Origin of the sequence: Allokutzneria sp. NRRL B-24872 (assembly GCF_002155965.1) — a bacterium.
In the GTDB taxonomy this organism is placed as follows: Bacteria; Actinomycetota; Actinomycetes; order Mycobacteriales; family Pseudonocardiaceae; genus Allokutzneria.
In genome coordinates this window covers 1-57,671 of record NZ_MUMH01000019.1, presented here as the reverse complement: position 1 = coordinate 57,671, position 57,671 = coordinate 1, and the positions used below count along the sequence as shown (strand labels likewise).

Genomic DNA, 57,671 nt, shown 5'->3' with positions numbered 1-57,671 from the left:
GCTCAAGAAGGCCCCGCTCGACCACGTCCTCCCGTGGAGCACCGTCGGCCGCTCGCTGGGCTACGCGCTGCTGTCCTACGTGCTCTTCGGCGTGCACCTGTGGCTGCTGTCGATCAGCTCCGGCCCGGTCAGCGTGCGCGTGCTGCTGCTCTGCGCTGGCGCGGTCGCCATCGGCATGACCGTCGGCCTGATCGCGTTCATCCTGCCCTCCGGCGCCGGTGTCCGTGAGCTGGTCCTCGTCTCCGCGCTCAGCACCACGATGCCCGTCGAGCAGGCGCTCGCCTTCACCCTCGTGTCCCGGCTGATGTTCACCGTCGCCGACATCGCGATGGCCGGTGCCGCGGCCGGACTCGCGCGCTGGAAGATGCCCAAGGCGAAATTGGCGGATGCCTAAAACGCTTTAGCCCCAACGGTTACAGGGCCCGCGAACGCTTGTTCGCGGGCCCTTCGCCTTTGTTAACGTCGGTCCATGACGGACATCGGGGGGATATCCGGAGATCCGCGCTGGCAGACCGCGTGGACGGACCTGCCAACGCGCGAGGACGTTTCCCAGCCGGGCGCCCTGCGCATCGACCGCGACAAGATCCCGCAGGCGATCGCCCTGTTCAGCGGGATCAAGGAGCGCATCGGCAAGCTCTCCGCGGAAGCGGAGCACGCACTGCGGATCGACCCCATGGCCGAGGACCGAGTCAGCGAGTACATCGCCGAAGTGCTCACCGCCAAGGGGCTGACCGAACCGGAATGCGCCCTCAGCGCCATCACCGCCTTCCGCGACCAGCTGCAAGGCATCATCGACCGGCTCGAGGACACGCAGCGCCTCATCACCGCGACCGAGGAAGCGAACCGCCAGGGGTTCCGGGGTGGTCCCCGTGGCTGACCGCCGCACGGCCTGGCTCGCTCTCGCGCTGCTCGCGATGCCCCTCACCGGCTGCGTCAACGTCGTGGGCGCTGAAACGGTCACCACCACCACGACGTCAACCACTCCGCAGGTCCAGCGGCCACGCGTCCTCGACATGGCCGGTGTCGATCCCTGCGTGCTCCTCTCCCGTGAACAACAGGCCGCGTTCGGCATCGACTCCTCGCCCGGCCCGGACGACAGCGCCGTCTTCGAGGCCAAGGCGTGCTACTTCTGGAACCACAAGGGGTTCGAGAGCGTCAGCTTCATCCCCGTGCCGCACATGGGCGTCGACCGGTTCTCGGCGGGCAGGGTCAAGGCCGACGTCCGCGATCTCGACGTCAGCGGTTTCCCGGCCAAGGAGAACATCGTCCGGGTCCAGCTCCCCAACTACCCACCGTCGTGCGACGTCGTCGTCGACGTCGCCCCCGGCCAGGTGCTGAACGTTCACTACGCGGAGCTCTCGCGGGGCGGAAAGCCGCCGCAGCTGAGCCGGGAGTACATCTGCCGTCGCGCGCACGCGGCGGCCGAGGCGGCGATCAGCACGCTCATGACCACGAGGTGACGAGTCCGGGGGATGAGATGGGCGACGTGACGGGCATCAACTGGCTGGCGGTTCCGCACGAAGAGCTCCACCGGCAGATCCGGTCGGGGCGGGGAGTGGCGTCGGCGCGGTCAGCGGAAGCCTTCTACCGCAACCTCCGCAAGCAGTACGAGGACGCGGTGTTCGACCTGGCGGAGGGGTTGAAGTCGCTCGGGGCGGCGTGGGACGGGCTCGCGGCGGGCCGGGCGCGGAGCAGCATCGGGCGGTTCGGGCCGTGGGCGGAGCTGGCCGGGACGAACGCGTCGAGCTGCACGAACTCCACGGTCATGCAGTCCTGGCACTACACGCAGGCGCGGGACCGGATGCCGGAACCGCGAGCCGTCACGGCGATGCCGGACAACGGCGTGATCCAGGGGATCGCGAACTTCTTCGGCATCACCACCGATCGGCAGCTCCAGGAGAAGGCCGCGCACGAAGCGCACCTGCGAGCCGCTGAGGTGATGCGGTCCTACGCGCAGAACTCGACGCAGACGGGGACCAGCTTCCCGGCGTTCGCCCCGCCACCCCAGGTCAGTCTCACCGTGCCCGGTGCTCCTTCGCCCGCGCCCCGCCCACCGATCAGTGGCCCCCGCGGTGGGCAGCTCGGCACCGCTACTGCTTCGGAGCAGCACGGAGTCGTTGAGCAGCAAGGATTTCAGCCGACCTCGACCGATTCGACCGCGCAGCCCCCGCCGACCCATCGCGACGGCGGCGGTCACGCACCCGTCACCACTGGCGGCGTCGCGGGCTGGAGTTCGGGTGGCACCAGCGGCTTCGCGCGAGGCGGTCAGGCGAACATCAGTCAGGCGAACAACAGTCAGCAAGGCGGCAACCGGCTCGGCGGTGGGACGGGCAAGACCGGCCCGGCAGCGCCGACGCCCACCGCCGCGCAGGCGGGGCGGGGTGCGACGGGAAAGCCGGGACAGCAGAGCTTCATGCAGCCCGCTCTTGGCTCAACGCAACAACAGCAGGAAGAAGAGGCCGAGCACGCCAGGAAGTACTCCGTGACCGACGACCTGGTCGGTGATCTGCCCCAGGTCGCTCCGCCGGTCATCGGCGAGTAGCCGTGTTCACGCTCTCACCGTCCGCGTACCAGGTGTTGTGGGAACAGCTCGCGCTGCCGCCGATGCCCATCGAGCTCATGGTGACACCGCGCGGTTTCGAGGAGGACGAGCGGCGGGCAGAGATCGCGAAAGCGCTGGAAGAGCTGCGGGACAAAGGTTCTGGCGAAGGGCTGGCCGACGCGCTGCGCCTGCTGGCGAATCCTGAGTCCACTGTGGATGGACGAGTGTGGGTCGACCGGAGCGTGCGGGCGCTCGCCGCGCGGGCGAGGGGGCGCGCGGTGCTGGGCGTGCTCACCGAGGACTTCTTCTCCGTGCGGTGGATCAGGCCCGGCGACCTCGCGCGCGCCGCGGTCTCCGTGCTGCCGCCGCTCGCGGCCGGTTCGGGCAAGGTCGTGAACGTGCCCAGCGACGTGCTCGGCGCGGCGGCCCGCGGCGCCGGCGCGTCGGAGTGGGCGTTGGTGGACGCGCTCTGCGCCGCCGGAGTGCCGAGCGGTGACGCGCGGCGGCTGGGGAACATGATCCGGGGACGCCGCAACGGCGCCCAGTTCGGCGTGACGGTCGCGTCGAACAGGGGCGACCGGGTCGTGGCCTGCTTCGACACCCCCGCCGGGCGCTACCTGATCGAGGAGCTTCGGGGGTGGACGACGGTCGTTCCCGCCGACGCTCCCCGGATCAGCGAGCGGGTCGAGCAGGTGCTGCTCAGCCGATCTCGCCGAGGAGCGTAACCGGAGCACTCCTTTTGACATGAGAAGTACTTCAAGGAAAGCGTCTACCGACAAGGACATCTTTCCCAAATTACGCGCGAACCCCCGTGGTATCGAACCGAAAACAGATCGACTAGGCGTCCCCATAGATCTTCTACTGCACTGACACGCCAGCTGCACGAGGCTTGTCATAGAACAACATCAGACGACCTAGAGTAACCAGCTGGTATCAAGCTGAGCGCACCCGGGTATCGCAGCCGCCAGAAGCCTCAGGAAGGACTTACGATTGCGATCCAAAGTGGGAGTAACGGTCGGATACTGCACTAACGAGACAGAATCGTCCATTTGATTGCGAGGAAGCTTATGCCAAAGCCGACGGAATCAAGCAAGAGAGAGGACGTCTTTTCGGCCGCCACCACCCGGCTCCCTCGAGAAAGTAAAATCGATAAAATCGCGCCTCAGTTATCGGCATCCGATATCGTTCCCGATGCGGCATTAGGAAGCGCTGGAGCTGACGAATTTGAGCATACCGCAATAGCCGGGCGGGTAGCAGATTTAGCGAATAACGCCCAACTTCCAACAAACGTCGCACTTTTCGGACCATGGGGATCCGGCAAGAGTAGCTTCTTCGAGTTGTTGCGCCGCGAAATTGCGAAACGTGACGCAAAGATTCAGGTTGTACGATACGATGCCTGGAAATACGGCGGCGCCTCACTGAAGAAGAACTTCATTTCCTCAACAGCTCGCAGCCTAAAACTAAAGGACGAAGAATTCAATCGAGGCCTCTACGACAATCATAAGATTGTAAGGCTCGACTGGCGTAGCTTCTTCAAGAATAATTGGAAATCCCTTGCCTTCTTGACAGGGGCAGCTGCTTTCATATGTTGCGCATGGGTCGCAATCTTGGCGACTGCCGCTTGGGCAACTGAAAATGCTAGCTGGACAGCGGCCTTTGCATCAAAACTTCCAGGAACTATACAGACACTTGGAACGGCATTACTAGTTGTATTTGCCGGCCTGAAGATTCTCGATGCGGCAAAGATCACCGTGGATCAAACTGCACCTAGCGCCGACGAAGAATTTGGGGCCAGATTTTCCCAATTGGTTCAGAAATCTACCAAGGGTGGAAAATACCGACTTCTGATATTTGTTGATGAGCTGGACAGATGCTCCTCTTCTGACGTCGTCGAAACTCTTATCGGCTTGAAAACGTTCCTGGACCAGGATTCCTGCATCTTCGTAGTAGCAGCCGACCGTGATGTGCTCGAAGAAGCCCTGAGCAAAGATCTTCCTCATCCAAACCCGGTACGAGAGAATGACCCGTACTACAGCACGGCAGGCGCCTTTCTAGACAAAGTCTTTCAACATCAACTTTCGTTGCCTCCACTACGGCAACATACCTTAACCACCTACGCAAGAGGGCTAGTTGTCGACCGCGACGGCTTGTGGAGAGAACTTTCAACTGCTCAAGCCGGAGGCCGCTTACTGGATAACGTTGTGTACACTCTAATACCGTCGCACGTTCGAAGCCCAAGGCGCGTCAAGGTTTTGCTCAATAATTACGCTACAAACGTGCGTATAGCTCAAGCGCGCGGAATTTCGTGGCCAGCACGTGCAACAGAAATAGCGAAGCTGACAGTTCTTCAAACCGAGTTCCCGCCAGTGGCGGCTGACCTATTGGTTGAGCCCCGACTCCTTGAGCTAATTCTTGAATACTCCAATGCCGAATCTGCCCCCGACATACCTCATACAGAGCAGCAGTCGAGGATGCAAAGAAAGTATGTGCTCGAAAATTCTGATTCTCAACCAAATCCTGTTGATGATCAATCGGCTGGCGGACTGATTCTCCACAACGAGGACGAGAATAATGGGCAGCGTGCAGCGAGGCAGCGCGCCCAAGATAGGCTAAACGAACAACTGCGCAGATATCTCGAGCGAACAGAGGCAGCAGAGATCCCAAATCCACGGCCCGACCTACTATATCTTCAGGCCGCTGGCGCTGCGGAGGGAATTGTTGACGTTGATCTAAACTCGGCTATCGACCTCGCTGCCGAAGTCAGCCCATCCACAACCGTATCAGCTTTCGACTCGGCAGGAAAACAAGAAATCCAAGCCGCCATGAGAACGCTGGCTTCTCGATCCGATAGCCAGTTCGGCCCCGGTCGCGCAAACCTAGTGTCCGTCATATGCCAGCTTTCCGAGAAATTAGCATATGACGAGCTAGTGAGCATCTCCCCTGTTGTGGTGCCCAGCGTGCTGTCCGCCGCCCGCGGTGAGCTAATTCGGACTGAAATGCTCCCAGGCGCAGTAGCTCTTGCCTCCTTAAGTTCCAATGAGGAGCTCATTGGTCAACTAATCGACTTGGCAACCGTGTCGCCTGGAATCACGTGCCTTGATCGCATCATTCCTACCATGCCGACAATGCCAGATAAGGCTGCCGAGAAGCTTTGCTCTAAGCTTGGAGATTTATATACCGAGCATCCTGCTTACGTATACCAGGGACTCAAGGATCTTCCGATTGCAGCCGCACGTCTGCTTTGGTTTACACAACAAGAGAAAATCGAAGACGTACTTGAGGAAATTGGCAAGGTGACTCGTCCGGCTGCGTCTTCAGGTCAAAGTTCTGCAAGAGTACCCAATTCAGCGGAGCGGATCGATGCTTTATTCGATGCCCTGGATGAACGAAGCGAGACGAGCGCTGAGATACTCAAATCCGCGCTCAAGATGACTCTATATTTAGATCAACCTCCACTGTACGAAGTTGCGTGTCGACGCGCAAGAAGCGTCATCGACAGACTTAGCAGCCAGTTTATCTTCGATGTTGTGGAGCAGGCGATTTGCTCCTGCCCAGTCAAAGATTGGGTATTCTGGTTCTCGTTCGCCTCCGACGATAATTCAGCAACGGGTAGCGACGTTTCGGATGTAGTAACGAGGATATTTGAAGGCATCCCCGAAGCAACTCAAGACTCGCTCGACATCGCTCCGACTGTTGCTCAATACTTCGCCTCCCTTGGTGAGGTCCCCGCAGAGCTCAACGATAATCTGATTTTGTGCCTTTCGGAGGCTATCGCGCGTACAGCAGGCGGGACCAACCCGGCCATTGCGCAGCGCTTCACGCTATATATTTGCGCTAGCATCATCGCCGATCTGCTTAAGATAGATAGGCTTGCGGATTTAGTCGCAGACGAGCTTGTCGCCGATACTTTCAAAGCCGAACTGTCCATCGAAGAAGCCGGAAAAATCATACTTTGCTTGAATCACCTACCGGCGGAATCTTGCAGAAAGCTCAATGCGCACCTAAACAACGCGGACCTAAATGCGACGGGCACGCGCCTTCTGCTAGTCAGAATCCACATCGCGGCTCGGCGTGCTGGCAATGTTTCCATTCCCCTTGAGGTAAATAGGATGGAAACTCTTGTCAATGCAGAAGGCGCGGACGCGATTGTTGGTCAGTGGCTGCAAACTGGCCCCTCTATTGCTGACGTGATTCAAGTCATTGAGTGCGTGGCTGTCCCTAGTTCAGATTTTCTTCGCACATACTCAGAGAAAATTGATAAGCATGACAGATCACTCCTATGGAATTCGCTAAGCAACCTGAAGGAATCCGATGAGACACTAGAAGCCGTTGCATCTCTAGGTGTCGAGGCAGCGGTTGTTGAGCGCCTTCATACTATGATAGAAGAGGCTTCACGGCACGAGGATCGCAGTACGATCGTGAATCAACTACTGACGCTGCCGATACGCAAGAGTAGTGCTCTAGGTAAGCCTGTCTGCGAGCTTGCGGTAATGCTACTGAGTAGAGAAACCTCATCGGATGCTGCTCTAGCCGCGAAGATCATGATCTCCGCAGGCGGTCCAACATACGGCTACTCCGCGAAGTTACGCGAGATGTTCGATGCGGCTGCCACGAAGAGCAAGCGTTTTGTAAGCCCCTCAACCATAAAGACACTACAAGAACTAAAACTCTTGAGCACGCCTCGCAAGAAGAATCCGCTGAAAATAATTTCTGACTTAATCGGAATTGGAGAATAGCGCTAGCTCAAGCGGTCAGCGTGAGAGAGACTCAACCCTCGCGGCCAGCAACTTGAATTGACGTCAATGACGGTCGTTCCCGCCGACGCGCCCCGGATCAGCGAGCGGGTCGAGCAGGTGCTGCTCAGCCGATCTCGCCGAGGAGGTAGCCGATGAACCCGGCGGTCGCCGACGCGGGGAACGCCAGCGCGGCAAGGGTTTCCAGGCGTCGGCCGAGTTCGTCGAGCTCGCGGGAGCGTTGCAGGTAGAGGCAGCCGTCGCGGTGCGGGACGTAGCCGACCTCCATGTCCGGCTCGTCGAAGTGCAGCAGGGTGAACGGCCCGTCGACGCCCGGGTGCAGGCCGACCTTGTTGGGCACGACGCGGACGTCGATGTGCGGAGACTCCACGAGCGCCTGCACGTGCAGGAGTTGTTCGCGCAGCACCTCGACGCCGCCGATGGGCCTGCGCAGCACGGACTCGTCGACGAAGAGGCTGACGCCGAGCGGGTCCTCCGCGCGGCCGATGAGGTCTTGGCGGGCGACGCCGAGGGCCAGCAGCTGCTCGCGGCGCGTCTCGTCAGCGCCGACGCGCCAGTCCGCGGCGAGCGCGGCGCGGGCGTAGTCGGTGGTGCGCAGCAGCGGGTGGAAGGTGCTGGTGTCGATGCCGCAGAGCAGCGAAGCCTCGGACTCCAGGCTGAGGTAGGTGCGCTGGACCTTCGGCAGGTGCCGGTGGAAGGGCTGCCAGTAGCGCGGCCGGTCGGCCTCCTTGATCAGGTCGAGCACCTGGTCGCGGAGGTCGTCGGGGGCTCCGTAGATGTCGAGCAGGTCGCGCACGTCCCCCGGCTCGACCCGGTTCTGCCCGCTCTCGATGCGGGAGATCACCGCGGTGGAGGACTCGATCCGGCCCGCCACGTCGGTGTGGCTGAGCCCCGCGCGCTCCCTCAGCTCCCGCAGGATTCGGCCCACCCGGCGCTTGCGTACGGTCGGCGTGTCGGTCACAACCGATCATGTTTGTGGCGCCGGGTGGGACCGGACCAGGCCCGCCGGTGCGCTTCACCGGATCGGGTCAGTCGGCGAGCACCCTGCGGCAGGTGGCCATGAGCACGCCCTCCGCGCTCTGCGGGGTGGCCGGACTGGTGCCGACCGGCTGCGAGGAGGCGAGCGGGACGGGCCAGCCGAAGGCCATCATGCTGGTGCCCCGGCCGCTGAACTTGGGGTTCTCGTCCCACCCCGACTCGTAGTAGCAGGCCGGTCCCGGCCAGTGCCAGAGCACGTCGTCGGCGGGGACGTAGCCGGGGATCTCGTTGGCGTAGGCCATCACCCACAGCTTGCGGGTGGTCGCGGCGCGGGTGCCGACGTTGTAGCCGGAGAGCGCCTCACCGCCGAGGCCGAGGATGCCGAAGTCGCTGCCGAACTTCCAGCACTGCACGGGCACGTTGTAGACCACCGGCGTCGAGCCGTCGGCGAGTTCGCGGCGCATCGACTCGCAGAAGCGGGCCCCGGGGACGTCGCCCTCCTGGACCGCGCGGAGGCGTTCCTGCTCGTAGGCGGCGTCCAGGCGCAGCAGCACGTCCGGATTGGTGAGGTCTTCGGCAAGCGGCAGCCGCGCAGCGCGCAGGATCGCCTTGATGGGGCCGCGAAGCGGGCGGAGGCCACCGTCGCGGACGACCTTGAGCGCGCCCTCCGCGACCCGGGTGCCGACGTTGACCACGTCGGCGTCACCACCCATGCGGTCGGGGTTGCGGTCGCCTGCGGCTCCGTTGAAGAAGAAGGCGGGGCAGCCGAGCTGGGTCTCGATGAGCTTGCCCGCGACCCCGGGGAAGTCGCTGTCGAAGACGGGTTCGCTGCCCCTGGCGACCGGATGGCAGGCGTAGCCGAAGAGGGCGAGGAACGGGGCGTTGGTGCTTTCGCGCCTGGCGAGCAGCACCGGGACCTCGTCGGGCGACCAGCCGAGGCCGACGCGGTTGACGGCGGCCTTCGCCACGCCCTCGCCGTAGGAGAGGGTGACCGGGGTCGGTGCCTTGGCGACGGTTTCCCTGACCAGCGCGACGATCCGGCGGATGAGCCAGTCCGCGTACTCGTTGACCTCGTCGAGCTGGGCGCCGGAGAGCCCGTAGATGATGTACGGGTCGGGCTCCTCCGGCAGCGCGGGCCCCGAGTGCGTGTGGCTGGACTGGAGCATGAACGACGCGTTGCCGGTGAGACGCAGCTCGTTGACCACGCGGGCGCGAATCCTGCGCGACATGTACGTCGGCAGGTTGAGCAGGTCCACCCGCACCGCGATGAGCGGGTCACCCGTGGTCTGGCGGATCATCACGCACTCCGCGCGCAACGGCCGCGCGGTGGTGAAGTTCGGGTTGCCCCGGGGGTCCCAGCCGTATCCGGCCATCCACCTGTTGCGGGCCGTGTTGGGGCCCGGCGTGATGTCGGTTCGGGTGAACGCGACGGAGAATTCGGCCATGCTGTACTCCCCCTCGTTGCGAAGTAACGATCTACAAAGCTAGTGACGGTGGCGGCGCACAGCTAGCGCCACCCGAGCGTCAGGGGAGGCGTTGCCAGGCCGCGAAGGGCGCGTCGGCGCCGGGGGCGGTCTGAGCGCGCTCCCACACCCCGCCGTCACCGCGCTGCGCGAGGAGGCGGATGCGGCCGGAGCCGTCGAGGTGCGCGGCGAGGCCGGACTCCACCGCTCCGCCGAGGTCGGTCCACGACGTGAACCCACCGTCCTTTGTGGACTGACGAGCCGTGCTCACGCCGCCGGAGTCGTTGCGCGCGAACACGACCATGCGGCTGTCGGGCATCGGAGTGGTGACCGCCACCGGAGTGGTCCACCCCGTTCCGCCGAGGTGCGCGATCTGCGGGGACCACCCGCCGCCCGGCAGCTCGTATGCGGTGCCGAGCGCTCCGTCGACGTGCTCGCGGTTGAAGATCTGGACGCGTCCGTCGGCGTTGCTGGCCACTGCGGACGCGCCGACGCACTCGATGTTCGGGAATGCGGAGTCGAGCGCGAAGCCGACCGCGGCGGCCCGCCAACGCAGGGTTCTGCCGCGCCCGTCGGCGAAGACGTCGATCTGGCCGTCCGGGCCGAGGAAGGCCGAGAGGGAGTCCTGGACGTCGGGCCCACCGCCGAGGTTGCTCCACGCGCCGAACGAACCGCCCGGACTGGTCTGCGCGGTCGCGCTCAGCCCGCCGGAGTTGTTGCGGGCGAACAGGTGCAGCCTGCCGTCGATCCCCCTGACCAGTGTGGGCGTCGACGAGAACGCGCCGCTGCCCGGCGGACGGCTGACCGTGGACCACACCCAGACCGAGCCGGAGCGGAATGCCGTGCGCAGCTGGCCGTTGTCGAGGTCGAGCACGGCGACCTGAGGGCGGCCGTTCGCGTTGAGCGCGGCCGTGACGCGCGGCGCGTAGGAGCCGGAGCCCGCGAGCACGGGAGCCGACCAGCCGGAAGAATTCCCTTGCCACGCAAGGAGTCCTTCGGCGGTGACGGCGAAGACGTAGCCGGGGATCGCCCAGCCGCCGTCGACCGGCCAGCGGCGGTACACCCGGCGCAGGTGCGGGTCGAAGGTCGGGCCGGTCAACGGGTCGAAGTCCTGGAACCGTTGGAAGGCAGTGGTTTTCGTGTCCAGGAAGGGCTCGGGGACGCACTCCGGGAAGTGGTCGATGCTGTAGCAGCGGTAGGCGGAGATGAAGGCCCGCCCCCGGTACGCGCGCGCCGCCTTCATGGCGAAGTTCGCGGTGGCGACGTGGTCCTCGTGCTCACCGAGATCGCCGAGGTAGCGCGGGTCGGGAGTCGTGTCCTGGAGCCGGATCACGGTCGGCGCGAACTGGCGCATCAGCTCGGTGAGCATGGCGGTCAGCGAGTTGTGGTCGTAGCGCTGGACCGCAGTGATCGGGCCGCCGACCGGCACGAGGGTGTCGGTGGCGAAACCCGGGCGCGACCACAGGTTGGTCATCGCGTGGTCGTAGCGGTCGTCGAAGCCGTCCGGGATGTTCACGAACATCAGCTCGACGTGCGGCGCGGGGCGCAGGGTGTGCAGCTCGACCTGCTTGCCCGCGATCGTCACCGCCCTGCGCGTCCAGTCGTCCGCCACGCCCGCGAGCACCGCGTAAGCCGCGTGCATGCCTCGTTGCAGGTCAGCGGCGTACTGCTCGCGCGTCAGGTCGTCGGTGCCGTTGTACTCACCGGCGGTCAGGAAGACCGTGCGCGTGCGGCAGCCGCGAGCGATCCCCTGCTGGATGTCGGGGTTCATGAACAGCAGGTCGTCGTCGGGGTGCCCGACCACCGCCAAGTGCCGCTCCGAGTTGTCGGCCGCGAGCGCGAAGCCCGGTAAGCCGACCGTTCCGACCACCGCGCCGACTGCTCCGGCCGCGAGCAGAGTCCTTCGTTTGATACACGACATTCGTCGCTCCCCCCAGACAGAAAGTGACCCCCATCACTTCATCGAGTGTCGCGAGTTCGCCTGAACGGCGTGGGCGGTGTGGCGGAACCGTGACCAATCGGTGAGCGACTTGACCCTGACGCCGCGTCAACCCTCGACGCTGTCCGCATGAAGCGACTGGTGGTCCTCTTCCTCGGCGCGGAGACGTTGTCCCTGCTGGGCAACTCCATCGCCGGGATGGCCCTGCCGTGGCTGCTGCTCACCCGCACCGGCGACGCGGCGGCTGCCGGGGTCGTCACCGCGGCCACCGGAATCCCGATGCTGGTCGCGGCGGTCGCGGGCGGCGTGGTGATCGACCGGATCGGGCGGCGGCGGATCTCGATCGGCGCCGACCTGGCCTCGGCGGCGTGCGTCGCGGCGCTGCCCGTGGTGGACATGGTGTTCGGGCTCGACATCGGCTGGTTCATCGCGCTGGGCATCGCGGGCGCGCTCTTCGACATCCCGGGGATGACCGCGCGCGAGACCCTGCTCCCGGACGTCGCCAAGGCCACCGGGATGTCGCTGGAGCGGCTCAGCGGGCTCCGCCAGTCCATGGTCGGAGTGACCCTGATCGCCGGTCCCGCGCTCGGCGCGCTCGTGCTGACCTGGCTCGACAGCGCGACCGCCCTCTGGTTCACGGCCGCGACCTCCGCGGCCGCGGCGCTGCTGACCTGGCTGCTGCCGTCCGCGCTCGGCACCTCGACCCCTGCGGTGAAGCAGCACTGGGCGAAGGACCTCAAGGTCGCGGCGACGGTGCTGCGGAGCGAGCCCGTGCTGATCATGCTGACCGCCCTGTCGGCGGCGAGCGTGCTGGTCATGGCGCCGATGCAGATGCTCCTGCTGCCCGCGCACTTCGTCGCCGAAGGCGGCTCGGCCGGCCAGCTCGGTCCGGTGATCATGGCTTCGGCGCTCGGCATGATCGGCGGCAACCTGGTCTACGCGGCGGTCGGCACGAGGCTGTCCCGGCGCGGCTGGCTGACCGCGTCGCTGCTCGCCTCGGTCGGCGCGATCGCCTGGCTGGCCGCGCTTCCCGGCTACTGGTGGCTCGTCGCGGCCTCGGCGGTGCTCGGCGTGGTCAGCGGACCGATGCAGCCGCTGATGGTCGTGCTGACCAGCGAACGCGTGCCGGAGGAGGCGCGCGGGCGGGTGTTCGGCGTGCAGAACGCGGTGCTGCTGAGCGCGACGCCGGTCGGCACCTTCGCCGCGGGCTGGCTGATCAGCGGCTTCGGCGTGCACACCACCGGCACACTGATCACAGTGGTCTGGGCCGTGCTCGCGGTGGGCGTGCTGCTGCTCCCGGGGATGCGGGGGATGGAGGAGGTGCGTGTCGGTGCTGACCATCGGTGAGCTGGCCAGACTCGCTGGCACGACGGTGCGCGCGGTCCGGCACTACACGGCGGAGGGCCTGGTCGAGGAGCCGCCGAGGGACGCCTCCGGGTACCGCCGCTACGGCACCCAGGCGCTGATCACCGTCTCGCGGATTCGCCGCCTGCGCGATCTGGGCCTGTCGTTGGAGCAGATTCGCGGTCTGCTCGGCGAGAAACCGCGCTCGCTCGACGATGCTCTGTCCACTTTGGACGATGAGCTGGCCGAGCAGGAGCAGCGGATCTCCGCGCAGCGCAAGCGGATCGCGGAGCTGCGCGCGTCCACTCAGGACCCGGAGATCCCCGGCGAGCTGGGCGAGATGCTGCGCAGGCTCGAAGCCGCCGGGGTGGACCAGCAGTTGCTGCGCCGGGAGAAGGAGGCGGTGCTGCTGATCATCGTGACCGCGCCGGAGAGCGTCGACCGGCTGACCGAGGCCTACCGCACGCTGTGGAGCGAACCCGGTCATCAGGTGGCGATGGTCGAGTTCTCGCAGAGCTTCCAGTCGCTGGCGGACGAACCTGAGGACAGCCCGGAGGTCGAGCGCCTGGTGGAGAAGTTGTTGGCGGGCAACCCACGGCTCGCGGAGATGGCCCAGGGTGATCCCCAGGAGAGCACGGGGCCGATGGACGCGCTGTTCCTGGACTACGTCGACTCCTTCGCCCCCGCGCAGCGGAGGTTCATGCACGTCATCGCCGAGCGGGTGTCGAGGAAGGAGCCGCGGTGAAGGCCCTCTACATGGTGTTGCGAGGCAGAAAGGACGTTCCTGACGGCGGCACGGCCGTGCGCCACGCCGGTGAGTCCACGACCATCCTCGTCGCGCTGCTCGTGGCTTCGCTGGTGGAGATCGTCGCGGTGGAGTTCCTCGTGCCGTGGGCGACCGTGCGGTGGATCTTGCTGGTGCTCAGCATCTGCGGAATCTTCTGGCTGCTCAGCTACATCGCGGCACTCATCACCCGGCCGCACGTGGTCGGCCCTGAGAACCTGTTGCTGCGCAACGGAACGGGTTTGTCTTTGACGTTCCCACTCGCAGCGGTCCGCACAGTGCGCGCCGAGCGCAAGGGCAACCACGAGCGCCAGGTCGCGGTGGTCGGCGAGACGCTGAACATCGCGGCTGGCGACACCACGACGGTCTTCGTGGAGCTGGACCCGCCGCAGGAGTTCGACGGGCAGCTCATTCGTGGCGTCCGTTTCCACGCCGACGACCCACGAGCGGCCGTGCGACTCCTGGCTAGAACCAGCGCTCCAGCACCTGAGCCACCCCGTCCTCCGAGTTCGGCGCGGTGACCTCGTCGGCGGCCTCCACCGCGGAGGGGTGCGCGTTGCCCATGGCCACGCCGAGCCCGGCCCAGCCCAGCATCGCGATGTCGTTGGGCATGTCGCCGAACGCGACGACGTCGGCGGCAGTGAGGCCGAGCCGGTCGACCACGAGCTGGAGCCCGCTGGCCTTGGTGACGCCCTTGACCACCAGCTCGATCAGCCCGGAGCCGATCGAGAAGGTCACGTCGACCGCGTCGTCGAGCACGGCCTTGGCGGCGGTCGCCATCTCGTCGCTGGTCATCAACGCGTTGCGGACCAGCAGTTTCGTCGCGGGCTTGCCGAGCAGCTCATCGCGCGGCGCCAGCACCGACTCGTCCATCGGCCACGCGTGCACATAGCCCTGCTCGGCGAGGAAGCACTGCTCCGAGGAGCCCTCGGCCCGCTCCACCGCGAGCGCGCTGCCCGGGATGGCCTTGAGCACCGCCTCCGCCGCGTCGCGCAGCAGGACCGGGTCGAGCGAGTGCTCGCTGAGCGCCCGGTCCTCGGCGAAGTCGTAGACCATCGAGCCGTTGTTGCAGACCCCGAGGCCGTAGAGGCCGAGCTGGTCCAGGATCGGCCGGGTCCACCTCGGCGGCCGCCCGGTCGAGATGACGAACACCGCGCCCGCGTCCACGGCGCGCCGCACGACGGCTGCCGTGCGGTCGCTGACCCGCTCCAGCGGGGTGAGCAGGGTGCCGTCGGCGTCGGAGGCGATCAAGCGCGGAGTCGTCACACGCCCATCCTGCCCAATCCGCGATAGCGTGGTCGGAGTGCGCTTCGGAATCGTGATCCTCCCTGATCAGCCCTGGTCCCAGGGCGGCGATCGCTGGCGGAGGGCGGAGTCCTACGGCTTCGACCACGCCTGGACCTACGACCACGTCGCCTGGCGCTCGCTCGCCGACGGCCCGTGGTTCGACGCCGTGCCCACGCTGACGGCCGCCGCGCTCAGCACCTCGCGCATCCGGCTGGGCACGCTCGTCGCCAACCCGAGCATCCGGCATCCCATCAGCTTCGCGCGGCAGCTCATGGCGCTGGACGACATCTCCGGCGGCCGCTTCACGCTCGGCGTCGGCGCGGGCGCCTCCGTGCTGGACCCGACGATCCTCGGCGAGACCCCGCTGGCCCCACGTGCGCTCGTCGACCGCTTCAGCGAGTTCCTGGAGCTGTTGGACGCGCTGCTCACCACCGACCGCGTGAACTTCTCGGGCGAGTACTACAACGCCGTGGACGCCCGCACCTTGCCCGGATGCGTGCAGCAGCCCCGAATCCCGTTCCTGGTCGCCGCCAACGGCCCCCGCTCGTTGCGGCTCGCCGCGCGCTACGGCCAGGGCTGGGTCACCACCGGCCCGAAGTCCGACGACCTCGAAGCGTGGTGGAAGGCCGTCGCGGAGCTGATCGCGCGGCACCGGGACCTCACCGGAGAGTCCATTGTGGACAGAGCGCTCACGCTCGACTCCGCGCCCGTCTTCTCACTGTCCAGTGTGGACGCTTTCGAGGACGCCACCGGGCGCGCGGCCGAGCTCGGCTTCACCGACGTCATCACGCACTGGCCCAGGCCGAGCGACTGGTACGCGGGCGACATCGACGTTCTGGAAGACGTGGTGACGAGCGTCATTCCGCGCTACCGCTAGCCGGGCGTAGCGTCCGAGCGCATGCGGAGCGGAGTGCTGGACCTCGGACAGGTCAGGTTGGCGTGGACCAGCGAGGGCCGTGGCGATCCGATCGTGTTCGTCCACGGCTCCTGGGACGATCACCGCAGTTGGGACCGCGTCGCCACGCCGATCGCCGAGCACTCCACCGTGATCCGCTACGACCGGCGCGGCCACACCGCCAGCACCGCTCCGCGCGGCCAGGGCAGCATCCTGGAGGACGTCTCCGACCTGCTCGCCGTCGTGGACTCCGTGGCTGGCGGCCGAGCGCACCTCGTCGGGCACTCCTACGGCTCGTCGATCGTGTTGCTGGCGACCGCGAAACGCCCTGAGGCCGTGCGCAGCGTCCTCGTGCACGAGCCACCCCTGTTCGCCGCTCTGTCCATCAAGGACCCTCTTGCTGACGAGCTGCGCCTGGCCGCCGCGCAGCGGATGCGCGAGGCCGCCGAACTGCTCGGTTTCGGCGATGTCGAGGCGGGCACGCGGACCTTCGTCGAGCACGTCGGCTTCGGCGAGGGCAGCTGGCTCGGCCTGTTCACCGCCGAGCAGCGCGCCACCATGATGGCCAACGCCGAGACCTGGCTCGACCAGTACCGCGACCCCGACCGCCTGGCCGTCGACGCGTCGGCGCTCGCGGGCCTCGGCGTTCCCGTCACCGTGACCACCGGCGGAGACACCCTGCCGATCTACCGAGCCGTCGTGCGCGCGATCACCGAACAGCTCCCCGAGGCACGGGTGCACGTGATCCCGGGCGCCGGGCACGCCCCACAGCTCTCCCACCCCACGGCCTTCGTCGAAGCCGTCCGCTCAGTCCTCTGACTTCTCGCGGAGGACGAACCACGACAGCGTGGCGGCGCTGATGAGGAGTGCGGCGGCGACGCCCGCGGCGACCACGGCGCCGTTGACGAAGGCGTGCCGTGCCACGTCCACGAGCTGGGCGGCCTGCTCCGGCGGGAGCTTCGGCGCGGCGGCGAGCGCGGCGCCGATGGACTCCCGCGCTCCGGCGTACACGTCCTGCGGGAGCACGGGCGCCAGCACGGCCATGCTGTTGCGGTAGACGATCGAGGTGGCCGAGCCGAGCAGCGCGATGCCGAGCGCCGCGCCGAGCTGGTAGGCCGTCTCCGACAACGCCGACGCCGCCCCGGACTTCTCCTTGGGGGCCGCGGTCAGCACCAGGTTCGCGTTGACGGTGAACGCCAGTCCGGCGCCGCCGCCCGCGGTGAACATGACGAGGCCGACGGTCCACGCGCTGGTGTCGGGTTCGAAGCCGAGCGCGATGCACAGGCCCGCCGCGATCACCACCAGGCCGATCGAGGTGGCCTTCCGCGCCGACCAGCGGTGCGCGATGGTGCTGGACATCAGGCCGCCGGTGACCGCGCCGACCGTGCCGGGCAGGTTCAGCAGGCCGGAGTTCAACGGGCTGTAGCCCTGAACCAGTTGGAGGAACTGGGAAAGGATGAACGAGGCGCCCGCGAGGCCGAGCACGGCGAGCAGAGTGGACATGATGGCGCTGCTGAACTTCGGGTTCCGGAACAGCCGTATGTCCACGAGCGGGTGCGGGATCACCATCTGCCTGCGGCAGAACCAGACCAGCGCGAAGACACCGAGCGCGGCGACGGGCAGCGCGAGCGGCTGCGCCCAGCCGTAGACGGTCAGCTCCTTCACGCCGTAGACCACCGCGACGACGCCGATCAGCGAGGCGAACACGCTCGGCAGGTCCCAGGCTCCCGGAACCGGGTCCTTGGACTCCGGCAGCACCCACAGCCCGACGCCGATGAGCACGATCATCACCGGCACGTTGATCAGGAAGACCGAGCCCCACCAGAAGTGCTGCAGCAGCACGCCGCCGACCAGCGGGCCGAGCGCGGCGCCCGCCGAGGCCATCGCGCCCCAGACGGCGACGGCGAACCCGCGCTCCCTGGGGTTGGTGAAGATGTTGCGGATGATCGACAGCGTCGAGGGCATCAGCGTCGCACCGGCGACGCCCTGCACCACGCGCGCCAGGATCAGCAGGTTCGCGCTCGGGGCGAAGGCGGCGATCGCGGAGAACAGGCCGAACCCGGCCGAGCCGATCAGCAGCAGCTTCTTGCGGCCGACCCGGTCGCCCAGCGTGCCCATCGTGACCAGCAGCCCGGCCAGCACGAAGGCGTAGATGTCGCCGATCCACAGGATCTGCGTGCTCGTCGGCTTCAGGCTCTCGGTGAGGTGCGGGATCGCGAGGCTGAGCACCGTGGTGTCCAGCGACACCAACAGGATCGCCAGAACGAGCGTGGCGAGGGCGATCCACCGGTGCCGAACGCTCACCGGGCTGGTCTCGGGGACGGAGGACAAAGCGGTCACTCGGTTTCTCCTCGCGTGACGCCACCCACCAGCAGGTCGATGACGGCGCGGGGGTTGTCGTTCCCGGGCAGCCTGCCGGCGCGGGCCGCGAGCGCGGCGGCGAAGAGCAGGCTGGCGAGCGCGTCGACCATCCAGGTCGCGGGCAGGTCGCCCCGGAAGGCTCCGGAGTCCTGGCCGCGCAGGAACAGCGCGGTCAACCGCTCGTCGAGGGCGTGGAAGCCTGCCTGGAACTCGGGGGTGGTCGCGTCCAGCGGCTGGGTGGTGACGAAGCGGAACAGTTCGGCGACCGGGGTCAGCGCCACGACCACCCGTTCCAGGGCGGCCAGCGGAGCACCGGTCTCCGGCCTCGCGGTCGTCAGCGCGGCGACGGTCTCCCCGAGGCCCAGCCAGAGCAGCTGGTCCAGCAGGGCGTCGCGGTTCGGCACGACCCGGTGCAGGGTGGCCCTGCTGATCCCGGCGGCCTCGGCGACCTCGGTCATGGAGGCACCGTGGTTGCGCACCAGCAGCGACGCGGCCGCGCGCAAAACCTGGTCCCGATCGGTCACCACGGCGGGACGCTAACACGGTTGAGACAGCGGCGTCTCAGTAATGCGGAGAACGTTCGAAACTCATGATCTTGCATCGGCGGGGAGTCCGCACGCAACACCGCGGCCGAGTTCTTCAGAGGTCTCTCAGACGGCGGGGGCGGTGTCCGATGTGGACACCGCCCCCGACGTGCGAGTACGCGCTCTCAGCGGATCGGCTCCAGCACGTCCTTGCCGAGGTACGGCCGCAGCGCCTCCGGCACCCTGACCGAACCGTCGGCCTGCTGGTGGGTCTCCAGGATCGCCACGATCCAGCGGGTGGTGGCCAGCGTGCCGTTCAGCGTCGCCGCGATCTGGCTCTTGCCGTCGGCGTCGCGGTAGCGCACCGACAGCCTGCGCGCCTGGAACGTCGTGCAGTTGGAGGTCGAGGTGACCTCGCGGTAGGCCTGCTGGCTGGGCAGCCACGCCTCGCAGTCGTACTTGCGGGCCGCGCTGCTGCCGAGGTCGCCACCGGCGACGTCGATCACCCGGTAGGGCAGCTCGACCTTGGCCAGCATCTCCTCTTCCCAGGCGAGCAGCCGCTTGTGCTCCTCGTGCGCGTCCTCCGGGCGGGTGTAGACGAACATCTCCACCTTGTCGAACTGGTGGACCCGGATGATGCCCCTGGTGTCCTTGCCGTAGGAGCCCGCTTCACGGCGGAAGCAGGTCGACCAGCCCGCGTAGCGCTTGGCGCCCGCGCTCAGGTCGATGATCTCGTCCGAGTGGTAGCCCGCGAGCGGAACCTCGGAGGTGCCGACGAGGTACTGGTCGTCATCGCGCAGCCGGTAGACCTCGCTGGCGTGGGCGCCGAGGAAGCCGGTGCCCTCCATGATCTCCGGGCGCACCAGCACCGGCGGGACCATCAGCGTGAAGCCCGCGCCGATCGCCTGCTGCGCGGCCAGGTTGAGCATGGCCAGCTGGAGCTGCGCGCCGACGCCGGTGAGGAAGTAGAACCGCGAGCCCGAGACCTTGGCCCCGCGCTCCATGTCGATGGCGCCGAGGCGCTCGGCCAGCTCCAGGTGGTCCTTGGGCTCGAAGTCGAACTCGCGCTTCTCGCCGACGTGCTTGAGCACGACGTAGTCGTCCTCGCCGCCGTGCGGGGCGCCCTGCTCGACGACGTTGGAGACGCGGCGGTGCGCGGCGGTGAACTCCGCGTCGGCCTCGTGCTGCTCGGCCTCGGCGGCCTTGACCTCGTTCGAGAGTTCCTTGCCCTTGGCCAGCAGCGCGGTGCGCTCATCGCCCTGCGCCCGGCCGACCTGCTTGCCGAACTGCTTCTGCTCGGCGCGCAAGGTGTCCGCGCGGGAGACCGTGGCGCGGCGCCGCTCATCGGCGGACAGCAGCGCGTCGACGAGGGACGGGTCCTCGCCCCTGGCGCGCTGCGAATCGCGTACGGCTTCCGGATCTTCGCGGAGCGTCTTGAGGTCGATCACACCTGGTGAGCTTAGTGGTGGTGAAAACCGGGAATCGACGGACCGCCGATTCCCGGCTCTCCTTGATCGACTGAGTGGTGCGCTAGCTGATCGCGACGGCCACCACGAGGCCCAGCGCGAGGTGCGCGGAGGCCACCACGAGGCTGGCCGGGGTGTAGACCTCGGAGCGGATCAGGTTGCCGATGTCGATCCGGGTCACCCACTCCAGCAACCGCACGGCGAGCACCTGCACGATCACCCCGACGAAGCCGAAGATCAGCGCGGAGAGCAGGCCCTCGGACAGCTTGCCACCGGCGTTGTTGATCACCACGACGACGATGAACGCCATGCTGATCAGACCGGCGGAGGTGATCACGACCGCGTTCGGCGCGCCGTCGCGGACGAGCTGGCTGAGCTTGCCGGGGGTGGTGAGGTCGATGGCGTAGAAGCCGACGAGCATGAGCAGCAGGCCGACGACCGCGTACAGCGCGATGGCGCCGACGCCCCGCAGGAGCGCTCCGCCGAAGCCCTCCTCCAGCGCCAGGGCAGAGACGGCGAGTTGGGTGGTCACGAACTTCCTCCTACGACGGAGCCGGGAAGACTCCCTGACTGTCCATTATGGATGGTGATGGGCGAACTCATGACTCGGGAATGCGGTGCGGCACGAACGCCGCGCCGTCGTCGGTGACCAGGCCGACGGTCTCCCGGATGCCCAGGCCCGCCGAGTGGTCGCCGACCACCCACGCGCCCAGCACCGGGCGCATGCCGTCGAACTCCGGCAGCGGGTCGAAGAGCTGGTAGACGAAGCCCTCCTTGCCGTACACGCCACCGGTCTCGTGCTCCATGCCGGGAGCGACGATCTGGATGTTCGAGCCCTCCCGGCCCAGGCGCGGCTTGCGCACGTACTCGGTGAGGAAGCCGGGCTCGTCGAGGAAGCAGGGCAGCAGGTTCGGGTGTCCGGGGTACATCTCCCAGAGCACCGCGAGCAGCGCCTTGTTCGAGAGCAGCATCTTCCACAGCGGCTCGACCCACAGCGTCCCCGGCTGGGTCTGCACCGCGTGCTTGCCGAACGGGTCGTCGACGACCCACTCCCACGGGTAGAGCTTCACCACGGTGGACATGACGTCCTCGCGCAGGTCCACGAACCGCTTGAGGTCGGGGTCCCAGCCGATCTCCTCGATGGCCAGGCCGACCGTGTCCAGCCCCGCCTCGGCCGCGGTCTCCTGGAGGTAGGCCGCGGTGACGTGGTCCTCACCGCTGGAGTCCGCCGCCGACCAGGTGAAGTGCACCTGCCCGGCGGGCAGCCGGTCGGCGAGCTGGCTCCAGCGCTCCACGAGCTTCTCGTGGATGGAGTTCCACTGGTCGTCGCCCTCGTGGGTGTCGGTCAGCCAGTGCCACTGCACGACCGCCGCCTCCAGCAGGGAGGTCGGGGTGTCGGCGTTGTACTCCAGCAGCTTCGCCGGGCCCTTGCCGTCGTAGCGCAGGTCGAAGCGGCCGTAGAGGTGCGGGTCGCCGCGCTTCCACGAGTCCGCGATGGCGGGCCACACCCACTCCGGGAGGCCGAAGTCGCGGTAGCGCTCCGTGGTGACCACGTTGTCCACCGCGTCCAGGCACATGGAGTGCAGCAGCTCGACGTCGGCCTCGACGGAGAGGACCTCGTCGAGGCTGAACACGTAGTGCGTCGACTCGTCCCAGTACGGGCGCTGCACGCCGCCGGGTCCCGCGGCCGGACTGCCGAACACCAGGCCCTGTTCCGCGACCTTGCGCTCCCAGTCCGCACGCGGCTCGGAGGTCTGCCTGTGCACTCAGCTTCCTCCGCTGCTGCCGCTGGTCCCGCTGCGGACGCCGAAGCCACCGCGCTGGACGGACTTGCCGGACGGGGTCGAGATGTTGGCGCCGCTCGGCTTGATGGAGCTGCCGCCGGTCACCTTCTGCCCGATCGCCCCGGAGCCGCCGTAGTTGTAGCTGTACTGGCGGCCACCGCCGCCGAGGTAGATGAACGTGCTGCCGCCGCCGCTGCTGTAGCCGCCGTTGGAGCGCGCGTAGTCGTCGTCGCAGTACTTGTCGTCGACGACGGTGTTGGTGTTGTCCACGCAGCGCGCTTCGACGTCGTCCGGCTGCGACGCGGCGTACCAGATGGCGACCAGTGCGACGACGCCGACGGAGACGCCACCGCCGATCAGCAGCCGCTTGCGCAGCTTGGCCTTGCGGGCGGCTTCCGCCTCCTCGGCCTCCCTGCGCGCACGCGCCTCGCGCCGCGCGGCCTCGCGGGCGCGCTGCTCGGCGACGGTGGGCGGCCTGGCCCTCGTCGTGCCCGGGTCCTGGAAGTTGATCTGGCCGCGCTTCGGCCTCGCCGGTGTCTCGACCGGTTTGGCCTCCGCCGTCGGCTGGTCGGCTGGCTCGGACCCCGTCGGCCCCTGCTGGGCCGGCGGCGTCTGCTTCGGCTCGGGCGGGTGCTCGCCGCCCGGCGTTTCGTTGTTCGTCATCAACCACTCCCGAGCGGCACCGTACCGAGGTCCTGGGTGTGACGTACGACAGTGGCCAAATAGCAACCCAGGTCACCCGGATAGACGCTTGGATTGGCCGGAACGGGCATCATGGGGTAGATGCCGTTAGCCCCTGCCGTCCAGACCCGCGATCGGACCCACCGCATGGATCACACCCAGAGCACCCGCAGAGTCATGGCGGGCGCGTTCGCCGGTGCGCTGCTCATCCTGGTGGCGAGCACGGCGTTCGGCTGGAAGCTCGGTTCCTCCGCAGCCAGCGACGGACCGGGGCACGTGCTCGCCGACGCCCCGCCCGGGACCTGCCTGAACTGGACGAAGGCCGACGCGAGCGACGTCACCAAGATCGGCTGCGAGAAGCCGCACCTGTTCGAGCTGACGCTGACGGCCGACATGTCCACCGACGCCAACTTCGGCGACGAAGCGGCCTTCCCCGACGACCTGCGGTGGGCCCAGATCGGGCAGAGCTGGTGCTCGGAGAAGTCCGTCGAGGTGCTGGAGGGCCGGCTGGACCCGGCGGGCAGGCTGAGCGTGAGCGCGCTCAAGCCGACCAAGAAGAGCTGGGACAACGGCGACCGCAAGCTCTGGTGCGGCGTCCAGGCGGCTGGCCCGTCCGGCGTGCTCTACCCGATCGTGGGCAGCGCGAAGGCCATCGACCAGTCCGACGTGCACTCCGTCGGCCTGTGCGTCGGCATCAGCGGTCGCGCCGTCGCCGACCCGGTCGCCTGCGACAAGGCGCACGCCTACGAGGTGGTCGGCGTCGTCGACCTGGGCGCGCACTTCCCGTCGGAGTTCCCGGACGAGACCAAGCAGAACAACCTGCTCGGCGCGCAGTGCCCGAAGCTGGCCGCCGAGTACGCCGGTGGCCCCAACGCGGTGGAGCAGAAGGGCCTGACCGTCTACTGGGACACCCGCAAGCAGGACAGCTGGATGGCGGGTTCGCGCAGGGTGGACTGCAAGGTCGGCACGCAGCTGCAGGACAAGTCCGGGCTCGCGCCGATCAGCGGCAGCGTCAAGGCCGGTGCTCCCGGCAAGGTCGACATCGGCAAGGAGCCCGCGCTGCCGCAGATCCCGATCGCGCCGCCGGGTGCGCCCGCACCGCCCGGCTCGCCGGGCACGGACGTCACCGACCAGCTGGAGGACGTGTCCATCGACCAGCAGGGCGGCGGGCACGGGCCGGACGGCTCCGCCCCGCCCACGCCGTCCACCTCGCAGGGCGGCGGCTGATCCGCCGATGCCCGTCGAGATCTCGCGGCTGCGCTTCGACGAGCTGGTCGCGGAAGCGCTGGACCTGATCCCCTCGGAGCTGGCCGCCGCCATGGACAACGTCGTGGTGCTGGTCGAGGAGCGCAATCCCGACGAGCCGACGCTGCTCGGGCTGTACGAGGGCGTCGCGCTGACCGAGCGCACCTCCACCTACGGCGGCGTCCTGCCGGACCGGATCTTCGTCTACCGCGAAGCGCTGATGGACTTCTGCGCCGACGAGGACGAACTGGTCGACGAGATCGCCGTGACCGTCGTGCACGAGATCGCCCACCACTTCGGCATCGACGATCACAAGCTGCACGACATGGGCTGGGGTTAGGCGATGAGCTGCTCGTCGGGCCAGGAGAGGCAGCGCCAGCCGTCGTGGTCGACCTCCAGCACCACCCGCGCGGTGTTGGGCAGGAGCCACCGGCCCGCGGTGATCTCGTCGAGGTCGGCGACGAGCTGCCCGGCGATGAAACGGATCACCCCGGCGTGGCTCACCAGCACCACCGTGCCCTCGGCGTGCGTGCTCCGGACGCGGTCGAGCGCTTCGACGTAGCGGTCGCGGATCTGCTGTCCGGTCTCGCCGCCGCCGGGCATGGCGCGGTCGAGCTCGCCCTCCATCCACGCCTGGTAGACCTCGCGGTAGTTCTCGACGGCGGGCTGGTCGGAGCGCCCTTCCAGCTCGCCGATCTGCACCTCGTGCACCCCGGGCAGCACGACCACGTCCAGCCCGTGCGCGTCGGCGATCGGCGCGGCCGTCTCCTGGGCGCGCGCGGCCTCGCTGGCGTAGACCGCGATCACCGGCTCACCGGCGAGGTCGAGGCCGACCTCGAGCGCCTGCCTGCGCCCCTCGCCGGTGAGCGGCGGGCCCGGCAGCTTGGTGTCCAAGATCAAGTCCACATTGGACTGGGTTTGCCCGTGCCTGACCAGTACGACGCGCAGACAGCTCACGCCCGCCCTCCAGAACGGATGTCGGCCAGCCAGGCCGCGGCGTCGGTGAACGCTTCGTCGGAGCCGCTGGAGCCGCCCTCGTCGGCGCGCGGGAAGGAGCCGAGGAAGCGCACGTCCTGGCAGTGCCGCCGCAGCGCCGCCAACGCTTCGCCGACGTGCGCTTCGCCGACGTGGCCGCCGAAGTCGAGGAAGAACCGGTACTCGCCGAAGCTGCCCTTGATCGGCCGCGACTCGATCCGGGTGAGGTTCACCCCGCGCAGCGCGAACTCGTTGAGCACCCGCGCCAGCGAGCCGACGGAGTCGCCGGTCACGACGACCACGGTGGTCCGATCGGCGCCGGTGGGCGCGGGCACCTCGCCGGGGCGGCGGACCAGCAGGAAGCGGGTGACCGCGTCCTCCACGTCGGCGACCTGCCCGGCGAGCACGTCCAGGCCGTAGCGCTCGGCGGCCAGCGGAGCGCACACGGCGGCGTCGGCGGCGCCGTCGCGCACGGCGACAGCGGCGGCGGAGGTCGAGGTGGTCGCGGACTGGGCGGCTTCGGGCAGGTGGACGCTCAACCAGCGCCGGACCTGCGCGAGCGCGTGCGGGTGGCTGGTGATGGTCCGGACGTCCTCGGCGCGGACACCGGGGCGGACCAGGATGTCGAAGCGCACCGGGAGCATGGTCTCGGCGACCGCGACCAGCGGCGTGCCGTCCACGAGGGCGTCCATCGTCGAGGTGACCGAGCCCTCGACGGAGTTCTCGATGGGCACGCAGGCGGCGTCGCGCTCACCGGAGCGGACGGCGTCCAGCGCGGCGGCGACGGACTCGGCGGGGATCAGCTCTGCGGGGGCTTCGTCGGCGAGCAACTGGCGCACGGCCTGCTCGGTGAACGTCCCCTCCGGACCTAGGTAAGCGATGCGCGGCACACGCTCCACCTTAGGTGGCATTTCAGTGGTCAGCGGGCGAATGGGCTGCGGCCGAACGGGTCAGATCCAGGTGAGACGTGAAAGACATATCAACTCCCCTTCTCCGCTCTTGCAATGTTTCCCCCCTCTCAAGCGATGCTTGAACCGTGAGCGGCGATGCGGAACGCATGGACACGGCTGACCGACGGATCGACGAGAACTCCCCCGCGGTGATCCCCGCCCCTCGCCGCACCCCGCAGCTCGTGCTCTGCGCGGTCGAGGACGACCTGGCGCAGGCGTGGCTGGACATCGCGCGGGACCGGCCGGAGATCAGTGTGCACCGGGGCTCGATCCTGGAGTTGGACGTGGACGCGGTGGTCAGCCCGGCGAACTCCTACGGCTGGATGCGCGGCGGGATCGACGCCGTCTACTCGCAGGTGTTCCCGCAGATCGAGGAGACCGTGCGCCGGGCGGTGCTGACCTACCACGGCGGCGAGCTGCCGGTCGGCGAAGCGCTCGTGGTCCGCACCGGCCGCCCCATGCCCGCGTGGCTGGTGAGCGCGCCGACCATGCGCGAGCCCGGCGAGCGGCTGCCGAAGGACACCGTGCACCCCTACCTCGCGGCGCGCGCGGTGTTCCGGCTCTGGGCGAGCGGGCGGTTGGAGAGCGGCACGCCGTTGCGGCGCGCGGTCGGCGCGCTGGCCATACCCGGCCTGGGCACCGGCGTCGGCGGGGTCTCGCCCCAGGACTGCGCGCGGCAGGTCGCTGCGGCGTGGGACGAGGTCATGGCCTAGGAAAGGCGAAAGCGCCCTGGTGGGGGAGGTACCAGGGCGCCTTCGCGGGCGGGCGTCAGTTCTCGGTGCTGACAGCGCCACCCTCGATGCCGCGGACCTTGATCTTCGCGGGCTCGACGGGCTTGCGGACGACGCCGCGCACCCGGACCCGGAGCAGTCCGCGGTCGTAGTCTGCTTCGACGTTGTCGCCGGTCACGCCCTCCGGCAGGCGGAACTCCCTGCGGAACTCGCCGCCGCGCAGCTCGCGGAAGACCGCGCCGTCCTCGGCGCCCGCGTCGCGGTTGCCGCTGACGGTCAGCTTGCGCTCGCTGACCTCGACGTCGACACCGTTCTCGATGTCGATGCCGGGCAGCTCCAGCGTGATCACGACGTCCTCACCGTCACGGTGCACGTCGGCCGGGGGAACGAAGGCCCCGGCACGGGTGTTGACCCTGGTGGAGCGACGGGTCAGCAGGTCGAAGTCGGCGTCGATCTGCTTGATCAACGACGTGAACGGGTCGCGCACTGCGAGAGCCATCCGAATCCCTCCCTACGTATTCTGACTACCGGCTTTAGCACTCGGCGTCTATGAGTGCTAACGGACGACCCCCGCCGCTTGTTCCCAGTACCGTGTGACGTGTGACAACCCGGGTGCTGCTCGTCGACGACCACGAGGTGGTCCGCAGGGGACTGCGCGACCTGCTCGACTCCGAGGCCGACATCGAGGTGGTCGCCGAGGCGGGCACGGCCGAGGAGGCGGTGGTCCGCGCCCAGGCCGCGAGCCCCCGGGTCGCCGTGGTGGACATGCGCCTGCCCGACGGCGACGGCGTGACGCTCTGCCGCAGGCTGCGCGATCTCCCGGAACCGCCGTTCTGCCTGGTGCTGACCGCCTTCGACGACGAGCAGGCGCTGGTCGGCGCGATCCTCGCCGGGGCTTCGGGCTACCTGCTCAAGCAGGTGCGCGGCCAGGACCTGGTGACCGCCGTGCGCGAGGTCGCGGCCGGGCGCTCACTGCTGGACCCGCAGACCACCGCGCGCGTGCTGGAGCGGATGCGGCGCGAGGCGGCCGAGCCAGCCGACGAGCTGGCGGCGCTGACCGACCAGGAGCGCAAGGTGCTGGAGGCGATCGGCGAGGGCATGTCGAACCGCGAGATCGCGGAGCGGCTGTTCCTGGCCGAGAAGACGGTGAAGAACTACGTCACGTCCGTGCTCGCGAAGCTGCGCATGCAACGGCGCACCCAGGCCGCCGCGTGGATCGCTAAGCGAACGCGAGGGGAATCTCCCAAGTGACCCTGGTGCCGCTGCGCGCGGACGAGGTGATCCTGCACCGCCCGCCCGCCGCAACGGCTCGCTCTTCGAGGTGACGCAGCCCGCGCTTGGAGACGTCCTTCGGGATGCCGCAGCCGTCGTCGACGATCTCCAGCCGCAGCAACGAGTTCTTCCGCCGCACGCGCACGCTGACCGTGTGCGCCCCGGAGTGTCTGACCACATTGGACAGTGTCTCGCGCAGCGCCGCCCTCGCGTGGTCGGCGGCCTCCGACGGCACGCCGTCCAAGTCCCCTTTGACGTCCAGGCTCGGCGGGAAGCCCAGCAGCTCCCCCGCGATGTCCACCTCCGCGCGCACCGACCCGAGCAGGTCGGCGGGTGGTTCGGGGTCGGGCGAGCGCAGTGCGCGGACGGTGCCGCGCACCTCCTCGATGGTCTGGTCGAGCTGGTCGACGGCGTCGGCGATCCGCGCGGCGTCCGCTCGATCCAGGCGCGTCGCCAACCGCCGCCCCAGCAGGTCGAGCTGCATTCCGGCCGCGTAGAGCCGCTGCACGATCACGTCGTGCAGGTCGCGGGCGATGCGCTCCCGCTCCTCGTAGACGGCGACGCGCCGCCGGGCCGTCGCTCCTTCCGCGAGCACGAGCGCCAGCCCGGCCTGTGCGGCGAAGCTCGCGAGCAGGTCCACGGTGATCTTGCTGAACGGCTCCGCGCCTCTGCGTCGGTACACCGCCAGCGCGCCGAGGCGTCGCTCCCTCGTCCCGAACGGCGCGACCGCGAACGGCCCGTAGCCACGGAGCGCGGCGGGCACGAACGGCGCCGTGCGCGGGTCCACCACGAAGTCGTCCACCGCGACCGGCACGCCGCCCCGCGCCACGCGAGCCGCGGCTGAGCGAGCGGAGAGCGTGAGCCCCACCAGGCCGTCCGCGACGGGGTGCGCCGCCTCGACGGTCAGCCGGTCGTCCTCGGCGCGGACCGTGACGAGCCCCAGGTCCGCCTCGGCGAGCGCGGCGGCCCGCTGGACGACGAGCGGCAGCACTCCGTCCACGTCGTCGCCTTCGAGGGCGGCCGTGGTGATCTCGGTGGAGGCAGCGAGCGCGCGGGCCGCGAGCGTGGGGTCCACACTTGCCAGACTACGCATGCGCTGGCTCGTGCAGCAGCACGCGACCTGCGACTACCTCGATGAGGGCGTCTCCTTGACGGGCGTCGTCAAGTCGATGCGTCACGTGCACCACCGTCCGCCCCGCGAGCGCCGAGCGCAGCCGTCCGAGCACCTCGTCCGCTGTGCGCTCGTCGAGGTGCGACGTGGGTTCGTCGAGCAGCACCAGGTCCGCCTCATCGGCCGCGAGCAGCATCCGCGCCAGCGCGATCCGCTGTGCTTCGCCTCCGGAGACCGCCGCACCGCCCGCGCCGAGCAGCACGTCCAGGCGCTCCGTCCACTCGCTCATGCCCGCGCTCCGCAACGCTGCCCTCAGCTCGTCGTCGGTGGCGCGAGGCTTGGCGGGCAACAGGTTCTGCCTCAGCGTCGTCGACACCAGCTGCGCGTCCTGCGGGCACCAGGCAACGCGCTCCGGCACTTCGGCGCGCCCGGCGCTCGGGTCCAGGAAGCCGAGCAGCAACGCCAGCAAGGTCGACTTCCCGCTCCCCGACTCCCCCACAACGACGTTGTAGCTGCCGCGCTTGACCTCCAGGTCAACATCGCGCAGCACCTCGTTGCCCGCCCACCCGACGTTGACGCCGTGCAGCCGGACACGGCCCGCAGTCCTGTGAACGCGCTTCACGGGCTCCGAGGTCGTGTCGGCGCGCACGTGATGGGTGCGGAGCGCGCGGAACTGCTGGAACGCGGGCGGCAACAGGGCGAGCGCTTCTGCCGTGGCGAGCGGGATCAGGGCCAGCACCGGGACGAGCAGCGGGTCGATCCCGGCCGCCGCGCCGAGCACGATGCCCGCGAGCGCGGTGAAGCCGGTCGCGAGAACGATCACCGCGTTGGCCGCGCCGACGCCGAGCGCTTGGCGGCGCGACCGCACCGCCAGCTCGGCATCGACCTTCGCCAGGTCCGCGCGCCGATCGTGGTGCGCGCCAAAGGAAATCAGGTCCGCCGACGCTTCGAGCAGCACGAGGACCTTCGAGCTCACGTCGCGGCGTCCGTTGGCCAGCGCGACCGACGCGCGCCGCTCCACCACCAACGCCGTCACCGGCGCGAGGACCGCAGCGACGCCCAACACCAGCAGCGCCACCAATCCCGCTTCCGGCAAGATCATTGCTTCAACCGCGACCGCCGTCGCGAGCACCGCGATCGAGACCAGTGGTGGCACGAGCACGCGCGGCACCAGGTCGCGGATCGTGTCCGTGTCCTCCGCGAGGCGCTGGGCGGCTTCGCGGTCGATCCGCGCGGGCCCCAGTGCCACCAACGTTTCCCACAACCGCACGCGGAGCCCGCTCGCGAGGCGGAATGCCGCGTCGTGCGACACGAGACGTTCGAGGTAGCGCAGCACCGCGCGCCCGATGCCGAACGCGCGCACCGCGACGACCGTGACCGTGAGTGTCAGGATCGGCGGCTGCTGCGACGCTTTCGCGATCAGCCAGGCCGAGAACGCCGTCAGCGCGATGCCGCTGCACAGCGCCGCCGCCCCAATCAGCGCTCCGCCGAAGGACCGTGCGGTGATCAGCTCACGAAGAGGCGCTGGCCGGTGCGGACGACCTCGTTGGGTGGTCGCCCGCACCGTGCCCTCACCGCCGGCGTCGAGTTCGGCGGCGGGATCGTGGGTGCGGTGCGCGGCGAGCAGCACCGCGACACCGCGCTGGGCGGCTTCGTGCACAGATGCCATGACGCGCTGAGCCGTCGCCGCGTCGAGGTGCGCCGTCGGCTCGTCCAGCAACAGGATTCGCGCGCCCCGGTTCACTCGCAGCAGTGCCCGCGCGATCGCGACGCGCTGCCGCTCGCCGAGAGAGAGTTCGTCCACGTCGCGGAAGCGGAGGTGCAGTGCCGCAGCGGAGTCCAGCGCTTCCGCCAGCTCTTCGGCCGTCGGGTCGAGCACCGCCAACGCGAGTTCCTGGGCCACCGTGCCCGCCGCGAACGCCGGGCGCTGCGGCACCCAGGCGATCTGCTCGCGCCACGTTCGAATGTCCACAGTGGACAGATCTGTGCCGTCAACGGTGATCGTGCCCGAATCCGGTTTCACGAAGCCCAGCAGCACGCCGAGCGCCGTGGACTTCCCCGCTCCGCTCGGCAGGTCCAGGCGCGTGATCTCGCCCGGCCGCAACGTGAAGCTCAGCCCGTCCGGCGCGTACTTCCCCCGCCGCACGACCCGCAGTTCGTCCACCACCACTTCGCGCCCGAACGCCACGCGAGCATCCGCGCCCGATCTCGCGCCGCTGCTCGCTCCGGTCCCACTCGTCCTCGTGCCCGACACTCCGGCGCACGCGCTCGTTCCTTCGCCGCTCGCGCTGGCCGTCGCGCGCGCATCTCCACTGCTCGCCGCGTCCGAGGTGATCTCCGCGACGCGGCGCACCGCCTCCACGCCGTCTTCGCTCGCGTGGTGCGCCGCACCCGCCGCGCGCAACGGCAGGTAGCACTCCGGCGCGAGGATCAGCGCGAACAGGCCGACCGCGAGCGTCAGGTCACCCGAAACCAACCGCACGCCAACGAAGACCGCCACGACCGCGACCGAGATCGTCGCGATCAGCTCCAGCACGAACGCCGACGCGAACGCCACGCGCAACGTCGCGCCGGTGGCCCTGCGGTGCGCCTCCCCCACGCGGCGCACCGCCTCCGCCTGCGCCGCGGCGCGCCGCAGCGAGGTCAGCACGGGCAGCGCGCGCACGAGTTCGAGCAGGTGGCCGGACAGGCGCTCGTTGGCGTCGGCGGCGCGGGCGACCTGGTCCTCCGTGTGCTTGCCGACCAAGATCGCGAACACGGGCATCAGCGGGATCGTGAGCGCGACGATCACGGCGGACACCCAGTCGGAGAACAGGATCGACGCACCGACGACGAGCGGCGTCGCGACCGCGGACAGCAACGCGGGCAGGTAGCGGGTGAAGTACGCGTCCAGTGCGTCCAGGCCACGTGTGGTGAGCGTGGTCAGCTCAGCGGCGCCACGGCCGGTGATCCACTCCGGCCCACGGGCGAGCGCGGAGTCCAACGCCTGCGCGCGCAGCTCCTCCTTCGCGCCCGCCGCGGCACGCGCAGCGACGGCTTCCGTGGCCCACGCCAGTGCCGCGCGCGCGACGACCGCGCCCGCGAGCACGAGGAGCGGGAAGCGCAGCGCGTCCGAAGTGCCACCGGCCACCACGCTCGCCAGGGCGGTGGCGATGGCCCATGCCTGGGCGACCAGGGCGATGGCGGTGAGCACCGACAGCACTCCGGTCACGGCCAGGGCCCGCCGCGCCGACACCGACATTCTCGGCAACGAACCGAGGGGACCGCGCGTTCCCGTTTTCGCGGAGTCCACGCTGGTGGGGAGTGGTGCGTCTGGGGTGCTCATGGCACGTGCACCGGGGGGATGTGCGCGGTGCTGATCCGCTTGCGGAAAACCCAGTACGTCCAGGCCTGATAGACGAGAACGGCGGGAGTGCCGAAAAGCGCAACCCAGCTCATTACGCCGAGCGTGTAAGGACTGGAGGCCGCATTGCTCACGGTCAGTGAGTTGGCGGCGTCGAGGGTGGACGGGAGGACGTCCGGGAAGAGCGCGCCGAACAGGACGACGACCGTCGACGCCAGCGCGATGCCCAGCCCGGCGAACGCCTGCCCCTCACGCCCAACGCGCAGGCGCAGCAGCGCGACGACGACCGCGACGAGCGCCAACACCACAGGAGCGACGGTCCACGTGAAGCCCTCGCGCGACTGCACGAGAACCAACAGCGCCACCAGCGGCAACAACGCGACAGGCGCAACACGAAGCGCCAAACGCCTTGCGCGAGAACGGATCTCGCCATCGGTCTTGAGCGACAGGAACACCGCGCCGTGCACGAGCGCGAAGCCCGCCACGGCCACGGCACCGAGCAGCGCGGGCCACTGGAACGCCGCGAAGGCCGAGCCGACGCGGTCGCCGCGCGCGTCCAAGGGGAGCCCGAAGACGTTGGTGGACAACACGAGCCCGACGCCGAGCGCGGGAACCCACGAGCCGATGACGATCACGCGGTCCCAGTTGCGGCGCCACCGCACGGAGTCGACCTTGCCGCGGTACTCGAACGCGACACCGCGGCCGATCAGGGCTAGCAGCACGAACAGCAGCGGCAGGTAGGCGGCGCTGAACAGTGACGCGTACCAGTTGGGGAACGCCGCGAAGGTGGCACCGGCCGCGACGAGCAGCCACACCTCGTTGCCGTCCCACACCGGGCCGATCGTGTTGATCAGCACGCGGCGCTCGGTGTCGTCGCGGCCGAGCACGGGCAACAGCATGCCGACGCCGAAGTCGAAGCCCTCCAGGAACAGGTAGCCCAGCCACAGCAGGGCGATGATCACGAACCAGATGACCGGCAAGTCCACTGTGGACACTCCTAGTAGGCGAAGGCCAGCGTGTCGGAGGAGGAATCCGACGGGGGCTTGGACGGCGGCATGACGCCCTCCACCCCGGCGCGGATGAACCGCCGCAGCAGGAACACCTCGACGACCGCGAGCACCCCGTACACGGTGGTCAGCGCGATCAGCGAGAACAGCGCCTCGCCGACGGTGACCCCGGCCGAGACCGCCTGCGCCGTGTACATCCACACCCCGTCGACGCCGGTGGGGTTGGGCGCGACGACGAACGGCTGGCGGCCCATCTCGGTGAAGATCCAGCCGAAGCTGTTGGCCAGGAACGGGGTCGCGATCGCCAGCAGCGCGGCGGGTGCGAACCACCTGCTGCGCGGCACGCGCTGGCGCCGGGTCAACCACAGCGCGAGCGCGGCACCCGCGGCGGCGATCGCGCCGAAGCCGATCATGAGGCGGAAGCCCCAGTAGGTCACCGGGAGGTTGGGCACGTAGTCGATGGGCTGGCCGGACAGCTCGCCGAGCCGCTCATCGACCGGGTAGTTCGCGCCGTAGCGCGCCTGATACTCACCGACGAGCTGGTCGATCCCCTTGACCTCGCTGTCGAAGTCGCTGTTGGCCAGGAAGGACAGCAGCGCGGGCACGGTGATGCTCTTGACGTTCTCGCAGTCCGGGCGCTGCACGTCACCGTAGGCGAACACCGAGAACCCGGCCGGTTTTTCGGTGTGGCACAACGCTTCCGCCGCGGCCATCTTCATCGGCTGCTGCTCGAACATGAGCTTGCTCTGGAGATCACCCGACACAGCGAGCGCCGCGAACGCGACGACACCGACCCACCCGCCGAAGCGCAGTGACGCGAACCAGACCTTGCGGTCGGGGTCGTCGGCCGGAGTGTCTCGGTGCTTGCGGGCCAAGTGCCACGCGGCGATGCCGACGAGGAACGTGCCCGCGACGGCGAAGCAGCCCGCGATGGTGTGCGGGAACGCGGCGAGCACGGTGGAGTTGGTCAGCAGCTCCCAGATCGAGTTGAGCTGGGGCTTGCCGTTGACGTACTCGATGCCGACCGGGTGCTGCATCCACGAGTTGGCGGCGAGGATGAAGTACGCGGAAGCCATGGTGGCCAAGGAGAAGGCCCAGATGCACGCGAGGTGAACGCGCTTGGACAGCCGCTCCCAGCCGAAGATCCACAGGCCGAGGAAGGTGGACTCGACGAAGAAGGCGAGCAGGCCCTCCATGGCCAGCGGCGCCCCGAAGACGTCACCGACGAAGCGCGAGTAGGCGCTCCAGTTCATCCCGAACTGGAACTCCTGGACGATGCCGGTGACCACGCCCATGGCGAAGTTGATCAGCATCAACTTGCCCCAGAACTTGGTCATCTTCAGGTACTGGGGCTTGCCCGTGCGGTACCAGGCGGTCTGCATGACCGCGACCAGCAGGGCCAGTCCGATGGTCAGCGGGACCATCAGGAAGTGGTAGACGGTGGTGACGCCGAACTGCCACCTGGCGATGTCGAGTACGTCCACGGGTCAACCGTGCCCTGCCGAGCCCGCTGATCAGCAGGTCAACACGTCCCCTGTCGCCCGACCGAGGGTCCCCCGCCCACGGGACCTAGGTCCTGCGGGCGGGGCGGGAAGACCTGTCAGCCCTCGTCCTCGTCGCCGAAGAAGGACTCGCCGACGTCCTCGAAGACCTCGCCGAGCACCATGCCGCCGACCACACCGGCCGCACCGGCGGCGACCATGCCACCGACGCCCATGCCGCCGCGCCCACCGTGGTGCCCGTCGTGGTGCCCGTGGTGGCCCTCGTAACCGTGATGACCACCGTGGTGCCCGTGGTGGGACTGGCGCCGCGAGGCGATCTCGTGCAGCCAGCCGTCGATCATCCCGGCCCAGTCGGCGCTCATCGAGTCCTGGTGGGAGAGCTGGAAGCGGCCGAAGGCGTCCTGCCCGGAGCTGAAGAAACCGCCGCGCTTGTCCGCCTCCAGCACCACGGCCATGCCGTGCGCGTCGGCGACGAAGGTCAGCTCGATCTCGTTGATCCGCCCGGCGAACTGGTGCGGCGGCAGGAACTCGATCTCCTGGAAGAACGGCAGCTGCTGGTGCAGGCCCGCGATGCGGCCGTGCTCGACGTCGGCGCTGCGGAAGCGGAAGCCCAGCTCGCCGAAGGCGTCCAGGACGCGCTCCTGGGCGGGCAGCGGGTGCACGAACACCGGGTCGAGGTCGCCCTTGTCCACGGCGCTGGCCACGGCCAGCTCGGTGCGCAGGCCGATGGTCATCCCCGGCAGACGCTGGCCGTAGACGTCGGTCACCGGGGTTTCCCACGGCACCTGGAACTGGAACGGGATGTTCCGGTTCTCCTTGGCGGACAAGCGGAAGCGGCCCTGGACGACGAGGCGGTGGAACTCGGCGTTGACGTTGCGCTCGTGGTCGCCGTGCTCGGACTCCACGCGGGTGACCAGGCCGAGCACGACCTGCTCGATCTCCACGTCGCGGTCGCCGCCCTGGATGCGGACCTCACCGCTCAGCACGCCGCCCGGCTGGGTGTTCGGGTCGAACAGCACAGTGTCGACGGACGGGCCGCCGATGCCGAGCGCGCCGAGCAGCTTCTTGAAGACCACCGAGATCCCCCTCTGTGAAGGAAAAGCCATGTCGGCCGCTCAACGCACGGGGACTTCACAAAGTGCCCGGTTCACCGCAAAGCGGCCGCGACCTCCGCGGCGGCTGCCACAACGATGGGCCCGACCTCGGCGCTGACCAGGGTTTCCATCGAGACCACACCGACGCTGGCGCGCAGCCCGACGACGCCGCGAACCGGTGCGGCGACACCGAAAGCCCCAGGTTGCAGCTCGCCGGAGGTCGCGACCCACCCCTCGCTGTCCGGCGGGAGGTTCAGGCACTTGCCAGCTGCTCCGCGCTGCACGGAATGGCGGGTGCCCACCCGGTAGGCCACGTGATAGGCCGTCCACGTGGGTTCGACGACCGCGACGGCCTGCGCCTCGCTGCCGTCGGCGACGGTCAGGTGCGCGGTCGCGCCGACCCGCTCCGCCAGGGAGCGCAGAGCGGGCAGCGCGGCGAAGCGCAGCTGCGGCATGACCCGTCCGGCCAGGCGCAGCACGCCGAGCCCGAGGCGCACGCGCGAGCCCTCCCTGCGCACCAGTCCCCTGGCCTGCAACGGCACCAGCAGCCGGTAGACGGCGGCGCGGCTCGCGCCGATCGCCGCCGCCAGGTCGCTGATGCTCGGCGCCTCGGTGTCCGCGTCGGCCACCGCCTGGAGCAGGGCCAGGCCCCGCTCCAGGGTCAGTGAGCTCTCTCTCGGCACGCCCGCCGCAGCGCCTGAGGTCACCGCTCAGTCCACCGGAGCCGCGTGCACGGTGCCGCTCACCTCGGCGAACCCGACGACGGAGCCGTCGGGTCCCGGTGCGGTGGCTGTGATCACCACGGTGTCCCCGTCCTCCAGGAAGCTGCGCTCGGTCCCGTCGTCGAGCAGGACCGGCTCCTTGCCGCCCCACGACAGCTCCAGGAAGCTGCCGCGCTCCTGCTTCTCCGGTCCCGAGACGGTGCCGGAGGCGAACAGGTCGCCGGGGCGGACGGTGGCGCCGTTGACGGTCATGTGCGCGAGCTGCTGCGCGCAGGTCCACGCCATCGTCGCGAACGGCGGACGGCTGACCAGCGTGCCGTTCCACCGCACTTCCAGCTGGAGGTCCAGGCCGAGCGGCCGGTCCTCCACCAGGTAGTCCTGGAGCTCGTTGCCCAGCGGCGGCGGGACCACCCTGGCCTGGGACAGCGCGTCCAGCGGGGTGATCCACGCGCCGACCGAGGTCAGGAAGGACTTGGCCAGGAACGGGCCGAGCGGCACGTACTCCCAGGCCTGGAGGTCGCGGGCGGACCAGTCGTTGACCAGCGCGACGCCGAAGATGTGCTCCGGCGCCTTGTTCACCGAGACCCGCGAGGTGGCGGGGCCGCCGCAGACGAAGCCGACCTCGGCCTCGATGTCGAGCCGGGTGCTGGGCCCGTAGACCGGCGCGGGGTCGTTGGGGCCCTTGCGCTGGCCGTTGGGGCGGATGACGTCCGTTCCGGAGACCACGACGGTCCCGGCGCGGCCGTGGTAGCCGACGGGCAGGTGCGTCCAGTTCGGCAGCAGCGGGTCGCCGTCGGGCCGGAACATCCGGCCGACGTTCTCCGCGTGGTGCCGCGAGGAGTAGAAGTCGACGTAGTCGGCCACCGTGAACGGCAGCCGGTTGGTGACCTCGCTCAGCGGCAGCAGCTTGGCGCACCTGGGCGCCGAGCCCGCGGTGACCAGTTCGGTCAGCCGCGCGCGCAGCTCGCTCCACACCGGCCTTCCCGCGGCGAGAACGGCGTCCAGGGAGTCGGCAGCGACCAGCTCCTCCAGCCGCTCGCTGAAGGAGCCCGCGATCGGGCGCAGCGGCAGCGCGTGGTCGCCCACCCGCACCGCGACGCCCTGACCGTCCACGACGCCGTAGGGCAGCGTCTGCGGCCCGAAGGGGTGGTCGGGGCCGAAGGCCGGATCTTCGATCCAACTCACAGCAGCCCCAGTCCCTTCAGGTCCTCGACGGGCTCGGTCAGCGAGCACGAGCCGTAGGAGGCGAACACGCCGCGGACGGCGTGCGCGGCGGCCTCGTTGAGGCTGCCCGCCTCCTCGGCGAGCGCTTCGGGGTCCTCGCTGGCCAGCGCCGCCCGCGCGTCCCCACCGGAGAGCGTTCGGGCGGTGGCGACGAGCAGGTTGAGGAAGCCGTGGTGCTGGAAGCCGGTGTTCTCGTCGACGTGCCGGATCGCGTTGTGCAGCCCGGCGGTGGCCTTGAACGGCACCCCGGCGCTGCTGCTGACGGCGAGGAAGTCGGCGACCTCGTTGACGCCGGGGAAGGCGTCGGAGGTCATGCCGCCGCAGCGCAGCTTGGGCCAGCTGCCGTGGTCGGCGACCCTGCGCACGCTGGCCAGCCACTCCTCGTGGCTGATGGTGCCGTTGGTGGTGCCGGGCCGCCGGGGTTCGACGACGCGGATGACGTCTTCGGGGACGAACTCGGAGACGCGCTCCAGCCAGACGTCGTCGACGTCGGAGGGGGCGGGCATCTCGACCATGCGCAGCGCCAACAGCTCGCTGCGCGATTCGACGATGGAAACGGCCTTGGGTACACCGCCGAGGCCCGTGTCGATCACCAGTGACAGGCCGACCGGCTTGGCCGGCTTCGCCTTGATCAGCTCGGTGATCAGCTCGGGCAACCGGGACGCCGGGCAGAGGAACAACCCGATCATTCCGGCCCAGTTCTCCGAGCGGGAGTCCAGGTGGTGACGCACCGCGTCCGCCATCGGGGCCTCACCCGGTGGGAACAGAGCCGCGTCATCAACCAGTCGGGCTAGCAGGGGCGGTGTGCCGCGCGGACCGGGCGCGCGGAGCTCCTCGACGCTTGACACGCCTGACACGCTAGTGGCGTCTACCTCAACGAACAAAAATGTCCGCTATTCGGACACCTGGGAGAGGGGCCGAAACCGCGATGCCGTACTACCGCACGGTGGGGGAACTACCCCGAAAGCGCCACACCCAGTTCCGCAAGCCGGACGGCGGTCTCTACGCCGAGGAGCTGATGGGCGTCGAGGGTTTCTCCTCCGATTCCGCCCTGCTCTACCACCGGTTCCTGCCGACCGCGATCGTCAACGCGGAGACGGTGGAGGACACCAGGGGCGGCACCGTCGCGAACCTCCCGTTGAAGCCGAGGCACTTCCGCACGCAGGACCTGAAGTGGGACGAGCCCGACCGCGTCGACGCGGTGACCGGGCGGCGGCTGCTCTTCGGCAACTCCGACGTCGCGATCTGCTTCGTCGCGGCGAACGAGACGAGCCCGCTGTACCGCAACGCCTTCGGCGACGAGCTGCTGTACGTGCAGACCGGCGCGGGCACCCTGGAGACGATCTACGGCGCGCTGAAGGTCGGCGTCGGCGACTACGTGGTGATCCCGACCTCGTGCACCTACCGGATCGTGCCGGAGGGCGATGAGGAGCTGCGGCTGTTCGTGCTGGAGGCGACCGGCCACATCGGTCCGCCCAAGCGCTACCTGTCCAAGAAGGGCCAGTTCCTGGAGCACTCGCCGTACTGCGAGCGCGACATCCGGGTCCCGACCGCTCCCCTGCTGGTCGATGGCGAAGACGTTCCGGTGCTCGTCCGGCACCGCGCGGGCCTGACGCGGATGACCTACGCCAACCACCCGTTCGACGTGGTGGGCTGGGACGGCTGCCTCTACCCGTGGGTGTTCAACATCGAGGACTTCGAGCCGATCACCGGTCGCCTGCACCAGCCGCCGCCCGTGCACCAGACCTTCGAGGGCCCGAACTTCGTGGTGTGCTCGTTCTGCCCGCGCAAGGTCGACTACCACCCGCTCGCGGTGCCGGTGCCGTACAACCACGCCAACGTCGACTCCGACGAGCTGATGTTCTACGTCGGTGGCAACTACGAGGCGCGCAAGGGCTCCGGCATCGGCCTGGGGTCGCTGTCGCTGCACCCCTCGGGCTGCGCGCACGGGCCGCAGCCGGGAGCCGCCGAGGCCTCGCTGGGCGCCGAGCGCTTCGACGAGACCGCGGTCATGGTCGACACGTTCCGCCCGCTCAACCTCGGCGAGGCGGCTCAGGTCAGCGAGGACCCCCGCTACGCCTGGACCTGGGCGCGGCGCGGTCCCGACTGGACCTGATCGGCCACAGCGATGACCGGGCTGCCCGGGGCGCCGATCGCGAAGGTCGCCCCGGGCTCGCCCGCGATCCACACCGTGCCCGTGTTGCGGACGTACTCGGCGACGTCGAAGCCCAGCAGCGGCAGGCGCACAGGAGTCCGCTCGCCGTTCGGCAGGGTCAGCGTCGCGGCACCGTCGGCGAAGCCGCGCGCGTTCGGATTCCACGGCTCGTCGAGTTCGGCGGGCACGCGCTGCCACGGGCCCGCGTCCAGCAGCTCGTCGAGCTTCACCCAGCTGCCGAGCCGTTTGCGCGCGCGGAGAAACAGCGCTCCGGCGATCGGCACGGTGACCGCGCTGACCGCCGCGAGCACGAGTTCTCCGGTCCACAGAGCCGAGATCAGCACACCGAGCCCGATCGCCAGCGTGATCTTCGCGGGCGCGTAGAGCTGCCGGGAGTACCGCAGCAGCAGCCGGGCGGCGCCCGAGGTGACGACGTCCGCCGACGCGGGTGCCTGCGGGTCGTAGGCGGAGATCGCCGTGACCGGCACGTCGGGGCGCTCCGGCACCACGCGCGCGGGCAACGGCGTGCGCACGTCGGCGAGGTGCACCGCGACCCACCCGCGCTCGTCCGGTCCGACGATCCACACCTGCTCAGCCCGCCCGAGGGCTTGCAACAGCGGGTGCACGGCGGCGGCCGTGAGCCGGACGTGCAGCACGCGCTTGGACTCCAGCTCCAGGAACCGGCCCCGCACCGCGCGCACCTCGACGGGACGCCAGGGCTCGGCGTCGAACATCCGCGTGGCGGCGCGCAGCCATCGGCCGACCGTCATGTGCTGGGCGAGCACGAAGACCGTGATCACCAGCGCGAGCGCCAGGATCGGCACCGTGGCCAATCTCCTGGCGTCGGAGGCGAACGCGTACGCGCAGAGCAGCCACATGGCCGCGGCGCTCAGCCAGAGGACCCGCAGTTGCCGCCGGGCGGCGCGCATCGCGAGGTCGAGGTAGCGCAGCCCGGACGCGGGTCCGGCGGTCGGTGGAGGTGGCACGCGAGGAAGGTAGCCCGCTCAGCTCACAAGCGGGCGAGGTCGACCAATGGGTAGCCGGGCACTCCGATGGCGCTGTCCGATCCTGGTCGCGGCATCCCGGCGAACCACATCGTGCCGGTGGCCCGTGTGTACTCGACGACGTCGCAGCTGACCATGGGCAGCGCCACCGCGACGGTCTGCCCGGACGGCAGGCGCACCTTCGCGCTGCCGTTGCCGGAACCGCGCGCGTTCGGCTGCCAGGGCTCGTCGATCTTCGCGGGCAGCCGGGTCCACGTGCCCGCCGCGAGCAGTTCGGGCAGCGGCTTCCACACGGCCAGCGGGCGGGCGGCGAGCACCAGCGGCACCGCGCCGATCACGCACAGCGCCAGCAGCGCCGCTCCGACCAGCGGCCCGCCGAGCAGCCAGGCGACGGCGAGCGCCACCAGGCCGAGCCCGACGACGGCGCCCGCGGCGGCCTGACCGCGCCCGGTTGCCCCAGCCTTGAGTTTCGCTTGGCCCGCAACGACGAAGTCCTCGGCGGCGGGCGCGTCCGGGCCCGTGATCGGGGCCTCGGGCAGCACCGGGTTGGCCGGGCGCGCCTTGCCCTTCTCCAGCTTCCCGCCGAGCGGCGAGTGCAGCCCTGGGGTGACCAGCACCGCCCATCCGTTCTTGTCCGGGCCGACGACCCACACGTTCCTGGTGCGGGCGAGCACCTCGCGGATGAGGCCGGGCATGCCGAGGGTGCGCAGCCGGAAGGTGTCCCCGTCCTGCTCGGTCACGGTCATCATCAGCGTGTTGCGGCCCGCCTGCTCCAGCTCCGCCGTCGCCGGGCGCCAGGTGCCCTCCGGCAGCAGCCGCCCGGTGGCGCGGGTCCAGCCGTCCAGCATCAGCAGCAGGTCGATGGCCATCGCCACGAACAGGCTCACCGAGATCCACACGATTGCCTGGACGAAGCCGGAGACGTCGGCGAGGCTGGCCGCGGTGGCCCCGCCGACGAGCACGGCGAGGACGAGCCACCAGCTCAGCAGCTGGCGCTTCATCAGCCGGATCGCCATCCGCAGGTGCGGCGTCTCAGCCGCTGGACGGTCGGTCGGAGGGGCCGGAACGGACTGCGCTGCAGCTTGGCTGGGGTGCACGCCCCCATGGTGGCTGCTGGAGGGCCGGAAGTGAGCCCCTGAATCAGCAGCACTGAACGGGGCCCTTCCCCCTATCCCGAACACAGGTTAGGCTCACCTAAGTCGGAGGTGAGCGGTGAACGTCGAGACCACCAAGGCTCCTACGCCGAACGCGGCGGAGCGGGCCAGGAGCATGGCGACCCGGGGTGGCCCCGCGGTGCTGATGCCGACCCAGCACGCTGACCCCGTGCGGGTCGAACCACTGCTGCACCACGTGCACGCGGACGGGACGACAGCGCTGCTGATGCCCGCGCACCACGAACTGGTCGGCCTCGCGTGGCAGTCGCCGAGGGGCGAGCTGACCGCGATGCTGGAGATCACCGACTCGGCCCCGGTCCGGTTGCGGGAACCGGTCCGGGGCCTGCTGTGGCTGACCGGCTGGTTGCAGGCGCTCGACCCGGCGGAGTCGCGGGCCGAGGCGCTCGCGGTCGCCGAGCGCAGGCCGGACCACCGGCTGCTCGACGTCGGGCACGGCGCGGTGATGCTGCGCCTGGTCCCGGCCTCGCTGGTGCTCGCCGACGCGGAGGGCACCGCATCGGTGGAGCCCGCCGAGTTCACCGACGCCCGGCCGGACCCGTTCTGCCTGATGGAGACGGGGTGGCTGCGGCACCTGGAGTCCGCGCACGGCGACGTGGTCGGCCAGCTCGCCAAGCACATCCCGGACGAGCTGCGCAGCGGTCACGTGCGCCCGCTCGGCCTGGACCGCTACGGGCTGCGGCTGCGGGTGGAGTCGATCACCGGCGACCACGACGTGCGGCTGGCCTTCTCCCAGCCCGTGCACGACGCGCGCCAGTTGGCCGCCGAACTCCGCCGCCTCGTCGGCTGCCCGTTCCTCGCCCAGACCTACGAGGGCCACTAGCACCGCAACGCGAAACGCACGTCGGTCCCAGTAGCGTGCGCTGGTGAGCAACCGCCTGCGTTCCTGGCTGGCTCCGGCGCGGCCGGACGGCATCGAGACGATCACCGATCCGGCGCGGCGGCGGGCCGTGGTCCTCGAAGTGCTGCTGGTCTTCTCGATCACCTTCGGGCTCTCCGGCGCGCGCAGCCTGCTGTCGCTGCTGAACTCGCTGATGCAGCCGGTTCCGCTGAGCCAGCAGTCGGTCGCGCTCAACACCTCGCGCTCGGAGCTGGGCCTGATCGACCTGCTCTACCAGCTGCTCGGCGTGACGCAGCTGCTCGCGTGGGGCACGCTCGGGGTGTACCTGCTCTACCGCGCCGGTGTCCGGCTGAGCAGCATCGGGCTCGACCGCACGCGCCGCGGCCGCGACCTCGCGTCCGGGTTCGGTCTCGCGGCGCTGATCGGTGTGCCGGGCCTGGTGTTCTACCTGGTGGTGCGGGCGATCGGGCTGAACCTCACGGTCATGCCGAGCACGCTGAACGACGTGTGGTGGCGCGCCCCGGTGCTGATCCTGTCGGCGATCGCGAACTCGTGGGCCGAGGAGGTGCTGGTCGTCGGCTACCTCATCACCAGGCTGCGCCAGCTCGGCTGGAGCGAGAACCGCTCACTGCTGCTGTCCTCGGTGCTGCGCGGCAGCTACCACCTCTACCAGGGCTTCGGCGGGTTCGTCGGCAACATCGTGATGGGCCTGGTCTACGGCCGGTTCTGGCAGCGCTCGCAGCGGCTGTGGGCCTTGATCGCGGCGCACGCGCTCATCGACACCGTGGCCTTCGTGGGCTACGCGCTGCTGAAGGGCGTCGTGCCCTGGCTGCCCTAGCTGTTTTACGGCGGGCGGAGCGGTCTCTTGGGTGGGGGGCAAGGAGTGTCCGCTCCGCCCGCCGGAAGCCGATGGGCAGGCAGCTAGCCCGATCGGCCGGAAGTGATCTGACTGGGCGGAGCCAGACCACTTGGCGAGGGAAGTCCAACCACGTCGTAGTAACGCATTCTTTCCGGCCGGTATTCATGTCCGGGTTGAATACCCGTCGCAAAGAACAGTTCGTCAATTCGACCGACGAGTTCGTCAGCGCTCCACCTCAGGGAGCCCGCCGTGATTTCCGCAGCCGACACGCAGGACTGGTAGATCTCGACATTGCTTTCCTGGACGCCGAACACCTTCCCGCTGATGTAAGCGGAGGCTTGCGACACCAAGAATGCCACCAGGGCGGCGCAGTTGTCGAGGGTAAAAAGTTCGAAGTCACCACCGGCAACTCCCGACACGTCCCGGCTCTCACCGGAACGGGGCAACGCGGCAAAGTTTCGGGTTCTGCGCACCGGGGCGACCACATTACTGGTGACGCCGAAAGGTGCCATTTCCATGGAGACGATCGCCGAGAGGGAACTCAACGCGAGTTTCGCCGCGCCGTAACCCAGGTAGCCGTCGCGCCCGCCGAAGCCCAGCGCGGGCGTGGTGTGCGCCATCCGGCCCGGTGTTCGCGAGTCCCGCCAGTACCGGCAGACCGCGCGGGAGGGCTCGCAGCCGCCGTTGACGTAGCCGCGCACCACCTCGTCCCACTCGGTGTCGGCTGCTCGGGGGCCGTTGCCGGTCCGCAGGTCGTCGGCGTTGTTGACCAGCGCGTCGAGCCCGCCGAAGTGCTCGGTGGCCACCCGCACGAGCCGCTCGGCGACCCGGGAGTCGGTGACGTCGCCGTAGACGGGGGCGGCGCGACCGCCCTCCTCGGCGATCTCCCCGGCGACCGAGGTCGCGGCTTCCGGCACCATGTCGGCCACGACGACCGCGGCGCCTTCCCTGGCGCATTCCAGCGCGATCGCTCTGCCGAGGCCGCGACCGGCTCCGGTCACCACCACGACGTCGCGTTCCAGAACGCCCCTGCCGCTCATGTGTCGCAGAGTAGCCGCGAAAGTCCCCACTTCACCCGGAGGTGGGACAGTTTCACGCTCTGGTCGCAAGAGGAGTCAAACCCTGGGTTGACCAGGAGTACGTCTGACGTGGGTGGACAAAGGCGCAGGCGGAAATGCCGGGCGCCGCGACTCAGGGGTTCTCGGCGACCTGGGGTGGTTCAGGAATCTTGTACCCGGATTTGCCGACGCTGTCGGAGACGATCCGATTCCAGCTGCCATCGGAGATCATCTTCCGCAAAGCCGCGGTGATCTTGCCCAGCCGCTCGTCGCCCTTGCGCACGCCCACTCCGTAGCGCTCGGTGGAGAACGGCTTTCCCACCAGCTTGAACTTGTCCGGCTGCTGGGCGGCGTACCCGGCGAGGATCACGTCGTCGGTGGTCAGCGCGTCGAGGTCGCCGCGCTCCAGCGCGCTCAGGCACTCGCTGTAGGAGGAGAACTGCTCCAGCGTGACGCTGCGCGCGTAGGAGTCCTTGACCCGCTGGGCGGGGGTGGAGCCGGTCACCGAGCACAGCTTCCAGTCGCTGTAGTCCAGCGACTCCGGCCCGGTGATGTCGCTGTTGGCCTTGCGGACGAGCAGCGACTGCCCGGCGACGAAGTACGGCCCGGCGAAGTCGACCTTCTGCTTGCGGGCGTCGGTGATGGAGTAGCTGGCCGCGATCATGTCGACCTTGCCCTGCTCCAGCATGGCCTCGCGATCGCCGGAGCGGGCCTCGACGAAGGTGATGTTGCCGGGGTGCACACCCAGCTCGCGCGCGATGTAGCGGGCGACCTCGACGTCCAGGCCCTCGAAGGCCCCCGACGCCGTGCGCAGGCCGACCCCGGGCTGGTCGAACTTGATGCCGATGGTCAGCTTGGGGCCGTTGGGCGGCGGCGGTTCCTCGGCGGGGCCTGAGGAGCCGAACACGCCGCACCCGGTGACCGCCAACATCGTCAGCGCGACCGACAGCGCACGGAACTGACGCATTTGTGCAGACCCCTCCGCAACGTTGCGCGGGCGGCCCTGCCCACGCCGTTCGGAGGCTACCCGAACGGATGAATGTTGCACTTCGCGGCCGTCGCGGCGGGCGTTGGTTAGTCTCCGCCTCGTGACAGCTCCTTCCAGCGCGACGGCGCTCGGCGTCGACAGCGAGGTCGGTCCGCTGCGGACCGTCCTGCTGCACCGGCCGGGTGACGAGCTCAAGCGCCTCACCCCGCGCAACAACGACCAGCTGCTCTTCGACGGCATCCCGTGGGTGGACCGGGCCCAGGCCGAGCACGACGCCTTCGCCGAGACCCTCGCGGGTCGCGGTGTCGAGGTGCTGCTGCTGGCCGACCTGCTCGGCGAAGCGCTCGCCGACGGCAGGGCCCGCGCCGCGGGCGTGCACTCCGCCGTCGACGAGCGGCGCCTCGGCCTCGACCTGGCCGACGCGCTGCGCTCGCACCTCTCCGGGGTCGACGCGCGCACCCTCGCCTCGGTGCTGATGTCCGGGATGACCTTCGAGGAGCTGCCCTCGGCGGAGGGCGCCTCCCTGGTCCGGCGGATGCACCACCCCAACGACTTCGCGGTCGACCCGCTGCCGAACCTGTTGTTCACGCGGGACTCGTCGGTGTGGGTCGGCGACCGGGTGGCGATCACCTCGCTCGCGCTGCCCGCGCGGCGGCGGGAGACCGCGCTGACCGACCTGATCTACGCCTACCACCCGAGGTTCAGCCACAGCGGGCGCGCGTACGGGGCGCACTCCGCTCCGCTGGAGGGCGGCGACGTGCTGCTGCTCTCCCCCGGCGTGCTCGCGGTCGGCGTCGGCGAGCGCACGACGCCCGCGGGCGCGGAGTCCTTCGCGCGGTCGGTGTTCGCGGACGGACTGGTGCACACGGTGCTGGCGGTGCCGATCGCGCAGGAGCGGGCGACCATGCACCTGGACACCGTGTGCACGATGGTCGACCGGGACGCGGTGGTGATGTACCCGGCGGTGCGGGACACGTTGTCGGCGTACTCGATCCGCCCAGACGGCTCGGACGGCGTGAAGGTGACCGGTCCGGAGCCGTTCCTGGAGGCCGCGGCCGAGGCGATGGGCATCGAGCGGCTGCGAGTGATCGACACCGGGCTCGACCCGGTCACCGCCGAGCGCGAGCAGTGGGACGACGGCAACAACACGCTGGCGGTGGCGCCGGGCGTGGTCGTCGCCTACGAGCGCAACGTCGAGACCAACGAGCGCCTTGAGCACGCGGGCGTCGAGGTGCTGCGGATCTCCGGCTCCGAGCTGGGTTCCGGCCGTGGCGGACCGCGCTGCATGTCCTGCCCGATGCTGCGAGCACCGCTGAAGTAGTTGCGGCACAACGCAAAACGGCCCCGGAACGTCTGTGACGTTCCGGGGCCGCCTGGTTTGCAAGTGCCAGTCTGAGGAGGATTGACCGGGTTAGGAGCGCCCGCCCCTGGTTGCACCCACAGTGGGGCGGGCGTCCTGATTCAGTTGGTCAGCCTCAGCCCTTGAACATGCGCAGCATGTCGATCATGCCGAGCGCGGGGGCGCCGCCGACCTCGGGCAGCTTGGGCAGCGCGGGCAGCTTGGGCAGCTGCACCAGGTCCGCCGGCAGCGGGAGGGCGTTGGTCGCGGCGCGCGACTGGCCGCCGAAGGGCAGCTTGGGCAGCTCAACGGCACCCAGCAGCTTCGGGTCGGTGACGGGGACCAGCGCCTGGGCGGGCTCCTCGCCGACGATCACCGAGGTGGCGTGGTCGCCGCTGGCCAGCGCCTGGCCCAGCACCCGCACCGGGATGTCGAAGACCTGGACGCCCGCGCCGACCGGCACGACCGCGTCGACACCGGAGAGGCCGTGGCCGCTCGTGGTGGTGGCGCCGCCGACGACCGACTCCAGCGTGCTGTCCGCGACACCGGTGGCGTTGCCGGCCGGGGCACCGACCGCGTTGCCGAAGACCTGGCCAACCGGGCCGAGGGGCAGGTGCACGATGTTGCCCGCGACCGCGCCGTTGTCACCGGCGGTGGCGCTCTCGCCACCGGCGCTGACGGCGGTCACGTTCGAGCCGAGGCCGTCGTTGACCGCGGCGGCCGCGACGGCGTCGCCGAAGACCTGGACCACGGGGCCGACGGCCGGGTTGACGACGTTGCCCGCGAGGGCGCCGCCGGTGCCGTCAGTGGCGGTGGCGGAACCGGTCTCGGAGATCACGTCGTTGGTGGCGGCGGCGGAGTTGTTGGTGGCCGCGCCGACCGCGTTGCCGAACAGCTGCACCGCACCGGCCAGCGGCACCCACGCCACGTTGCCGGAAACGGCCGCGTTGCTGCCGTCGGTGCTGTTGGTGCCACCGGACATCGAGGTGATCGCGTTCGCGGCCTCGGCGTCCAGCTTCGACGCGGCGCCAACGGCGTTGCCGAACAGCTGCACCGGCGGGGCCAGCGACGGGTCGACGATGTTGCCGGCGAGGGCGCCGTCGGTGCCGGCGGTGGCGTGGTCGCCACCGGCCTTGGTGTCGGTCAGGTTGCTGGCGGTGGTGCCCGCGTTGCTGGCGACACCGGCCGCCATGCCGAACACCTGGGTCGCGCCGGAGAGCGACGGGACGACCGTGTTACCGGTCAGCGCGCCTTCCTCGCCACCGGTGACGGTGTCGCCGCCGGAGGTGGAGACGACCTCGTTGGAGGCCAGGGCGTCGGCGTGGGTGCCGATGCCACCCGCGATGCCGAAGACCTGGGTCGGGCGGGCGATCGCCGGGTGCACGACGGTGCCGGCCAGCAGGCCGTCCTTGCCGTACGCCTTGACGATGCCGCCGGCCTTCACGTCCGCGGCGTTCTCGACCGTGGAGTCGGTGTGCGAGAGCACGCCACCGGAGACGGCGAAGACGTCGAACGGACCGGCGACGGTCGGGGCGACCGCGTTGCCGCTGACCACACCGGCGTCGTCGTCGGCGTTGGTGTCGCCACCGCTGTTGCTGGTGCGGTCGTTGGTCACGTGGGTCTCGACGTTGGAGAGCACGCCGCCCGCGCCACCGAAGACCTGCGGCAGGGCCGCGACCGAGGGCTGCAGCACGTTGCCGGAGACCAGGGCCTCGTTGCCGGTGCTGCCGGTGTAGCCGCCCGCGGCGACGTCGACCGTGTTGTTCTGCTGCGCGTCGCCGTTGAGCAGCACGCCCGCGACGTTGCCGAGCGCGCCGGCCGGGCCGGTCACGTTCGGGGCGGCCACGGTGCCGGCGACGACGCCGTTGTCACCGTTGGAGAAGCGGTCGCCACCGGCGACCGAGGAGATGACCTGCTCGTCAGCGGCGTCCACGTTGGACACGGCGCCGACGGCGTTGCCGACCAGCTCGACGGGCAGCGCGGCGGCCGGGGAGACCAGCGTGCCGGCGATGACGCCCTCTTCACCCGAGGTGCGGGTGACGCCGGTGGCGGAGACGTCGGTCGAGGAGGTGTTGTCCGCGTCCGCGTTCACGAGGACGCCGCCGCCGTTGCCGGAGGCCACGACCGGGCCCGCGACGAACGGAGCGACCAGGTTGCCCGCGAGGATGGCGTCCTCACCGGTGGTGGTGCGGTCGCCACCGGCCTCGGCGCACAGCTCGGTGGTGGAGTTCGAGTCGGGCAGGCTCAGCACCGCGCCGAGCGCGTTGCCGTTGACCTCGATGGGCAGCGCGGCGGTGGGGGCAACGATGTTGCCGGCGCCCGCGCCGTCCTCACCGGTGGTGGTGATGTCGCCGCCGGAGGAGGCGCCGACCTTGGACTCGGAGTTGGTCTCGGCGCCGGAGAGCACCGCGGCCAGGGCGTTGCCGGTCACCTGCACCGGCACGGCCAGCTGCGGGGAGACGACGTTGCCCGCGAGCGGGGACTCCTCGCCCGAGGTGGAGATCGGGCCACCGGTGGCGGCGTTGACCTCGGAGGAGCTGTGGGTCTCGGCGCGGCCGGCGATCGCGGCGATCGCGTTGCCGGAGATGTCGACCGGCAGGGCGATCTGCGGGGCGACGACGTTGCCCGCGACCGGGTGCTCGGAGCCGTCGGTCTCCACGCCGCCGCCGCTGCTGGCGGAGGTCACGGAGCTGCTCTGGGCCTCGGCCTTGCCGCCGAGGACGGCGATCGCGTTGCCGGTCACGTTGACCGGGACGACGACCTCGGGCTGGACGGTGTTGCCGCGCAGCAGCTTGGCGCCGTCCTTGCCGACCAGGCCCTCGACGACCGCGGTGGGGTTGATCGAGATGTCGCGCTTGATCGAGGGCAGGTCGACCTTGGTCAGACCGAGCGGGGCGCCGATCTGGTTGCCGTCGATGTTCACCTTGACGGTGATCGTGCCGTCGACCGTGTTGATGGGGCGATCGGGGTTGTCGGCCTCGTGGGCCTGCGCAATCCCGGCACCTAGCATGAACATCCCACCGGTAACAATCGCGGCCCGGATTCCACGCTTCGCCCAGGTGTTCATTATTGTTCCTTTCGTAGTCCCTTGCGGGAAGAAGACAGGCGCCATCGCATGGCAGTGCGGAAATTGGTCGCCTGGACCTGAGAAGTGGTTCTTGGTTCTTCAACGCGACACGGCGAGCGGTCTGGTGCGCTGTTGGCAGACAGCGTCAGACGGCTCGCCGTGCGGGGTTTCAGTCAGGAGTGGTGCCGGGCTGCCGGTGGTCGTCGCCAGCCATCCGCGCCAGCGCATCGGCGCTGATGGACAGCTCGCTCACCACACGCGCACCGGGGGCGTCGAAGCCCACCGCGTGGCTCGGCAGCTGGTCCGCCCGTGCGTCCTCGTCAGAGGAGGCAGTGGTGCTCGAAGGCGCGATGATCGCGAGCTTCGGCATGGGCGAACCGGGGAGCCGGACCGGGTCGGCAGGACGCGGTCCGGACAGGGCGGCATCAGCCGCGGGGGACGTCGCAGCGGGCTGCTGGACGTCGGCCGGCGCGCGCTTGGACAGCGCGGTCGCCGGGGTCTGAGGGGTGTCAACCGGCGCGTCGCCGGAGACATCGTCGCTGAGCAGGGAATCTCCTGCCACAGCTGGGAAGGAGCGAGCGGAGCCCTCCGCCGTCGGCGCGCCGAGCCCGACCAGTCCGGCGAGGCCGGAGACCAGGGGCGCGCTCTGCTGCGGGCGGCCCAGCTCGCGTCCGGTGACGGCGCCGAGGACCTGGCGGACGACTCCGCTCACGGTGCCCTCGACGGCCTTGCCGACCTCGACGACCGGGGCGGTGACGTGCTCGACCACGGGGGTGGCGACGTCTTCCACGGTGTTGACGATCTGCATCACCGGCTCGAAGGCGGCGGCCATGGGCTCGGCCTGGGCACTCGCGGTGCCGGAGGCGATCAGCCAGCTGGCAGCGACTCCGCCGAGGACCAGCGCGGTGCGGGTGAGCGCGCGGCGGACAACGCCGCCTTCGCCCACTCGTCGCGTCTGGTTCCCGAACAAGGAAGTCGCCCTTCGATTAAGGAGCTGAGGGAGTGTTGGGCCAAGTTCTCCAAGGAACTTCTGCCCGACACGAGAGAAGGTGCCACAGAAATGGATCTAGGTAAACCTCGGAGAGTCAAGGTCGCCTCATCGAGTTAACCGCAACCCTTCCCTATACGGGGAGTGAGCACAAGTGCGAGTCACCGACGGTAATGTGAATGCGCTCCGGTTCTCACTATCGAACCAGCTCAGCGGCAGTGGATGCCCGGATCGCGGGGTAGCGTCTGCGCTCATGTCCCCGAACACCACCACGAAGTTCCACGAGCTGCTACGAGCGCAGGTGCGCAACGAGTTCACGGCTTCGCAGCAGTACATCGCCGTCGCGGTCTGGCTGGACGCCCAGGACCTGCCCAGGATGGCGGCGCACTTCTACCGGCAGGCGCTCGAAGAGCGCAACCACGCCATGATGATCGTGCAGTTCCTGCTGGACAACGGCCTGCAGGTGGCGATCCCCGGCGTCGATGAGGTCCGCAACGACTTCACCACCGTGCGCGAGCCGGTCGAGCTGGCGCTGAGCCAGGAGCGCAAGGTCACCGAGGAGATCACCGCGCTCGCCAGGGCCGCCCGCGACGAGGGCGACTACCTCGGCGAGCAGTTCATCCAGTGGTTCCTCAAGGAACAGGTCGAGGAGGTCGCCTCGATGTCCACGCTGCTCACGATCGTGGACCGCGCCGGGGACAACCTCTTCCACATCGAGGACTTCCTCGTGCGGGAGAACGTCGGCGACGGTGGCGGCGACCCGACCGCCCCCTCGGCGGCGGGCGGCGCGGTCTAGCACCGGAGCGCCCCACCGCGACGACGACGGCCGGTCGGTCCACTGTGGACTGACCGGCCGTCGCGCGTCCGGCTCAGGCCGAACAGTCCTCGTCGTTGTCGCTGAAGCGCAGGCTGATCGCCGTGACCTTGGAGTTGTTGAAGTCCACGGTGTAGACGGCCCTGCTGTTGCCGGGCACCGCGGTCTGGGCGCTGCCGGACCCGGAGCTCAGCGCGACCTTGCGCAGCTCGGCGTAGACGATGCCCGCCTGCTCCACCGTCATCCCGGCGCGCAGCCCCTCCGGCGTGCGCGGCGCGTTGCGCGGCAGGACCTCGGCGAGCCCCGCCCTGCGCGAGAGCACCACGGTCCCGAAGCTGGCGCCCGTGGAGTCCAGCAGCTCGTGCGTGGTGCACGCGTGCGCGGCGGCCTGCTGCTCGTCCAGCACGTCCTGCGACACCATGCCGGTCCCGTGCACCTGCTCGCGCGTCATGCCCAGCCGCAGCGCGCCCAACCCGTTGGGTCCCAGCACGGTGGGCAGCGGCTGCTTCGCCTGGGTCGTCGCGGTCGGTGTCGTCGACGCGGCCGGAAGCGCCTGGTCGACGAAGCCGAAACCCGACGCGGCCATCCCCCCTGCGACGCCGAGCACGGCGACGAGGGCACCGCCCCCCACGGCGAGTCCTCGGCGGTTGCGGCGGCGCCTGCGCGCTCCCGCGACGATGGCCCGCTCCGCGACGGGCGTCGGTGCCAGGTCGATCCGCCCGTCCTGGAACATCCGGCGCAGCTCGTCGTCGAGGTTCATCGATCGCCCCCGTCCCCGACGAGGGTGCCCAGTCGCAGTCGCAGCGACGCCATCGCCTTGCTCGTCTGGCTCTTCACCGTCCCCTTGGTGACCCCGAGCGATTCGGCGATCTCGGCCTCGGACAGGCCGTCGTAGTACCTGAGCACGATCACCGCGCGCTGCTTAGGCGGCAACGCCCGCAGCGCCTGCCACAGCGGCTCGTCCTCCAGCCGGTCGTGGTCGTGGTGGATCGAGACGTCCGGCAGCTCGGCGACCAGGTTCTCCTTGCGCGTCCTGCGCCACCGGCTGACGTGCGCGTTCGCCATCGACCGGCGCACGTACGCGATCGGCTCCGCCCCCTTGCGCAGCAGCGTGGCCCAGCGCGAGCCCACCTTCTCCAGCACCGTCTGCACGAGGTCGGCGGCATCGTGCGGGTTGCCTGTCAGCGCGTGCCCGTACCTCAAGAGACCGGGCAGCGCCGCCCGCACGAACTCGCCGAAGTCCTCTTCCATCGTCCCGTCCCCATGAAGCTCCACCCCGCTGACAGCGACTACACGCGCGATAGTGCCGTGCGGTTGCCCCGAGTCGGAGAAGTCAGCGGTAGCAGTTCTGGTCTTTCAGCTCCAACCGAACTTCGGTGAGGACGTCGTTGCGGACGATCACCCAGTAGTTGGCCTTCGGGTTGCCGGGGACGTCGGTCACGCGCTCCCCCACGGCTCCGTGCTTGACCTTGTTGCCGGTGTACACCCGGTTCAGATCGCCCAGCTTCGAGCCGATGCCGATGCCCTCGGGCGTCTTCGCCCCCGGCGTCGCCTCCAGCCGGACCAGGCCGTGCTCAGCGGAGAACAGCAGGGAGTAGTAGCCGTACCGGACGGTCTCGCTCGCGTAGTTGTAGCCGCGGCAGCCGCCATCGGACTCCGGCTTGGAGTTGATCTTGATCAGGCCGGTCGCCACGGCGTCCGCCTCGCTCATGCCCAGCTTCAGCCTGCCGAGGCCGTTCGGGCCGAACGCGGTGTCGTCCGCCGCGGGCTCCGCGGTCTCCGACACTTCGGGCCGGTCCGGCAGCTCGGTCGCGGGCGGCGCCGAAGCCGTCCTGCCGAAGCCGCTCAACGCGATCCCGCCGCTCAGCGCCGCGACCACCGCGACGGCCGCGCCCCCGACCGCGAGCGTTCGCCTGCGGGCGCGCCGTCGATTCGCCCCCCGCAGCACGACCTGATCCGCATCGGGGCGGACCGGCAGGCCAAGGCGCTCGTCGTCGAACAGCCGGCGCAGGTCCCGGTCGAGGCTCATCGCTCACCGCCCTCCATCCATCCCGCCGTGTGTGCCGTCAGGGGGAACACGCGGTGAGATCCGCGAAGGTTGCCTCTGGAAGCCAAAAAGATGCCGGGCGCTCCCCCGAAGGGCGCCCGGCATCCTCAGTTCCACGTCAGCGCAGGGTGACCTGCCTGCCGCGCAGACCGTCCCTGGAGCGGCGCTCGGCGTCGGTCAGCGGCTCGGCGTCGACCGTGGCCAGCGCGGCGTCCAGCCGCTTGCCCAGCTCGGCGACCGGCTGCTCCCACTCCTTGGCGTGCATCTCCCTGTCGATGTCCCAGACGGGCACGAGCAGGCCGTGCGCGCGGAAGCAGCCCGCGTAGCGGGTGTTCTCGCCCAGGTCCAGCTCGCCCTTGGCGGAGAGGCGGGCCATCGCGGCGAGCAGCTTCTCCTCCGGCTCCGGGCGGACCCAGCGGATGTGCGCCTTGTCGCCCGCGTCCACCCAGTAGGCGGCGGTGACCCCGGCGACCCGCTCGGTCGGCATGATCGCCTCGTTGGCCCGCTGGAGGGACAGCGCGACCTCGCCGGTCGGCTCGTCCTCACCGGGAATCCACCACGCGAAGTCGGCGTGCACGCTGACGTCCAGGCCCGCGCCGTCGGCCAGCACGTCCTGCAGCCGGGCCTCCTCGCGCGCGTCGGCGGCCACGGTGAGCACGTCGCCGGGCTCCGCGGTCAGCGCCCAGCGGATCGAGCGGCCGAGGTCGGTGCTGATGTCACCGGAGCGCGTCTGCACCTGCATGCCGACGAACGCCTCGCCGTCGCTGCGGACCAGCGCGGCGGCCGCCATCGGCAGCACGGTGGCCAGCGTGACCTTGCGCTCGCCCTCCTCCTTGAGGGTCAGCGGCGCGGTCGCCGACGGCACGAACTCGCGCAGCGCGATCAGCTCGCACTCGGCCGCGACGCCGTCGAACGGCCGCGTGATGATCACGTCGGCGGGCCCGTAGGACGAGCCGTGACAGGCCTTGTAACGCTTGCCGGAGCCACAGGGGCACGGCTGACGGGCGTTGACCGCACCCTCGACGGCGTCGCTTCCGCGACCCTTGCGCTTGGCCGCTGCGCGCTTTGCCACCGGTCCTCCTCGACCTCGACTCACTTCGGTTTCGCGACCGTAGTCGACCCCTCCCCGGCCAGCAGCGACCGGGTGGCCGAGGGCGAATCCGTTGCCAGGTACCGCACGCCGAGGTCGGCGCACAGCCGAACGTCCTCCGGCTCGTTCACGGTCCAGCAGTAGGTCGGGCGGCCCCGCGCCGCCGCGCGCTCGACGAAGCCCGGATCGGCGCGCAGCTTGCGGATGCCCGGACCGAGGATGTCCGCCCACGGCGGCAGCTTCCTCGGTGGACCCGCGGTCAGCAGCACCGTGGGCACGGCGGGCGCCAGGCGCTTCACCCTGCGCATCGCCGCCGAGGAGAAGGACATGACGACCACCTCGGCGGTGTCCAGGCTGAGCGGGCCGGCCTTGCCGTAGCGGGCCAGCAGCCGCACCAGCTCGCGCTCCACCTGGCCGCCGTAGCGGATGGGGTGCTTGGTCTCCACGAACAACCGCACCGGCCGGTCGTGGTCGGCGACCATCGCCAGCAGCGCGTCCAGGGTCAGCACGCCGATCTCCGGCTCCGCGCCCGACCAGCTCGCGAAGTCCAGCTCCGCCAGCTCGGCGAGGGTGTGCGCGCTGACCGGCCCGGTGCCGTCGGAGGTGCGCTCCAGCAGCCGGTCGTGCACGCACACGAGGTGGCCGTCCCTGGTCAGCCGGACGTCGCACTCCAGTCCGTCCGCGCCGTCGGCGATGGCCAGCTCGTAGGCGGCGCGCGTGTGCTCGGCGCGGTGGGCGGAGGCTCCTCGGTGGGCGACGACCTCGATCTCGGGGTGCACACCGTCGATGGTGCCAGTGCTCCGAGCGGGCGCGAGACGCTCGGCGGCGGCCCACGAGCCGCCCGGAGTGACGGCGCACACCCATAGGTACCGCACCGTTGGACTATCGCAACCTTGGCGACTTACGGTCGGTAATCATGAGCCAGGCATACTCCCGCGACTGGTCGACCGGATCGGATGAACCGCCCTTCGACCCGAGGGACGAGCGGTTCATCCTCAACCCGTACCCGGCGTTCGCGGAGCTGCGCAAGCTCGGCGAGGTGCACTGGCACGGCGGCCTCGGCATGGCCGTCGCGGTCTCGCACTCGGCCTGCTCCTCGGTGCTGCGGCACCGCTCCCTCGGCCGGATCTGGGCGGACGCGCTGCCCGCCGACCGGTTCACGGCGTTCAACCTGCTGCACCGCAACTCGCTGTTGGAGAACGAGCCGCCAACGCACGGCAGGCTGCGCAAGCTCATCTCCGCCGCGTTCGGCCGCGGCCACGTCGAGCGCCTGCGCCCGTGGGTCCGGCAGCTCGCCGAGGGCCTGGTCGCCGACCTCGCCGGGAGCATCGACTCCGACGGGGCCGGTGATCTGCTCGCGCACGTGGCCGCGCCGCTGCCGATCCAGGTCATCGCCGAGCTGCTCGGCGTGCCCGACTCCGACCGCGGTCTGCTCCAGCCCTGGTCGAACTCCATCGTGAAGATGTACGAGTACGGCCTGCCCGACGACCAGCGCGACCTCGCCGAGCGCGCCGCCGCCGAGTTCGTCGCCTACCTCCGCGAGCTGATCGCCCTGCGCCGCCGCCGCGCGGGCGACGACCTGGTCAGCGACCTCGTCGCGGTGACCGACTCCGACGGCGCGCGGCTGACCGAGGACGAGCTCGTCGCCACGGCCGTGCTGCTGCTGATGGCGGGGCACGAGGCCACCGTGAACGTCGTCGGCAACGGCGTGCTCGCCCTGATGCGCCACCGCGACCAGTGGGAACGCCTCGTCGCCGACCCCGGCCTGCTGGAGACCGCCGCCGAGGAGCTGATCCGCTTCGACTCGCCGCTCCAGCTGTTCGAGCGGACCGCCACCGAGGAGGTGGAGATCGCCGGCCACGTGCTCCGCCCCGGCGACAAGATCGCCGCTCTGCTCGGCGCCGCAGCCAGGGACCCGCTCGTCTTCGCCGAGCCCGACCGCCTCGACATCACCCGCTCACCCAACCCGCACCTGGGCTTCGGCATGGGCATCCACTACTGCCTCGGCGCGCCGCTGGCCCGCATCGAGATCGTCGCCGCCCTGGAAGCCCTCACCACCCGGCTGCCGAAGCTGGAACTGGCCGGCGAGCCCCTCCGCCGCACCGAGTTCGTCATCCGCGGCCTCCGCGCCCTCCCCGTCACCACCACCGCTTAGCGGCCGAACTCGCTGAATGACTCATTCAGTCCGGTGAACCACCTGAACGACTCATTCAGGTGGTTCAAGCACCTCAATGACTCGTTCAGTCCGTTCAACGGACCAAACGCGGCATT

General features: G+C 69.6%; 53 protein-coding genes (1 of these 53 running past the window's edge). 21 read left to right on the top strand and 32 right to left on the bottom strand.

Going from position 1 to position 57,671, the window contains the following annotated elements; translation table 11 throughout:
* The 6 genes from CCN37_RS05820 to CCN37_RS05795 all read left to right on the top strand — a co-directional run.
* On the top strand, positions 1-394 hold the 3' portion of the coding sequence (locus CCN37_RS05820; RefSeq protein ID WP_086819620.1) for a lysylphosphatidylglycerol synthase domain-containing protein. It extends 596 nt beyond the left edge of the window; 394 of the gene's 990 nt are visible here — the last part of the coding sequence; its start codon lies off the left edge, out of view; it ends in the stop codon at positions 392-394.
* 75 nt (positions 395-469) lie between these two features.
* The gene (locus CCN37_RS05815) at positions 470-877 is read left to right on the top strand and encodes a hypothetical protein (RefSeq protein ID WP_086819619.1); all 408 of its coding nucleotides are present in this window, start codon (positions 470-472) and stop codon (positions 875-877) included.
* A complete protein-coding gene (locus CCN37_RS05810) occupies positions 870-1,460 on the top strand; it encodes a DUF3558 domain-containing protein (RefSeq protein ID WP_143261441.1) in 591 nt (196 codons plus the stop codon). The genes CCN37_RS05815 and CCN37_RS05810 overlap by 8 nt, the downstream gene beginning before the upstream one ends.
* 26 nt (positions 1,461-1,486) lie before the next feature.
* Positions 1,487-2,542 carry a PPE domain-containing protein gene (locus tag CCN37_RS05805; protein WP_168200531.1) on the top strand — a complete coding sequence of 352 codons (1,056 nt, stop codon included), beginning with the start codon at positions 1,487-1,489 and terminating at the stop codon, positions 2,540-2,542.
* A 2-nt stretch (positions 2,543-2,544) separates the two neighbouring features.
* A complete protein-coding gene (locus CCN37_RS05800; protein WP_086819616.1) occupies positions 2,545-3,267 on the top strand; it encodes an ESX secretion-associated protein EspG in 723 nt (240 codons plus the stop codon).
* Positions 3,268-3,609: 342 nt separating this feature from the next.
* Positions 3,610-7,278, top strand: a complete 3,669-nt coding sequence (locus tag CCN37_RS05795; protein WP_086819639.1) for a P-loop NTPase fold protein — start codon at positions 3,610-3,612, stop codon at positions 7,276-7,278.
* 124 nt (positions 7,279-7,402) lie between these two features.
* Here the strand turns inward: CCN37_RS05795 and CCN37_RS05790 are convergent, their stop codons facing one another.
* The 3 genes from CCN37_RS05790 to CCN37_RS05780 form a co-directional block, all read right to left on the bottom strand.
* Positions 7,403-8,224 (bottom strand): helix-turn-helix transcriptional regulator, encoded by an 822-nt coding sequence (locus tag CCN37_RS05790; RefSeq protein ID WP_168200530.1) that lies wholly within the window; start codon positions 8,222-8,224, stop codon positions 7,403-7,405.
* A 100-nt stretch (positions 8,225-8,324) separates the two neighbouring features.
* On the bottom strand, positions 8,325-9,719 hold the full coding sequence (locus CCN37_RS05785) for a hypothetical protein (RefSeq protein ID WP_086819614.1): 1,395 nt from the start codon (positions 9,717-9,719) through the stop codon (positions 8,325-8,327).
* A gap of 79 nt (positions 9,720-9,798) precedes the next feature.
* A complete protein-coding gene (locus tag CCN37_RS05780; protein ID WP_086819613.1) occupies positions 9,799-11,658 on the bottom strand; it encodes a PIG-L family deacetylase in 1,860 nt (619 codons plus the stop codon).
* 147 nt (positions 11,659-11,805) lie between these two features.
* Between CCN37_RS05780 and CCN37_RS05775 the strand changes: the two genes are divergently transcribed.
* Genes CCN37_RS05775 through CCN37_RS05765 form a run of 3 tightly spaced genes read left to right on the top strand, consistent with a single transcriptional unit; the run spans position 11,806 to position 14,325 of the window.
* Complete coding sequence (locus tag CCN37_RS05775) at positions 11,806-13,023, top strand: MFS transporter (RefSeq protein ID WP_086819612.1); 1,218 nt, start codon at positions 11,806-11,808, stop codon at positions 13,021-13,023.
* Positions 13,001-13,765, top strand: a complete 765-nt coding sequence (locus CCN37_RS05770) for a MerR family transcriptional regulator (RefSeq protein ID WP_086819611.1) — start codon at positions 13,001-13,003, stop codon at positions 13,763-13,765. The genes CCN37_RS05775 and CCN37_RS05770 overlap by 23 nt, the downstream gene beginning before the upstream one ends.
* The gene (locus CCN37_RS05765) at positions 13,762-14,325 is read left to right on the top strand and encodes a hypothetical protein (RefSeq protein ID WP_086819610.1); all 564 of its coding nucleotides are present in this window, start codon (positions 13,762-13,764) and stop codon (positions 14,323-14,325) included. Before CCN37_RS05770 ends, CCN37_RS05765 begins: the two co-directional genes overlap by 4 nt.
* On the opposite strand, the gene CCN37_RS05760 is transcribed toward CCN37_RS05765, so the two are convergent.
* A complete protein-coding gene (locus tag CCN37_RS05760) occupies positions 14,270-15,070 on the bottom strand; it encodes an HAD family hydrolase (protein WP_086819609.1) in 801 nt (266 codons plus the stop codon). The two genes, CCN37_RS05765 and CCN37_RS05760, sit on opposite strands and share 56 nt — an antisense overlap.
* Positions 15,071-15,107: 37 nt before the next feature.
* Here CCN37_RS05760 and CCN37_RS05755 point away from each other — a divergent pair, with 37 nt between their 5' ends.
* On the top strand, positions 15,108-15,968 hold the full coding sequence (locus tag CCN37_RS05755; RefSeq protein WP_086819638.1) for an LLM class flavin-dependent oxidoreductase: 861 nt from the start codon (positions 15,108-15,110) through the stop codon (positions 15,966-15,968).
* 21 nt (positions 15,969-15,989) lie between these two features.
* Positions 15,990-16,805, top strand: coding sequence for an alpha/beta fold hydrolase (locus tag CCN37_RS05750; RefSeq protein WP_086819608.1), 816 nt, complete (start codon positions 15,990-15,992; stop codon positions 16,803-16,805).
* Here CCN37_RS05750 and CCN37_RS05745 read toward each other — a convergent pair.
* The 6 genes from CCN37_RS05745 to CCN37_RS05720 all read right to left on the bottom strand — a co-directional run bounded on the left by CCN37_RS05745 (position 16,794) and on the right by CCN37_RS05720 (position 22,784).
* Positions 16,794-18,326: an MFS transporter gene (locus CCN37_RS05745; protein ID WP_086819607.1), complete on the bottom strand. Its 1,533-nt coding sequence runs from the start codon at positions 18,324-18,326 to the stop codon at positions 16,794-16,796. The genes CCN37_RS05750 and CCN37_RS05745 overlap by 12 nt on opposite strands.
* A complete protein-coding gene (locus CCN37_RS05740) occupies positions 18,323-18,874 on the bottom strand; it encodes a TetR/AcrR family transcriptional regulator (protein ID WP_086819606.1) in 552 nt (183 codons plus the stop codon). The genes CCN37_RS05745 and CCN37_RS05740 overlap by 4 nt, the downstream gene beginning before the upstream one ends.
* Before the next feature lie 182 nt (positions 18,875-19,056).
* A complete protein-coding gene (gene serS, locus CCN37_RS05735; protein WP_086819605.1) occupies positions 19,057-20,319 on the bottom strand; it encodes a serine--tRNA ligase in 1,263 nt (420 codons plus the stop codon).
* An 82-nt stretch (positions 20,320-20,401) separates the two neighbouring features.
* Positions 20,402-20,869, bottom strand: a complete 468-nt coding sequence (locus CCN37_RS05730; RefSeq protein WP_086819604.1) for a DUF350 domain-containing protein — start codon at positions 20,867-20,869, stop codon at positions 20,402-20,404.
* A 67-nt stretch (positions 20,870-20,936) separates the two neighbouring features.
* Positions 20,937-22,103 (bottom strand): glutathionylspermidine synthase family protein, encoded by a 1,167-nt coding sequence (locus CCN37_RS05725; RefSeq protein ID WP_086819603.1) that lies wholly within the window; start codon positions 22,101-22,103, stop codon positions 20,937-20,939.
* Positions 22,104-22,784 carry a hypothetical protein gene (locus CCN37_RS05720; protein ID WP_371503640.1) on the bottom strand — a complete coding sequence of 227 codons (681 nt, stop codon included), beginning with the start codon at positions 22,782-22,784 and terminating at the stop codon, positions 22,104-22,106.
* 165 nt (positions 22,785-22,949) lie between these two features.
* On the opposite strand from CCN37_RS05720, the gene CCN37_RS05715 reads away from it, so the two are divergent.
* Both CCN37_RS05715 and CCN37_RS05710 read left to right on the top strand, forming a co-directional pair.
* A complete protein-coding gene (locus CCN37_RS05715; RefSeq protein ID WP_086819602.1) occupies positions 22,950-24,029 on the top strand; it encodes a septum formation family protein in 1,080 nt (359 codons plus the stop codon).
* A 7-nt stretch (positions 24,030-24,036) separates the two neighbouring features.
* Positions 24,037-24,387, top strand: a complete 351-nt coding sequence (locus CCN37_RS05710; RefSeq protein ID WP_086819601.1) for a metallopeptidase family protein — start codon at positions 24,037-24,039, stop codon at positions 24,385-24,387.
* Here CCN37_RS05710 and CCN37_RS05705 read toward each other — a convergent pair.
* Positions 24,384-25,004, bottom strand: coding sequence for a histidine phosphatase family protein (locus tag CCN37_RS05705; protein WP_246842833.1), 621 nt, complete (start codon positions 25,002-25,004; stop codon positions 24,384-24,386). The two genes, CCN37_RS05710 and CCN37_RS05705, sit on opposite strands and share 4 nt — an antisense overlap.
* Positions 25,001-25,912 carry a prephenate dehydratase gene (gene pheA / locus CCN37_RS05700; protein WP_086819600.1) on the bottom strand — a complete coding sequence of 304 codons (912 nt, stop codon included), beginning with the start codon at positions 25,910-25,912 and terminating at the stop codon, positions 25,001-25,003. The genes CCN37_RS05705 and pheA overlap by 4 nt, the downstream gene beginning before the upstream one ends.
* A gap of 167 nt (positions 25,913-26,079) precedes the next feature.
* Here pheA and CCN37_RS05695 point away from each other — a divergent pair, with 167 nt between their 5' ends.
* The gene (locus tag CCN37_RS05695; protein ID WP_086819599.1) at positions 26,080-26,685 is read left to right on the top strand and encodes a macro domain-containing protein; all 606 of its coding nucleotides are present in this window, start codon (positions 26,080-26,082) and stop codon (positions 26,683-26,685) included.
* A gap of 55 nt (positions 26,686-26,740) precedes the next feature.
* Here the strand turns inward: CCN37_RS05695 and CCN37_RS05690 are convergent, their stop codons facing one another.
* On the bottom strand, positions 26,741-27,202 hold the full coding sequence (locus CCN37_RS05690) for an Hsp20/alpha crystallin family protein (protein ID WP_086819598.1): 462 nt from the start codon (positions 27,200-27,202) through the stop codon (positions 26,741-26,743).
* A 101-nt stretch (positions 27,203-27,303) separates the two neighbouring features.
* On the opposite strand from CCN37_RS05690, the gene CCN37_RS05685 reads away from it, so the two are divergent.
* A complete protein-coding gene (locus tag CCN37_RS05685; protein WP_086819597.1) occupies positions 27,304-27,954 on the top strand; it encodes a response regulator transcription factor in 651 nt (216 codons plus the stop codon).
* Here the strand turns inward: CCN37_RS05685 and CCN37_RS05680 are convergent.
* From CCN37_RS05680 to CCN37_RS05645, 8 genes are all read right to left on the bottom strand, one after another.
* On the bottom strand, positions 27,923-29,050 hold the full coding sequence (locus tag CCN37_RS05680; protein WP_086819596.1) for a histidine kinase: 1,128 nt from the start codon (positions 29,048-29,050) through the stop codon (positions 27,923-27,925). The genes CCN37_RS05685 and CCN37_RS05680 overlap by 32 nt on opposite strands.
* Positions 29,051-29,060: 10 nt before the next feature.
* On the bottom strand, positions 29,061-32,327 hold the full coding sequence (cydD, locus tag CCN37_RS05675) for a thiol reductant ABC exporter subunit CydD (protein WP_086819595.1): 3,267 nt from the start codon (positions 32,325-32,327) through the stop codon (positions 29,061-29,063).
* Between the two features lie 80 nt (positions 32,328-32,407).
* On the bottom strand, positions 32,408-33,415 hold the full coding sequence (gene cydB / locus CCN37_RS05670; RefSeq protein ID WP_086819594.1) for a cytochrome d ubiquinol oxidase subunit II: 1,008 nt from the start codon (positions 33,413-33,415) through the stop codon (positions 32,408-32,410).
* Positions 33,416-33,426: 11 nt separating this feature from the next.
* Entirely contained in the window at positions 33,427-34,920 is a 1,494-nt protein-coding gene (locus CCN37_RS05665; protein ID WP_086819593.1) for a cytochrome ubiquinol oxidase subunit I, read from the bottom strand.
* A 116-nt stretch (positions 34,921-35,036) separates the two neighbouring features.
* Positions 35,037-36,014: a sporulation protein gene (locus CCN37_RS05660; protein WP_086819592.1), complete on the bottom strand. Its 978-nt coding sequence runs from the start codon at positions 36,012-36,014 to the stop codon at positions 35,037-35,039.
* 71 nt (positions 36,015-36,085) lie between these two features.
* A complete protein-coding gene (locus tag CCN37_RS05655; RefSeq protein WP_210407885.1) occupies positions 36,086-36,715 on the bottom strand; it encodes a helix-turn-helix domain-containing protein in 630 nt (209 codons plus the stop codon).
* A 27-nt stretch (positions 36,716-36,742) separates the two neighbouring features.
* Positions 36,743-37,939, bottom strand: a complete 1,197-nt coding sequence (gene fahA, locus CCN37_RS05650) for a fumarylacetoacetase (protein ID WP_086819590.1) — start codon at positions 37,937-37,939, stop codon at positions 36,743-36,745.
* Positions 37,936-38,826, bottom strand: a complete 891-nt coding sequence (locus CCN37_RS05645) for a hypothetical protein (protein WP_086819589.1) — start codon at positions 38,824-38,826, stop codon at positions 37,936-37,938. The genes fahA and CCN37_RS05645 overlap by 4 nt, the downstream gene beginning before the upstream one ends.
* An 80-nt stretch (positions 38,827-38,906) precedes the next feature.
* On the opposite strand from CCN37_RS05645, the gene CCN37_RS05640 reads away from it, so the two are divergent.
* The gene (locus tag CCN37_RS05640; RefSeq protein WP_086819588.1) at positions 38,907-40,094 is read left to right on the top strand and encodes a homogentisate 1,2-dioxygenase; all 1,188 of its coding nucleotides are present in this window, start codon (positions 38,907-38,909) and stop codon (positions 40,092-40,094) included.
* Here CCN37_RS05640 and CCN37_RS05635 read toward each other — a convergent pair.
* Both CCN37_RS05635 and CCN37_RS05630 read right to left on the bottom strand, forming a co-directional pair.
* Positions 40,052-41,119 carry a hypothetical protein gene (locus tag CCN37_RS05635; RefSeq protein WP_086819587.1) on the bottom strand — a complete coding sequence of 356 codons (1,068 nt, stop codon included), beginning with the start codon at positions 41,117-41,119 and terminating at the stop codon, positions 40,052-40,054. The genes CCN37_RS05640 and CCN37_RS05635 overlap by 43 nt on opposite strands.
* A gap of 23 nt (positions 41,120-41,142) precedes the next feature.
* Positions 41,143-42,234 carry a hypothetical protein gene (locus CCN37_RS05630; protein ID WP_143261440.1) on the bottom strand — a complete coding sequence of 364 codons (1,092 nt, stop codon included), beginning with the start codon at positions 42,232-42,234 and terminating at the stop codon, positions 41,143-41,145.
* A gap of 172 nt (positions 42,235-42,406) precedes the next feature.
* Between CCN37_RS05630 and CCN37_RS05625 the strand changes: the two genes are divergently transcribed.
* Positions 42,407-43,132, top strand: coding sequence for a DUF2470 domain-containing protein (locus CCN37_RS05625; protein ID WP_086819635.1), 726 nt, complete (start codon positions 42,407-42,409; stop codon positions 43,130-43,132).
* 43 nt (positions 43,133-43,175) lie between these two features.
* Entirely contained in the window at positions 43,176-43,988 is an 813-nt protein-coding gene (locus CCN37_RS05620) for a CPBP family intramembrane glutamic endopeptidase (protein ID WP_086819585.1), read from the top strand.
* Positions 43,989-44,071: 83 nt separating this feature from the next.
* Here CCN37_RS05620 and CCN37_RS05615 read toward each other — a convergent pair whose 3' ends face one another.
* The gene (locus tag CCN37_RS05615; protein ID WP_086819584.1) at positions 44,072-45,049 is read right to left on the bottom strand and encodes an SDR family NAD(P)-dependent oxidoreductase; all 978 of its coding nucleotides are present in this window, start codon (positions 45,047-45,049) and stop codon (positions 44,072-44,074) included.
* A 151-nt stretch (positions 45,050-45,200) separates the two neighbouring features.
* Positions 45,201-46,034, bottom strand: a complete 834-nt coding sequence (locus CCN37_RS05610) for a glutamate ABC transporter substrate-binding protein (protein WP_086819583.1) — start codon at positions 46,032-46,034, stop codon at positions 45,201-45,203.
* 121 nt (positions 46,035-46,155) lie between these two features.
* Here CCN37_RS05610 and arcA point away from each other — a divergent pair, with 121 nt between their 5' ends.
* The gene (gene arcA, locus CCN37_RS05605; protein ID WP_086819582.1) at positions 46,156-47,376 is read left to right on the top strand and encodes an arginine deiminase; all 1,221 of its coding nucleotides are present in this window, start codon (positions 46,156-46,158) and stop codon (positions 47,374-47,376) included.
* A gap of 154 nt (positions 47,377-47,530) precedes the next feature.
* Here arcA and CCN37_RS05600 read toward each other — a convergent pair whose 3' ends face one another.
* Complete coding sequence (locus CCN37_RS05600; protein WP_086819581.1) at positions 47,531-50,410, bottom strand: hypothetical protein; 2,880 nt, start codon at positions 50,408-50,410, stop codon at positions 47,531-47,533.
* A 220-nt stretch (positions 50,411-50,630) separates the two neighbouring features.
* Entirely contained in the window at positions 50,631-51,407 is a 777-nt protein-coding gene (locus tag CCN37_RS05595; protein WP_086819580.1) for a hypothetical protein, read from the bottom strand.
* Between the two features lie 295 nt (positions 51,408-51,702).
* Here CCN37_RS05595 and CCN37_RS05590 point away from each other — a divergent pair, with 295 nt between their 5' ends.
* The gene (locus CCN37_RS05590) at positions 51,703-52,245 is read left to right on the top strand and encodes a ferritin (RefSeq protein WP_086819579.1); all 543 of its coding nucleotides are present in this window, start codon (positions 51,703-51,705) and stop codon (positions 52,243-52,245) included.
* Positions 52,246-52,318: 73 nt separating this feature from the next.
* Here the strand turns inward: CCN37_RS05590 and CCN37_RS05585 are convergent, their stop codons facing one another.
* From CCN37_RS05585 to CCN37_RS05565, 5 genes are all read right to left on the bottom strand, one after another.
* Positions 52,319-53,023, bottom strand: a complete 705-nt coding sequence (locus CCN37_RS05585) for a hypothetical protein (protein ID WP_086819578.1) — start codon at positions 53,021-53,023, stop codon at positions 52,319-52,321.
* Entirely contained in the window at positions 53,020-53,514 is a 495-nt protein-coding gene (locus CCN37_RS05580; RefSeq protein WP_086819577.1) for a SigE family RNA polymerase sigma factor, read from the bottom strand. Before CCN37_RS05580 ends, CCN37_RS05585 begins: the two co-directional genes overlap by 4 nt.
* A gap of 82 nt (positions 53,515-53,596) precedes the next feature.
* A complete protein-coding gene (locus tag CCN37_RS05575; RefSeq protein WP_086819576.1) occupies positions 53,597-54,292 on the bottom strand; it encodes a hypothetical protein in 696 nt (231 codons plus the stop codon).
* A gap of 136 nt (positions 54,293-54,428) precedes the next feature.
* Positions 54,429-55,382 (bottom strand): DUF5926 family protein, encoded by a 954-nt coding sequence (locus CCN37_RS05570; protein ID WP_086819575.1) that lies wholly within the window; start codon positions 55,380-55,382, stop codon positions 54,429-54,431.
* A 20-nt stretch (positions 55,383-55,402) separates the two neighbouring features.
* Positions 55,403-56,275, bottom strand: a complete 873-nt coding sequence (locus CCN37_RS05565; RefSeq protein WP_371503632.1) for a glycerophosphodiester phosphodiesterase — start codon at positions 56,273-56,275, stop codon at positions 55,403-55,405.
* Positions 56,276-56,316: 41 nt separating this feature from the next.
* On the opposite strand from CCN37_RS05565, the gene CCN37_RS05560 reads away from it, so the two are divergent.
* The gene (locus CCN37_RS05560; RefSeq protein ID WP_086819574.1) at positions 56,317-57,555 is read left to right on the top strand and encodes a cytochrome P450; all 1,239 of its coding nucleotides are present in this window, start codon (positions 56,317-56,319) and stop codon (positions 57,553-57,555) included.
* Positions 57,556-57,671: the final 116 nt, after the last annotated feature.

What these genes read in the sequence shown, in the direction of transcription:
- CCN37_RS05815 (WP_086819619.1), top strand. Translation starts at nt 470, where the DNA reads ATGACGGACATCGGGGGGATATCCGGAGATCCGCGCTGGCAGACCGCG.
- CCN37_RS05795 (WP_086819639.1), top strand. Translation starts at nt 3,610, where the DNA reads ATGCCAAAGCCGACGGAATCAAGCAAGAGAGAGGACGTCTTTTCGGCC.
- CCN37_RS05785 (WP_086819614.1), bottom strand. Translation starts at nt 9,719, where the DNA reads ATGGCCGAATTCTCCGTCGCGTTCACCCGAACCGACATCACGCCGGGC.
- CCN37_RS05780 (WP_086819613.1), bottom strand. Translation starts at nt 11,658, where the DNA reads ATGTCGTGTATCAAACGAAGGACTCTGCTCGCGGCCGGAGCAGTCGGC.
- CCN37_RS05775 (WP_086819612.1), top strand. Translation starts at nt 11,806, where the DNA reads ATGAAGCGACTGGTGGTCCTCTTCCTCGGCGCGGAGACGTTGTCCCTG.
- CCN37_RS05750 (WP_086819608.1), top strand. Translation starts at nt 15,990, where the DNA reads ATGCGGAGCGGAGTGCTGGACCTCGGACAGGTCAGGTTGGCGTGGACC.
- CCN37_RS05720 (WP_371503640.1), bottom strand. Translation starts at nt 22,784, where the DNA reads ATGACGAACAACGAAACGCCGGGCGGCGAGCACCCGCCCGAGCCGAAG.
- CCN37_RS05715 (WP_086819602.1), top strand. Translation starts at nt 22,950, where the DNA reads ATGGATCACACCCAGAGCACCCGCAGAGTCATGGCGGGCGCGTTCGCC.
- CCN37_RS05710 (WP_086819601.1), top strand. Translation starts at nt 24,037, where the DNA reads ATGCCCGTCGAGATCTCGCGGCTGCGCTTCGACGAGCTGGTCGCGGAA.
- CCN37_RS05695 (WP_086819599.1), top strand. Translation starts at nt 26,080, where the DNA reads ATGGACACGGCTGACCGACGGATCGACGAGAACTCCCCCGCGGTGATC.
- CCN37_RS05690 (WP_086819598.1), bottom strand. Translation starts at nt 27,202, where the DNA reads ATGGCTCTCGCAGTGCGCGACCCGTTCACGTCGTTGATCAAGCAGATC.
- cydD (WP_086819595.1), bottom strand. Translation starts at nt 32,327, where the DNA reads ATGTCGGTGTCGGCGCGGCGGGCCCTGGCCGTGACCGGAGTGCTGTCG.
- CCN37_RS05640 (WP_086819588.1), top strand. Translation starts at nt 38,907, where the DNA reads ATGCCGTACTACCGCACGGTGGGGGAACTACCCCGAAAGCGCCACACC.
- CCN37_RS05625 (WP_086819635.1), top strand. Translation starts at nt 42,407, where the DNA reads ATGGCGACCCGGGGTGGCCCCGCGGTGCTGATGCCGACCCAGCACGCT.
- CCN37_RS05615 (WP_086819584.1), bottom strand. Translation starts at nt 45,049, where the DNA reads ATGAGCGGCAGGGGCGTTCTGGAACGCGACGTCGTGGTGGTGACCGGA.
- CCN37_RS05610 (WP_086819583.1), bottom strand. Translation starts at nt 46,034, where the DNA reads ATGCGTCAGTTCCGTGCGCTGTCGGTCGCGCTGACGATGTTGGCGGTC.
- CCN37_RS05600 (WP_086819581.1), bottom strand. Translation starts at nt 50,410, where the DNA reads ATGTTCATGCTAGGTGCCGGGATTGCGCAGGCCCACGAGGCCGACAAC.
- CCN37_RS05590 (WP_086819579.1), top strand. Translation starts at nt 51,703, where the DNA reads ATGTCCCCGAACACCACCACGAAGTTCCACGAGCTGCTACGAGCGCAG.
- CCN37_RS05585 (WP_086819578.1), bottom strand. Translation starts at nt 53,023, where the DNA reads ATGAACCTCGACGACGAGCTGCGCCGGATGTTCCAGGACGGGCGGATC.
- CCN37_RS05580 (WP_086819577.1), bottom strand. Translation starts at nt 53,514, where the DNA reads ATGGAAGAGGACTTCGGCGAGTTCGTGCGGGCGGCGCTGCCCGGTCTC.
- CCN37_RS05575 (WP_086819576.1), bottom strand. Translation starts at nt 54,292, where the DNA reads ATGAGCCTCGACCGGGACCTGCGCCGGCTGTTCGACGACGAGCGCCTT.
- CCN37_RS05560 (WP_086819574.1), top strand. Translation starts at nt 56,317, where the DNA reads ATGAGCCAGGCATACTCCCGCGACTGGTCGACCGGATCGGATGAACCG.